This is a genomic window from Simiduia sp. 21SJ11W-1 (genome assembly GCF_024138675.1).
Classification (GTDB): domain Bacteria; phylum Pseudomonadota; class Gammaproteobacteria; order Pseudomonadales; family Cellvibrionaceae; genus Simiduia.
The window spans coordinates 3,272,501-3,330,171 of sequence record NZ_CP090959.1; the positions used below are offsets into that span (position 1 = coordinate 3,272,501).

The 57,671-nt window shown below is 52.0% G+C and carries 53 protein-coding genes (2 of these 53 running past the window's edge); 22 read left to right on the forward strand and 31 right to left on the reverse strand.

Annotated elements, in window-relative coordinates:
• A protein-coding gene (gene pssA / locus L1F30_RS14315) for a CDP-diacylglycerol--serine O-phosphatidyltransferase (RefSeq protein WP_253357085.1) crosses the window boundary here: on the reverse strand, positions 1-434 show its start. The gene continues 460 nt to the left of window position 1, outside the view; only the first 434 of its 894 coding nucleotides appear in the window; the start codon lies at positions 432-434; its stop codon lies off the left edge, out of view.
• A gap of 49 nt (positions 435-483) precedes the next feature.
• Positions 484-2,115, reverse strand: a complete 1,632-nt coding sequence (locus L1F30_RS14320) for an NAD+ synthase (RefSeq protein WP_253357087.1) — start codon at positions 2,113-2,115, stop codon at positions 484-486.
• A 111-nt stretch (positions 2,116-2,226) separates the two neighbouring features.
• On the opposite strand from L1F30_RS14320, the gene L1F30_RS14325 reads away from it, so the two are divergent.
• From L1F30_RS14325 to L1F30_RS14335, 3 genes are all read left to right on the forward strand, one after another.
• A complete protein-coding gene (locus L1F30_RS14325) occupies positions 2,227-3,870 on the forward strand; it encodes a PAS domain-containing sensor histidine kinase (protein WP_253357096.1) in 1,644 nt (547 codons plus the stop codon).
• Entirely contained in the window at positions 3,870-5,210 is a 1,341-nt protein-coding gene (locus L1F30_RS14330) for a sigma-54 dependent transcriptional regulator (RefSeq protein ID WP_253357098.1), read from the forward strand. The genes L1F30_RS14325 and L1F30_RS14330 overlap by 1 nt, the downstream gene beginning before the upstream one ends.
• 99 nt (positions 5,211-5,309) lie before the next feature.
• Positions 5,310-5,864: a GspH/FimT family protein gene (locus L1F30_RS14335; RefSeq protein ID WP_253357100.1), complete on the forward strand. Its 555-nt coding sequence runs from the start codon at positions 5,310-5,312 to the stop codon at positions 5,862-5,864.
• A 12-nt stretch (positions 5,865-5,876) separates the two neighbouring features.
• Here the strand turns inward: L1F30_RS14335 and L1F30_RS14340 are convergent, their stop codons facing one another.
• The 16 genes from L1F30_RS14340 to L1F30_RS14420 form a co-directional block, all read right to left on the reverse strand.
• Entirely contained in the window at positions 5,877-6,377 is a 501-nt protein-coding gene (locus L1F30_RS14340) for a type IV pilin protein (protein WP_305879911.1), read from the reverse strand.
• Positions 6,370-9,684, reverse strand: a complete 3,315-nt coding sequence (locus L1F30_RS14350) for a pilus assembly protein (protein WP_253357118.1) — start codon at positions 9,682-9,684, stop codon at positions 6,370-6,372. The genes L1F30_RS14340 and L1F30_RS14350 overlap by 8 nt, the downstream gene beginning before the upstream one ends.
• A gap of 23 nt (positions 9,685-9,707) precedes the next feature.
• Complete coding sequence (locus tag L1F30_RS14355) at positions 9,708-10,247, reverse strand: PilX N-terminal domain-containing pilus assembly protein (RefSeq protein WP_253357120.1); 540 nt, start codon at positions 10,245-10,247, stop codon at positions 9,708-9,710.
• Entirely contained in the window at positions 10,247-11,284 is a 1,038-nt protein-coding gene (locus L1F30_RS14360) for a PilW family protein (RefSeq protein ID WP_253357122.1), read from the reverse strand. Before L1F30_RS14360 ends, L1F30_RS14355 begins: the two co-directional genes overlap by 1 nt.
• An 11-nt stretch (positions 11,285-11,295) precedes the next feature.
• Positions 11,296-11,760 (reverse strand): type IV pilus modification protein PilV, encoded by a 465-nt coding sequence (pilV, locus tag L1F30_RS14365; protein WP_253357124.1) that lies wholly within the window; start codon positions 11,758-11,760, stop codon positions 11,296-11,298.
• A gap of 10 nt (positions 11,761-11,770) precedes the next feature.
• Positions 11,771-12,244, reverse strand: coding sequence for a GspH/FimT family pseudopilin (locus L1F30_RS14370; RefSeq protein WP_253357126.1), 474 nt, complete (start codon positions 12,242-12,244; stop codon positions 11,771-11,773).
• 166 nt (positions 12,245-12,410) lie between these two features.
• Positions 12,411-13,355, reverse strand: a complete 945-nt coding sequence (ispH, locus tag L1F30_RS14375) for a 4-hydroxy-3-methylbut-2-enyl diphosphate reductase (RefSeq protein WP_253357128.1) — start codon at positions 13,353-13,355, stop codon at positions 12,411-12,413.
• Positions 13,355-13,804, reverse strand: coding sequence for a peptidylprolyl isomerase (locus L1F30_RS14380; RefSeq protein ID WP_253357130.1), 450 nt, complete (start codon positions 13,802-13,804; stop codon positions 13,355-13,357). Before L1F30_RS14380 ends, ispH begins: the two co-directional genes overlap by 1 nt.
• Positions 13,801-14,325 carry a signal peptidase II gene (gene lspA, locus L1F30_RS14385; RefSeq protein ID WP_253357132.1) on the reverse strand — a complete coding sequence of 175 codons (525 nt, stop codon included), beginning with the start codon at positions 14,323-14,325 and terminating at the stop codon, positions 13,801-13,803. The genes L1F30_RS14380 and lspA overlap by 4 nt, the downstream gene beginning before the upstream one ends.
• Positions 14,318-17,122, reverse strand: coding sequence for an isoleucine--tRNA ligase (gene ileS, locus L1F30_RS14390; protein WP_253357134.1), 2,805 nt, complete (start codon positions 17,120-17,122; stop codon positions 14,318-14,320). Before ileS ends, lspA begins: the two co-directional genes overlap by 8 nt.
• A 22-nt stretch (positions 17,123-17,144) precedes the next feature.
• A complete protein-coding gene (gene ribF, locus L1F30_RS14395; protein WP_253357136.1) occupies positions 17,145-18,095 on the reverse strand; it encodes a bifunctional riboflavin kinase/FAD synthetase in 951 nt (316 codons plus the stop codon).
• Between the two features lie 82 nt (positions 18,096-18,177).
• Positions 18,178-18,804 carry an FKBP-type peptidyl-prolyl cis-trans isomerase gene (locus L1F30_RS14400; RefSeq protein WP_253357138.1) on the reverse strand — a complete coding sequence of 209 codons (627 nt, stop codon included), beginning with the start codon at positions 18,802-18,804 and terminating at the stop codon, positions 18,178-18,180.
• Positions 18,805-18,895: 91 nt separating this feature from the next.
• Positions 18,896-19,210: a DUF3301 domain-containing protein gene (locus tag L1F30_RS14405; protein ID WP_253357140.1), complete on the reverse strand. Its 315-nt coding sequence runs from the start codon at positions 19,208-19,210 to the stop codon at positions 18,896-18,898.
• Positions 19,203-19,505, reverse strand: coding sequence for a DUF3144 domain-containing protein (locus L1F30_RS14410; protein ID WP_253357142.1), 303 nt, complete (start codon positions 19,503-19,505; stop codon positions 19,203-19,205). Before L1F30_RS14410 ends, L1F30_RS14405 begins: the two co-directional genes overlap by 8 nt.
• 10 nt (positions 19,506-19,515) lie before the next feature.
• Complete coding sequence (murJ, locus tag L1F30_RS14415; protein ID WP_253361843.1) at positions 19,516-21,027, reverse strand: murein biosynthesis integral membrane protein MurJ; 1,512 nt, start codon at positions 21,025-21,027, stop codon at positions 19,516-19,518.
• Between the two features lie 170 nt (positions 21,028-21,197).
• A complete protein-coding gene (locus L1F30_RS14420) occupies positions 21,198-22,427 on the reverse strand; it encodes an HD-GYP domain-containing protein (protein WP_253357144.1) in 1,230 nt (409 codons plus the stop codon).
• Positions 22,428-22,576: 149 nt separating this feature from the next.
• On the opposite strand from L1F30_RS14420, the gene rpsT reads away from it, so the two are divergent.
• Entirely contained in the window at positions 22,577-22,843 is a 267-nt protein-coding gene (gene rpsT, locus L1F30_RS14425; protein WP_253357146.1) for a 30S ribosomal protein S20, read from the forward strand.
• 95 nt (positions 22,844-22,938) lie between these two features.
• On the opposite strand, the gene proB is transcribed toward rpsT, so the two are convergent.
• From proB to rplU, 4 genes are all read right to left on the reverse strand, one after another.
• The gene (gene proB / locus L1F30_RS14430) at positions 22,939-24,102 is read right to left on the reverse strand and encodes a glutamate 5-kinase (RefSeq protein ID WP_253357148.1); all 1,164 of its coding nucleotides are present in this window, start codon (positions 24,100-24,102) and stop codon (positions 22,939-22,941) included.
• Positions 24,103-24,137: 35 nt separating this feature from the next.
• The gene (gene cgtA, locus L1F30_RS14435; RefSeq protein WP_253357155.1) at positions 24,138-25,349 is read right to left on the reverse strand and encodes an Obg family GTPase CgtA; all 1,212 of its coding nucleotides are present in this window, start codon (positions 25,347-25,349) and stop codon (positions 24,138-24,140) included.
• A gap of 140 nt (positions 25,350-25,489) precedes the next feature.
• Positions 25,490-25,750 carry a 50S ribosomal protein L27 gene (gene rpmA / locus L1F30_RS14440; RefSeq protein ID WP_253357157.1) on the reverse strand — a complete coding sequence of 87 codons (261 nt, stop codon included), beginning with the start codon at positions 25,748-25,750 and terminating at the stop codon, positions 25,490-25,492.
• A 17-nt stretch (positions 25,751-25,767) separates the two neighbouring features.
• The gene (rplU, locus tag L1F30_RS14445) at positions 25,768-26,079 is read right to left on the reverse strand and encodes a 50S ribosomal protein L21 (protein WP_253357159.1); all 312 of its coding nucleotides are present in this window, start codon (positions 26,077-26,079) and stop codon (positions 25,768-25,770) included.
• A 218-nt stretch (positions 26,080-26,297) separates the two neighbouring features.
• Between rplU and L1F30_RS14450 the strand changes: the two genes are divergently transcribed.
• The 3 genes from L1F30_RS14450 (at position 26,298) to fabB (ending at position 29,282) form a co-directional block, all read left to right on the forward strand.
• Positions 26,298-27,260 (forward strand): polyprenyl synthetase family protein, encoded by a 963-nt coding sequence (locus L1F30_RS14450; protein WP_253361845.1) that lies wholly within the window; start codon positions 26,298-26,300, stop codon positions 27,258-27,260.
• A 174-nt stretch (positions 27,261-27,434) separates the two neighbouring features.
• Positions 27,435-27,959: a 3-hydroxyacyl-[acyl-carrier-protein] dehydratase FabA gene (fabA, locus tag L1F30_RS14455; protein WP_253357161.1), complete on the forward strand. Its 525-nt coding sequence runs from the start codon at positions 27,435-27,437 to the stop codon at positions 27,957-27,959.
• A 111-nt stretch (positions 27,960-28,070) separates the two neighbouring features.
• A complete protein-coding gene (fabB, locus tag L1F30_RS14460) occupies positions 28,071-29,282 on the forward strand; it encodes a beta-ketoacyl-ACP synthase I (RefSeq protein ID WP_253357163.1) in 1,212 nt (403 codons plus the stop codon).
• 79 nt (positions 29,283-29,361) lie between these two features.
• Here the strand turns inward: fabB and L1F30_RS14465 are convergent, their stop codons facing one another.
• A complete protein-coding gene (locus L1F30_RS14465) occupies positions 29,362-30,234 on the reverse strand; it encodes a sugar nucleotide-binding protein (protein WP_253357165.1) in 873 nt (290 codons plus the stop codon).
• A 249-nt stretch (positions 30,235-30,483) separates the two neighbouring features.
• Here L1F30_RS14465 and prsK point away from each other — a divergent pair, with 249 nt between their 5' ends.
• The 15 genes from prsK to L1F30_RS14540 all read left to right on the forward strand — a co-directional run bounded on the left by prsK (position 30,484) and on the right by L1F30_RS14540 (position 47,631).
• Positions 30,484-32,568 (forward strand): XrtA/PEP-CTERM system histidine kinase PrsK, encoded by a 2,085-nt coding sequence (gene prsK, locus L1F30_RS14470; RefSeq protein WP_253357167.1) that lies wholly within the window; start codon positions 30,484-30,486, stop codon positions 32,566-32,568.
• Positions 32,565-33,929 (forward strand): PEP-CTERM-box response regulator transcription factor, encoded by a 1,365-nt coding sequence (gene prsR / locus L1F30_RS14475; protein ID WP_253357169.1) that lies wholly within the window; start codon positions 32,565-32,567, stop codon positions 33,927-33,929. The genes prsK and prsR overlap by 4 nt, the downstream gene beginning before the upstream one ends.
• A 122-nt stretch (positions 33,930-34,051) precedes the next feature.
• Positions 34,052-34,480, forward strand: coding sequence for a hypothetical protein (locus L1F30_RS14480; RefSeq protein WP_253357171.1), 429 nt, complete (start codon positions 34,052-34,054; stop codon positions 34,478-34,480).
• 181 nt (positions 34,481-34,661) lie between these two features.
• Positions 34,662-35,288, forward strand: coding sequence for a hypothetical protein (locus L1F30_RS14485; RefSeq protein WP_253357173.1), 627 nt, complete (start codon positions 34,662-34,664; stop codon positions 35,286-35,288).
• A 182-nt stretch (positions 35,289-35,470) separates the two neighbouring features.
• Entirely contained in the window at positions 35,471-36,214 is a 744-nt protein-coding gene (locus L1F30_RS14490; protein ID WP_253357181.1) for a PEP-CTERM sorting domain-containing protein, read from the forward strand.
• Between the two features lie 232 nt (positions 36,215-36,446).
• Positions 36,447-37,841 (forward strand): exosortase, encoded by a 1,395-nt coding sequence (gene xrt, locus L1F30_RS14495; protein ID WP_253357189.1) that lies wholly within the window; start codon positions 36,447-36,449, stop codon positions 37,839-37,841.
• The gene (locus L1F30_RS14500) at positions 37,832-38,971 is read left to right on the forward strand and encodes a glycosyltransferase family 2 protein (RefSeq protein ID WP_253357191.1); all 1,140 of its coding nucleotides are present in this window, start codon (positions 37,832-37,834) and stop codon (positions 38,969-38,971) included. Before xrt ends, L1F30_RS14500 begins: the two co-directional genes overlap by 10 nt.
• Positions 38,972-38,977: 6 nt before the next feature.
• Positions 38,978-40,114: a glycosyltransferase gene (locus L1F30_RS14505; RefSeq protein WP_253357193.1), complete on the forward strand. Its 1,137-nt coding sequence runs from the start codon at positions 38,978-38,980 to the stop codon at positions 40,112-40,114.
• A complete protein-coding gene (locus L1F30_RS14510; protein ID WP_253357195.1) occupies positions 40,108-41,451 on the forward strand; it encodes a phenylacetate--CoA ligase family protein in 1,344 nt (447 codons plus the stop codon). The genes L1F30_RS14505 and L1F30_RS14510 overlap by 7 nt, the downstream gene beginning before the upstream one ends.
• Positions 41,439-42,335, forward strand: coding sequence for a glycosyltransferase family 2 protein (locus tag L1F30_RS14515; protein ID WP_253357197.1), 897 nt, complete (start codon positions 41,439-41,441; stop codon positions 42,333-42,335). Before L1F30_RS14510 ends, L1F30_RS14515 begins: the two co-directional genes overlap by 13 nt.
• Positions 42,335-43,321, forward strand: coding sequence for a polysaccharide deacetylase family protein (locus L1F30_RS14520; protein ID WP_253357199.1), 987 nt, complete (start codon positions 42,335-42,337; stop codon positions 43,319-43,321). The genes L1F30_RS14515 and L1F30_RS14520 overlap by 1 nt, the downstream gene beginning before the upstream one ends.
• A complete protein-coding gene (locus L1F30_RS14525; protein ID WP_253357201.1) occupies positions 43,318-44,400 on the forward strand; it encodes a glycosyltransferase in 1,083 nt (360 codons plus the stop codon). The genes L1F30_RS14520 and L1F30_RS14525 overlap by 4 nt, the downstream gene beginning before the upstream one ends.
• Positions 44,397-45,338 (forward strand): ATP-grasp fold amidoligase family protein, encoded by a 942-nt coding sequence (locus L1F30_RS14530; RefSeq protein ID WP_253357203.1) that lies wholly within the window; start codon positions 44,397-44,399, stop codon positions 45,336-45,338. Before L1F30_RS14525 ends, L1F30_RS14530 begins: the two co-directional genes overlap by 4 nt.
• On the forward strand, positions 45,335-46,507 hold the full coding sequence (locus L1F30_RS14535; protein ID WP_253357205.1) for a glycosyltransferase family 4 protein: 1,173 nt from the start codon (positions 45,335-45,337) through the stop codon (positions 46,505-46,507). Before L1F30_RS14530 ends, L1F30_RS14535 begins: the two co-directional genes overlap by 4 nt.
• Before the next feature lie 125 nt (positions 46,508-46,632).
• Positions 46,633-47,631 (forward strand): DUF1080 domain-containing protein, encoded by a 999-nt coding sequence (locus tag L1F30_RS14540; RefSeq protein ID WP_253357207.1) that lies wholly within the window; start codon positions 46,633-46,635, stop codon positions 47,629-47,631.
• Here L1F30_RS14540 and L1F30_RS14545 read toward each other — a convergent pair.
• The 8 genes in view from L1F30_RS14545 to L1F30_RS14580 are tightly spaced (at most 21 nt apart) and all read right to left on the reverse strand, a layout consistent with a single transcriptional unit that may run on beyond the window.
• Positions 47,619-48,872: an O-antigen ligase gene (locus L1F30_RS14545; protein ID WP_253357209.1), complete on the reverse strand. Its 1,254-nt coding sequence runs from the start codon at positions 48,870-48,872 to the stop codon at positions 47,619-47,621. The two genes, L1F30_RS14540 and L1F30_RS14545, sit on opposite strands and share 13 nt — an antisense overlap.
• Before the next feature lie 12 nt (positions 48,873-48,884).
• Positions 48,885-49,610 (reverse strand): aspartyl/asparaginyl beta-hydroxylase domain-containing protein, encoded by a 726-nt coding sequence (locus L1F30_RS14550; RefSeq protein WP_253357218.1) that lies wholly within the window; start codon positions 49,608-49,610, stop codon positions 48,885-48,887.
• A 1-nt stretch (position 49,611) separates the two neighbouring features.
• On the reverse strand, positions 49,612-50,577 hold the full coding sequence (locus L1F30_RS14555) for a glycosyltransferase (protein WP_253357220.1): 966 nt from the start codon (positions 50,575-50,577) through the stop codon (positions 49,612-49,614).
• The gene (locus L1F30_RS14560) at positions 50,570-52,099 is read right to left on the reverse strand and encodes an oligosaccharide flippase family protein (RefSeq protein ID WP_253357222.1); all 1,530 of its coding nucleotides are present in this window, start codon (positions 52,097-52,099) and stop codon (positions 50,570-50,572) included. Before L1F30_RS14560 ends, L1F30_RS14555 begins: the two co-directional genes overlap by 8 nt.
• Positions 52,100-52,111: 12 nt before the next feature.
• The gene (locus L1F30_RS14565) at positions 52,112-53,161 is read right to left on the reverse strand and encodes a GNAT family N-acetyltransferase (RefSeq protein ID WP_253357224.1); all 1,050 of its coding nucleotides are present in this window, start codon (positions 53,159-53,161) and stop codon (positions 52,112-52,114) included.
• A gap of 10 nt (positions 53,162-53,171) precedes the next feature.
• A complete protein-coding gene (locus L1F30_RS14570) occupies positions 53,172-55,814 on the reverse strand; it encodes a tetratricopeptide repeat protein (RefSeq protein WP_253357226.1) in 2,643 nt (880 codons plus the stop codon).
• 21 nt (positions 55,815-55,835) lie between these two features.
• Positions 55,836-57,131 (reverse strand): hypothetical protein, encoded by a 1,296-nt coding sequence (locus L1F30_RS14575; RefSeq protein ID WP_253357228.1) that lies wholly within the window; start codon positions 57,129-57,131, stop codon positions 55,836-55,838.
• A 17-nt stretch (positions 57,132-57,148) separates the two neighbouring features.
• Positions 57,149-57,671: the 3' portion of a hypothetical protein gene (locus L1F30_RS14580; RefSeq protein WP_253357230.1), read on the reverse strand. It continues 737 nt past the right edge of the window; 523 of the gene's 1,260 nt are visible here — the last part of the coding sequence; its start codon lies beyond the right edge, outside the window; its stop codon occupies positions 57,149-57,151.

The window sequence follows — 57,671 nt, forward strand, 5'->3', positions numbered from 1 at the left end:
TGCAGCGCCCAACTGAACATCACCAACGCAGGCGCTACGCCAAACGACACCATGTCAGACAAACTGTCGTACTGTTCGCCAAAGGCACTGCTGGTATTGGTTAACCGCGCAATACGGCCATCAAGGCCGTCGAGCAACATGGCAACAAAAATGGCAATGGCAGCGGCTTCAAAATTTTGGTTCATCCCTGCAATAACGGCGTAAAAGCCCGAAAACAATGCGCCAGTTGTGAATAAATTAGGCAGCAAGTAAATGCCCTTGTGGCGCACTTTTTTACCGTCCTCTTCCACTACCTCAACGTGCTCATCTACAAGCGCGGTGGCAAGGGGTTCATCTACCTCTGAAGATCGGGCGGCGTGAGTCGCAGCGTCGGCCTTGTTTGCTTCAAGGTCGGATGCTTGCTGCTCTGCATCTGAGGGGTGTTTATCTGTCATAGTTCAATCCAAAAATTGGTGGCTGGCGTGAGTCTATCACTTGGCAAGCTTAGTCGCCTATGCGCCAGCCATTGGTGATCGGGTAGCGGCGGTCGCGGCCGAATCCGCGGCGGGTCAACCTGGGGCCGATCGGAGCCTGACGCCGCTTATACTCATTTAAATCCACAAGGCGAAGCACCTGGCGAACCTGCTCGGCATCAAAACCGGCGGCAATAATTTGCTCGGCGCTCTGATCTTGTTCTACATAGCGCTCCAAAATGGCATCGAGCACGTGATACGGAGGAAGGCTGTCTTCATCTTTCTGGTCTGGGCGCAACTCCGCTGATGGCGGCCGCTCTATCACACTGACCGGAATTACCTCCGAGATAGTGTTGCGATATTTGGCCAGCTCAAATACCAATGTTTTTGGCACATCTTTCAGTACGTCGAATCCGCCGGCCATGTCTCCGTAGAGCGTTGAATAGCCTACCGCCAGCTCGCTCTTGTTGCCGGTTGTGAGTACCAACACGCCCTTCTTGTTTGACAGCGCCATCAACAATACGCCCCGGCACCGCGCCTGCAAGTTCTCTTCTGTGGTGTCTGGGTTCAGCCCCTGAAACTCAGGGGCAAGGCCGGCCATAAAGGCGTCATAAATGGGCTCTATGCCTATCGCCCGATAACCAACACCCATGCGCTTTGCCTGATCTGCAGCGTCAGTTTGGCTAAGCGCTGAGGTATAAGTGAAGGGCATCATGACGGCATCTACCCGCTCAGGGCCAAGGGCATCCGCGGCGATGGCAAGGGTCAGGGCTGAATCAATACCACCAGATAAGCCCAGCACCACGCCTTTAAAGCGGTTTTTGTTCACGTAATCACGCACGCCCAAAACCAGCGCCTGATAAACACTGGCCAAACTCGGCAGGTCTTCGGCAATCTGGCCCGCCTCGAATCGCGGCTGCCCCTCAACATGCAACTTAGCGCTATAGATGCCTGCCTCGAAGGCAGGTGCCTGCATCGCCAGGCTGCCGTCTGCGTTAACCACCATGGAGTGACCGTCAAACACCAGCTCATCTTGCCCGCCCACCTGGTTCACGTACACCAGCGGCATACCACCCTGCTGCACCCGCTCCGCCAGCAGCTGACGCCGCTCCTGGGTTTTACCCCGGTGGTAAGGCGAGGCGTTGATATTCAGCATCAGCTGGGCACCGGCCGCACGGGCTTGCGCCATGGGCTCCGGCTGCCAAATATCTTCGCACACGGTAAGGGCGGCTTTTATGCCGGCAATTTCAACGATACACGCCTGATTCCCCGGCAAAAAGTAGCGTTTTTCGTCGAACACCTGATAATTGGGCAAGCATTGCTTGGCATACTCTGCCACCAGCCGGCCCTGATGAATAAAGCCCGCCATATTAAATACGCGCCCGGCCACCACTTTCGGGTAACCCACTAGGATGGCAGCCGAAAAGCCCGCGCCACAAAGGGCTTGAAGGGCGCGGTCTATACGCCACTCAAGGCTCGGACGCAGCAAAAGGTCTTCTGGCGGATAGCCTGTGAGCACGAGCTCCGGAAACACCACCAAATCTGCATGCTGACTTTGCTCAGCCTGCCGGGTGGTTTCGATTACCAGCGCAGTATTGCCGTCGATATCACCCACCATGGGGTTTATCTGCGCCAGAGCCAGATTAATAGAAGTCTTCTGCATAGCCTGTCACCAAAAAATGGGGGCGCTATTGTCTGCGAAACCCACCCTGAAAGCAAAATACCTCAGCCTGCGCGACTGCGATATAGTAAGCCCAACTGACACGAGGGCTTTATGGCAGCACCCACACACAAACCCCACATCTCGACGGCACCGGCTAAATCTGCGCAGGAAGAAATTCTGGGCCAAGAAAGCACCTTGTCGCTACTGCGTGTCTACAGCTACTACCGTGCACTTTTGGGCAGCCTTTTACTGTTTATCTTTCACGGTGGTTTAACCCCAAATCTGGTTGGCAACAACGCGCCAGAGCTATTTTCTTACACCTGTATTGTGTATACAGCGATAAGCGTCTGGACACTTCTGGCCCTTTGGCGCAAAGATTTCAAACCTTCGCAAAAGCAATTACTCGCACAGCTATGCATTGATGTTGTTGCAATTACCTTATTGGTTTATAGCAGCGGCAGTAACACCTCGGGGCTGGGCTATCTGCTCATCATCACCGTGGCCTACAGCGGTATTTTCCTGAATCAACAACTCTCGCTCTTGCTGGCCTCTTTTGCGAGCTTGACCGCCATTGGTTCAGGGGTGCTGGATGCCATGCGCCCGAAGGGGGGAGACAGCAGCCTGTTCTCGGCAGGTGCTTTGGGCGTGCTGCTATTTATTACCGCATTGCTGTTTCGCTACATCACCCGCCGCCTGCAAACAAGCCAGGCAGAAGCGCGCTCGCAAGCAGCCTTCGCACAGCACCTGCAGTCGCTGGCGCAACAGGTTGTAGAACGCATGAATACGGGCATTATCGCCGTAAATAAAGACCGCCATTTACTGCTTGTAAACAATGCAGCCTACCGGCTGCTGAGCCGGCCGGCCAATCAACCCTTAGCCTCACTCCCCCACGACATAGACGCCATGCTGGATCGCTGGGAAAGCGAAGGCGCGCACCGCCAACAGATCTATAAACCCGAGGGCTCAAGTAAAGAAATTCGCGTAAGTTTTGCCGCACTTAATATCGATCAGCAAAGCGATACGTTAATTTTTCTGGAGGATAACCGGCAGCTTATCCAACAAGCACAGCAGTTGAAACTTGCTTCACTGGGGCGATTGACAGCGAGTATTGCCCACGAAGTACGCAACCCGCTTGGGGCCATTAGCCATGCAGGTCAATTACTGGCAGAGGCGCCGAACCTTGAAGCTGAAGACAAAAAGCTTACCGCCATTATCGCGCGGCACTCAGAGCGCGTGAACAATATTATTGAAAACGTACTGCAGCTTTCCCGCCGCCAACAGGTTCAAGCACAAACTTTTGATATTACACAATGGGTAAACACCTTCGTTGAAGAGCTAAAAAACGGCCCCCACAATGAGGCGAAAATCACACTTGTACACACACAGACACCACTCCTGGGCACAATGGATACCTCGCAACTGCACCAAGTAATGACGAATATTTGCGACAATGGCCTGCGCTACAGCCAACAGCAGACGGGCATCGCACAAATTACACTGGCAACCGGCACCGATGAACGATTCGGGCTGCCCTACATAGACATCATTGACGAAGGCCCAGGTGTGAGCACAGAGCAGTCTGCCCAACTTTTTGAGCCGTTCAATACAGACAGCCCCAAAGGTACAGGGCTTGGGCTCTACCTCTCTAAAGAACTTTGCGATGCCAATGAAGCCAGCCTAGAATACAGGCCCACTGCCGAGGGCAAAAGCTGCTTTCGCATCTGCCTTACACACGAACAACGGGTACTCAACTAATGGGCGGCCATGCACTCATCGTCGATGACGAACCCGATATTTTAGAGCTGTTAAATATCACCCTCGCACGCATGGGCGTGCAATGCGATACCGCCGAAACGGTGGCACACGCACGCACTCTGATTGAGAGCGAAAAGCGCTACGATATCTGCCTGACCGATATGCGCCTGCCAGACGGCAATGGCATTGAACTGGTGAAACTTATTCAAGCCCAGTGCCCGGATACCCCCGTGGCCATGATTACGGCACACGGCAATATTGATACTGCCATTGAATCCATGAAAGCCGGCGCTTTCGACTTTTTATCCAAACCCATCGACATTGAACGGCTACGCACGCTGGTGGCAACCGCCATAAAAGTAACCACTGCAGAAGCGGTGCCCGACAACGCACTGCTGGTGGGAAATACTGCAGCAATGCAGCAACTGAAAGAGAAAATATTCAAATTATCGCGCAGCCAGGCGCCGGTGCTGATCACCGGGGAGTCCGGCTCTGGCAAGGAGCTGATAGCCCGCTCAATCCACTTGCAAGGCCCGCGTAGCGACTCACCCTTCGTTGCGGTGAACTGCGGCGCCATTCCGCGAGAATTGATGGAAAGCGAGTTTTTTGGCCATAAAAAAGGCAGCTTCACGGGTGCAGCCACCGATAAATCCGGCTTATTTCAGGCCGCCGAAAACGGCACCCTATTTCTCGATGAAGTGGCAGACCTGCCCATGGACATGCAAGTAAAACTGCTGCGTGCCATTCAGGAGAAAGCTGTACGCCCCATTGGCGGCCAGCAAGAGCTGCCTACCAACGTGCGCATTCTTAGCGCCACCCATAAAGATCTGCGCGAAGAAATCAAGCGCGGCAATTTCCGCCAGGATTTGTACTACCGCATTAACGTTATTGAACTGACTGCACCCGCGCTGCGCGACAGGCAGCAAGACATCCCCGTGCTCACCCACGCCATTCTTGCAAACCTGGCCAATGAATATGGCACGCCACCGGCGCAACTGGCACCCTCTGCTTTAAAGGCACTGCATGATTACAGCTTTCCTGGCAACGTGCGAGAGCTTGAGAATATTTTAGAGCGGGCTTACACCCTGTGCGACAGCAATACCATTCAAGCATCAGACTTGCAGCTTCAACAGGCATCAACTGCAGCCAGCACGCCCAAACCCGGCCGTCACGAAGCGCTGCACGGCCAGCCGCTCGATGAACACCTGGAAGAAATTGAAAAAGATCTTATTGTTAATGCACTGGATGAAACCAAGTGGAACCGCACCGAGGCCGCCAAGCGCTTAGGCATAAGTTTTAGATCCCTTCGCTACCGGCTAAAAAAGCTGGGCCTTGAGTAGTACTTAGGAAGGCTTTTTTTGGTAATTTTTGCGAGGTGCTTCCGCAAAATTACTCGCTGCTCTAAACTTTAGTAGACAATTCACTGCCAAGGAATGGCTATGACACGCGCTCACGGATTGACGCTGCTCAACCTATTGATCAGCCTTGCAATCATTTCAATTTTATCTTTTGTGGTGATTCCAGGTTTCGCCCAGATACTCGCCAACAACCAAGCCACCCTCACCATTAACACCGCCATCAACGCGATCCGCTTTGCCCGCGCGCAGGCAATACTGCACGGCCAGCATGTCACCCTGTGCCCCTATAGCTACAACGTAAGTTGCGGCAACGATTGGGCCGCGGGTTTCACCGCCTTTCAGGATTTCAACAAAAACGGCAAGCTCGACGGTGATGAAGAGGTATTAAGAGTGATTGAACTGTACGCGGCAGGCACTGTGAAATGGTCGTCTTTCGGCGCTTCCAGCTACTTGATGTTTACACCGCTTGGTTTCACCAAAAGCCAAAATGGCACGTTTATCTATTGCCCCAAGAACAAAGACGCCACCCTTGCCAAGGTGCTGATTATTAATCGCCAAGGGCGCGTTAGGCAGGGGCAAGATACCAATAACAACAACATCCCGGAACGCAGCAGCGGCCAGGATGTTGTTTGTTAGCCCGAAAAGGGGTTAGCTGCAGGCGTCTTTCCAGCACCACTCAGTAGCCTCTACCTCATTGGGCGAGGCACCCAGGCCTGAGGCCAAGCCATTGGCCGTGTTATTGCGATCCCAGCCCTTACGGCCTGTTGAGGTAAGCACCAACACGCCATTACCGGCTTGCGCACCTACGGGCTCTGCTACCACTGTATAGGCGGAACCCGACGCTGCGTGGATTTTCAAATTGTAATAAGTGGCTGAGCCATCAATGGGCGCCTTGGTAGAAAATATTGCCGGCGCCCCCGTATCGGCTGCACCCGCTGCGGCCTTTGCATAGGAGCCTGTTGATGTGTAGTGGCGCTCCATCGCCTGCGCCAAGCCTTGCAAGGCCGCTTGCGCATCCGCCCGGCGCGATTTCGCAATACTGTTTTGGTAGGAGGGAATAGCGATGGCCGCAAGAATTGCCACAATCGCCACTACTACCATTATTTCAATAAGCGTAAATCCGCGCATTGCTGCGTTTCTATTAATCACGATAAACCTCTTCCCATGATAAACGGCCCTCTTTATCACCAGAGCCAACATTTACTTTACGGCTTTTAATGGTGCCATCGCTGCCGGGGGTAAACTGCACATCACCCAAAATACCACTCTGGGCTGGCAGGCCATTTAAAAACTCACTGCCCACGTAGTTCAGGTCGCCACTGTCAATGGAACCGTCGTTGTTCGCATCAAAAATGGCCTCTGTTGGCGCGAGCCCCGTATCAAACTGCAAAGACGACAACCAACCACTACCGCCTGACTTACAGGGGGTATCATCCGGAATAACCGTATTGAAGAACAAGACTTTACGGCGCAAGAGTGAATCTGAGATCACTCGCTCACCTTCGGCCGTTCCAGTGTCAGTAGAGGCTGCGCGATGCAACAGATCAATGTACCAGCCGTAGTCAGAACTCCAGTCTATAGCGTCCCCTGTAACCTTGCGCACGCGGGTGCCGTCTGGGTTGGTTTCTGTTACAAAGCGGCGCTCTTTTAAGTTTGCACGCAAGCGCCCGCCCGTGCCTTTATCCCAAACGGCATAGTAAGACATGGTATCGCTGTTGGATGGGTCACTCGACTCCAAAAATTTACCTGTACCAAACATCACCATGACGTTGGGCTCATTATTTTTGGTGGCAACTTTAGGGTTGATGGCGGCAATAGGTGCGGAGGTAATGGGCTGAGCCTTGCCGCTACTGTCTTTAGCCGTCATCAATGGGCTGCTGCCATGGGCCAAACCCCAATTACCGGTGTTGTTATCCGTTAAATCGAAGGCCCACACATTGCCCCGCAAATCGCCGACATACACGCGATCGGCAACACTATCGCCATCCAGGTCAACCACACGGGGGGTAGACAAGCCGTTTGGCGTAGTTGTATCACCCACACCGGTAGACAACTCTATGTAGTCACCGGAATCCCAAGTGCCATCCGTGCCTTGTTCGATAAAAACAATAAACAGCTTGGCCTTGCCGTCGCCCTTATTGTTGTAGCCATTACCAAAGATTGCCGCCCACTTACCGGAATTACTGCCATCTTTTAGCATCGCAATGGTTGGCTTGCTAAAGGTATAACCAAGGTCTGCGTCTACCGTTTCATCAAACTCCCACAGGGCAATGCTACCTGCTTTATTGGTAAGGTCATTAAAATCAGATGGGTTAGTGACATCCAGTGCAAATAACCCACGGCCGCCTGCGCGCAAGCCACCGATCAATATGGTGCGCCATTCATTATTGATAAACACATCTGACACAGTTGGCGTAAGGTCAACGAAAAACTTATGCCCATAGGATTGGCTTGCCAATTGGCGCAGGCCAACATCACCTGCAGAGCTATCGAATACTTGCGAGGGAATGTAGGCAAAAACCTCCTCACCGCCCCCGGTCACCGCGGCATTCACACCGTGCAGCATGCCATCGTTAGCACCAAAATATAAAACTGGTGCACGGTCCTTTTGGGCAGTTTTGTACTCACTGTAGGGTTTGTCAGATGCACCAAAGAGCTCAGCATTACTGCCGGTTTGGTAGTCTGGCCAATAGAGCTCGGGCTTGCCTACATATACTGGCGTAGAGTTCACAATATCGCCAAGCTTGCTATCACGCTCGCGAAATTGCGTAGACAAGCTGCCTTCCAGTGATCTGTCTCCGCGCAAATAGTTGAGCATGGCCTGGCCCAATACATCGTTGCGCACCGGGGCTGCTGTTGGCAGGCCGGTATAGCCTAGGTCGTTCTTCTGCTCTTCTGTTAAATTGGCCCACTCAAAGGGCACGCCATCTGAGGCGAAGGTCATGATGTTGCGCGCGGATGCACTTTGGCCGTCCATACGATCACCAGCCTCCCATGCCGGCGTAGTAGCAATGCCTCCAGTTACAGTCAGCTCTCTCGCCTCAAGTTGGCCACTCCATTTTTTGGTGTCAAACTTGGCTTGATATACAGCACTATCCTGGTTCAGCTGGCTGGAGTTAAACGCCACGGAAGCCACGGAACCGTTGCTTGCAATTACATCGGCGGCAATCCGTTTAAATACCGTGGTCAGCTCGGCAGAATCCTGTGCCAAAAAGAAGCCGGGTTTTTGCACCACACCGTTGGCATCGATTGTGCCCGCACCTTTATCACCTGCGTCTTTCAGTACCGGAATATCCAGGCCAAAACCTACCGTATAGGTTTTTATATTGTTTAGGTTTTCAGCGGCATCTTTACCATAAAGGCTTGGGCGCCAATCCAGCTCACGCAAGGCAATAGCCACATCATCCAAGTCACCCGGGTCGAGTGATTGCGCATTAGTTGTAGCTTCAACGCCATCTTCCCACAGGTTCAACGGGCCAGAGTAGCCGTTATCGCCGGTGGGCTCACCGTCTGTCATAGCAACAATAATGTTCGACTGGCAAGAGTACTGCATTACCGTACTCGTAGGTTTGGTAACACCGCTTGCGTAATTTGGTTCTAGGTTTAACAGCTCTTTGGCATTTTTACCCGAGGCAACATGGGTATTGGTATAGGTGAGTGCCGTAGTGTTATCTGAGGCGCCCTCAATAAAATAGCGCCCCACTGAGGCAAGCGCACTGTTCAAGGGCGTGCCGCCACTGGCTGGTAAATTTTTAATTTTATTTAACAGGTTGGTACGATTAGTTGCGGTGTCAATGTCGCTAAGGCCGGACTCAATGCGCGCCTTACCACTATTGAACCAGGAAATACCCATGTGCACACCTTTCAACCCGGTAATGCCGTTGGTGCCCACCATGTCGGTTAAGGCATCGATGGTTACCTCGTTACGGGTTTTTGAGCCGGGGCGATACTTATGCTCTGCTGTGCTTTCGTAACGGCCTGTTCGAGTATCGTTGGAGAAGTACCAGTTCAGGAAGTTGCCCGAGTAATTCGCTCCGGTACCAAACCCCCAGGTATCTTGATGCAACCGCACGTTAGTGTAGGTTTTGGCAGAGTCAAAGCAGCGCGTACCTGTGCCCCCCGTGAGAGACCAAGAAAAATTCCCTTCCCCATTTTCTATTTGGTTAAACCACACACCTTTAACGCTATCCCAAACGAAATCGGCCTCAAGCTCACCATTATTATTCAATGCCTGCCCAGGCGGGCATGTACCGTAGGAAACATTTTTATCGTAGGGCGCGGCCTCAACTATGTGCAACATAGAACCGGAGCTGTCTGCCAATATCATAATATTGGGCTTGGCCACGCCGGTAACCACCAAGGGTTTCTCTGCCAAGGTTAACTCGGCGGCCGATGCACTGGTACACCATGCAAACGTGAATGCGGCAAAATTTAATAGATACTTTTTCTGTAACATGTTTATACCTCTGCACGAATGCATTACAAACGCTTACCGTAATAAGCCACCACCAGCCGCTCAGCAGAGCCGCTCATGCCAAGGGCTCGGGCCACCACTTTAAATGCAGTTACATCGCCGCCACCAGTGGTTTGGCCATAGCCTGTTATGTTGATGCTACTTAGCTCATCATCCGCCACAGGGATAATTCCAAGCTCTTCTATGTAATAGCTGTAATTCACAGTCTGGCCGCTTACCGTCATGGAGCCGGTAAAAATCTTGCCCGCAGCCCAGTTAGAGCCGTTAAACAAATCCACCGGGCCATTATCTTTACTGTATAGCCCACCGGCACCGTCATCTTTGAACCCACTGGTGTTGGTGAAGGCATCAATTTTGGCTTCTGCATCAAGTAAGGCATATTCAGCTGCTTCTCGCGATAAGTGGCTGTCGCGTACAGAGGCCGTCATACGCTCTTGCAATACCACCTGCTGATTGTTCGAGAGCACCAAAATAGTGAGCACCAGCAACACCACCAGGCTGATTGCCAGTACAGCGCCCCGCTGATTATTTATGCTGTGTTTCATTACAAAGTCCTGTTACGGATATTGACTGTTAAGGTATAGGTGCGATTTAGCGGGCTGTTTGTACCTGCAGCAGCATCTGCCACATTGGCCTCGCTGTGTGTGGTAACGGAAACTTTCACCGCCAATACGTTGTCCATATCGGCCACTGCGCTTGCATCGCGGTATACATCTACTGCACCGTCATTGTTGGTGTCTTCACCGTAAACGAATTGCAGGTCTTCTACGTTGCGAACAATCTCGCTTGCCACACCTTGGTCTAGGCGGTAGAGCGACCAACCCGCCGAGGCGTTTTGGCCTACGAAATATTGCCGATCAAATGGGCGATTGATTTGCGCACCGGCAGTGTAGGTGTGCGACATTTTCTTGATGGCGTTATCTACCATGCCGCTGCCCAATGAGCCTGTGTTGTGGCCCAGATTGGCTTTCGCGGTAGTGGTGGACGTAGATGCATTGGTCGCATTATTTGCAGAGTTACTGAAGCGATCTGCCCCGGTGCAGTCGGAAATCAACAAAATTTCACCATTAGGAATGGTGACGCCCGGCGCGATGCTCAGGTGAATAGTTGCAGACACTTCCACCATATACGGGTCGATAACTTTCACACCCGAGAGTGGCAGTGAGCCTCGCATACGAATGGTGTCGGTTCCGGGCTTTACAGTAACTGTGTTGATCTGTTTTACCGGTGCGGTGGGAATATCGTTTTCCCCTGAAAGCCCATTTTCGCCCACCAAATCACCTGCTTTGGTGGCGTAATCCGGGTCTGTGGCATCTAAGTGATCGAAGATTGAGTCGCTATCGGGTGCACAGCCCCAGTAATCTGCCATGCGTAAATCGCGGGCAATAAATTCGGTGGCAATACGCCCGCTTTCCTGCACCTCTGCATAGGCTTGCTGCAGGCTGCCTGAACGCTTGTTGGCATCGAATATTTGCAGCACACCAAACAGCAACACAGCACTTAAGCCCAGTGCGATCAGTATTTCAACCAGCGAGAAACCCAGTTGCGATTTAGGGTGCGAATGCCGCACTGCTTCACTCATATTCCGCTCCATTACAAACGCACACTCATGGTCATCTCAAGCTTTTTAACTACGCCACCGGTGTTGTCGCGCGTTTGCTCATCCCAGCTCACGGTGACATCCCACTGGTTGCCGTTTTTCGTTACTGTGCCGGCGGCGGTATCGGGCAAGCCGCCTTTTTTAATGTCTTCCGTAATGAGCGCGTTCCACTCGAAGGCATCAAGTTGCGCCATTTGTTCGGTGCTACACACTGTGCAGGTAGGCTTAGTGGCAGCATTGGTTACGGCATCGTAGTGGCCATCGCGCACACCTGCGGGGTTTGAGCGCATGCGCTCTGCCATGTCGTAGGCCAGCAGGCTTGCCTGGGTGCGGTATTGGGAATTGTTAATATTTTTCAGGCCAAGGAGTTGCATCGCACCCAACCCCAAGAGGCCAACTGCCATGATCGCTACAGTGACCAAAATTTCAATGAGCGTCACACCACGCTGTTTATGCATCATCTACGCCTCAACTACAGGTTTTCTTGGATATTGAGAAGGTGCCTGAAATCAACAGGCTGAGTTCGCGCCCGGTTTCACCGGTGCGGCTATCACAAATAGTGGCCGTAGTGGCGGTATTTACGGTGCCGTTGGCCTTGAAGGTGAGTGAGCTCTGCGCGATGGTAACGGTGCCGCCACCCGCCAGGGGCTCCCACAAACGCAGCTCTTCGCCAACATCGTAATCGCCGTCGCCATTGGTATCTTGATAAACCACCATGCCACCGGCCCAATCGGCGCCATTGCGCTGGCCAAACACCACCTCGTTACCCCGGCGCACAGCCTCCATACGGGCAAAAGACAAGGCGCCTGCCAGCTCATTGGCCACCACCGTCAATCGGTTGTTTTGCAGCATGGTTTGAAAGCTGGGCACGCCTATGCCCAACAGCACACTGGCAATAAACAAGACGATAAGCAGTTCGATCAGGGTAAAACCGCGCGACATACTGTTCTCTATTAAGTTAAACATTGGGATAGTGTCCAACTTAATAGGTATGGCGCGGGGAGTCACCCCGGGAGGGATAAGCGGCTATTTCACCTGGCTCAATTGCGGGAAGTAGCCGTAAAAGCCGGAGCTTTTGTGAACCGGTTCACAAGGCAGGCAAGGGCTGCTAGCGAAGCTCTTTTGGCAGGGTGAAGTTGATGGTTTCTACCGCACCGCTCATTTCACGCGGGCGCTGGGCACCCAGGCGCTCTAGGTGGGCGATAACCGATTGCACCAATACCTCTGGCGCCGAGGCACCGGCCGTGACACCAATGGCATTAGCGCCACTGAGCCAGGTGGCGTCTATGTCCGCCTCAGAATCAATAAGGTAGGCCCGCGCCCCGCATCGCTCGGCAAGTTCACGCAAGCGGTTGGAATTTGAGCTGTTAACGGAGCCTACCACCAACACCAGATCACATTCCAAGGCCAGCTGTTTTACGGCGTCTTGGCGGTTGGTAGTGGCGTAGCAAATATCGTCTTTGCGCGGCCCCTCTATCTTTGGAAAACGTGTACGCAGGGCATCAATCACCCGTGCGGTATCATCCATAGAGAGGGTGGTTTGGGTAACGTAGGCCAGGTTCTCCGGGTTTTGTACCACAAGGCTTGCGACATCCTGCTCATCTTCCACCAGGTAGATCCGGCCACCATTGCGGCTGTCGTACTGCCCCATGGTGCCTTCTACTTCCGGGTGCCCCTGATGGCCAATCAGAATGCATTCTTTACCCGCACGGGAATAGCGCATCACTTCCACATGCACCTTGGTAACCAAGGGGCAGGTGGCATCAAAGACTTTGAGCTCGCGGCCATCGGCGGCTTTGCGCACCGCTTGCGACACACCGTGGGCGCTAAAGATGACAATGGTATCGTCTGGCACTTCGTCGAGCTCATCAACGAAAACGGCACCGCGCGAGCGCAAATCATCTACCACATATTTGTTGTGTACCACTTCATGGCGCACATAGATGGGCGCGCCGTATACCTCAAGGGCACGGTTTACGATATCAATCGCACGATCAACACCTGCACAAAAACCGCGCGGGTTGGCCAGATGAATAGTTGGCGCCTGAGCCATTAAGCGGCCTCCACACTGACAATATGCACATCAAACACCACTTCTTTACCTGCCAGCGGGTGATTGAAATCAACAGTGACTTCACGCTCATCAAAGGCGGCAATCACGCCGGGTAATTCGGCCTTTTGCGCATCGGCAAATGAAACCACCAAACCCTCGGCCAACTCCATATCGGCGGCGAAAGTAGTGCGCGGGAATACTTGCACGTTGTTCGGATTCGCTTGCCCGAAACCGCGCTCGGGTGGCACCACAAAGGTTTCACGCTGGCCTGCGGTCATCCCCAGCAGGCACTGCTCAAAGCCCGGCAACAGGTTACCATCGCCCACGGTTAATGCGGCGGGGCTGCGCTCGAAGTTGGAATCAATCACGCTGCCATCACGCAGCTTTACGGCAAAATGCAGCGTGAGCCTTGAACCCTCTTTAACGATTGGGAACGCAGCCTTAGTCATACCGAACCTTCTTGCGTTTTGCTGGAGCCTGAACGAAACATATCAATAATCAACATCGCCACACCGGCACAAATGGCGCTATCGGCAATGTTGAACGCCGGCCAGAAATGCTGCTGGTAATGCATTGAGATAAAATCTACCACATAGCCAAGCAGCACCCGGTCTATCAGGTTGCCCACAGCGCCGCCTAACACCAATGCAAGAGCGCTGAGTTCCCACAATTTATTGTGCGGCAAGCGCGCAATCCAAACCGCCAGCACCACGCTCACAACAGCGGCCACCACGGTAAAAAACCAACGCTGCCAGCCACCCTGATCACTCAAAAAGCTGAATGCAGCGCCCGGGTTGTGCAGTAGCGTCCAATTCAAAAACGACGTCACATACACAGGCTCGCCATAGGTCAGCGTACTGCTGGCCAGGGTTTTAGTGTACTGGTCCAGCACGATGGTCACTAACACCAGCGCAAGCCCCAGCCAATGGCCTTTGTGAAGTGTTACGGCGCCAAGCATTGTTTTACGCATAGTGACGCACCTCCCCTGCCCCGCTCACATTTTCCACACAGCGGCCACAAAGCTCCGAGTGCTCAGCGTGAGCGCCTACATCGGCGCGGAAATGCCAGCAACGGCCACATTTAGCATGCGCCGATTTAACCGCCATAACCTTCAAACCGGCCACTTCTGTGGTATCTACTTCGGCGCCCGTCTCAGCCAGGGGCATTAACATTGCCTTTGAGGTAATCAACACAAAGCGCAACTCATCTTGCAGCTTGGCCAGTATGCGCTCAAGCTCAGTATCCACAAACAATGTCACTTCGGCAGATAAAGAGGCACCCAATTCACCGGCGGCGCGGCGCGCCTCCAGCACTTTGTTCACGGCAGTTTTCACTTCGGCAATGCGCACCCATTCCTGCGTGCTGATGGCGTTTTCGACTGCAGGCTCTGGGAATTTATACCACTCGGCAACAAATACAGGCTGGCTGTGATCGCCGGGAATAAACTCCCACATTTCATCGGCGGTAAAACTCAAGATTGGCGCTACCCAGCGTGCAAACGCCTCTACTATGTGATGCAGCGCGGTTTGCGCCGAGCGGCGCGCCAAACTGTTGGCCTGCGTGGTGTACTGCCGATCTTTAATAATATCCAGATAAAAGCCGCCCATATCCACCACACAAAAGTTGTGTAGCTTTTGATAAATCTGGTGGAACTGGTAGTTGTCGTAGGCTTTCAGAATTTCTTTTTGCAACTGGCTTGCACGCTCTACCGCCCAGCGATCGAGTGCTAATAATTCATCCACGGGCACCTGGTGCTCGGCAGGCTCAAAACCTGAAAGGTTTGAGAGCATAAAGCGGGCGGTATTGCGAATGCGACGGTAGGAATCTGCAGTGCGCTTTAAGATTTCATCACTCACGCTCATCTCGGCACTGAAATCAGTGGCCGCCACCCACAGGCGCAATACATCGGCGCCTAAATCGTTCATCACTTTCTGAGGCGGAATCACATTGCCGATAGACTTAGACATCTTGCGGCCATTTTCATCCACGGTGAAGCCGTGGGTTAACACCGCTTTATAAGGTGCCGCATTATTGATGGCCATGGCCGTTTTTAATGACGACTGAAACCAACCGCGGTGCTGGTCTGAACCTTCCAGGTAGAGATCTGCCGGGTATTGCAGCTCTTCACGGCGATTCAGCACGGCAAAATGTGTTACACCTGAGTCAAACCACACATCCAGGGTGTCTACCACCTTGGTGTAATCGCGAGCCTCGGCGCCCAAAAGCTCGGTGGCATCCAAATCAAACCAGGCATCCATACCGGCTTTTTCAACGCGCTCGGCAACCTGCTCCACCAGTGCAACAGTATTGGGGTGCAGCTCTTGCGTATCTTTGTGAACAAACAGCGCAATGGGCACGCCCCAGGTGCGCTGGCGTGAAATACACCAATCGGGCGAAGAATCGAGCATGCCATCGATGCGCGCACGCCCCCAATCGGGAATCCACTTCACTTTTTCAACGGCGCCACGCACGCTATCGAGCAAGCCGTTTTGTTGCATGCTCACAAACCATTGTGGCGTCGCACGGAAGATCAACGGTGTTTTTGTGCGCCAGCAATGGGGGTAAGAGTGGGTAATTTTACTGTGCGACCAAAGCGCGCCGCGCTCGGTGAGCAGCGCAATCACTTTGTCATCCACCTTGTACACGTGATCACCGGCAAAGTGCTCCACCTGCGGCCGGTAATTGCCGTTATCGTCAATATAATTGAGCGTGCCAATGCCATTGGCCTGGCCTACCACGAAATCTTCCATACCGTGATCAGGCGCTGTGTGCACACAACCGGTACCGGCATCGGTGGTTACGTGGTCACCCAAAATAACGGGCAGGGTTTTGCTGTAAAAGGGGTGTGCCAACTGCAGCCCTTCGAGCACGCGGCCCGCCACGCGCGCGAGCACCTTACCCTCTTCAAGTTCAACCTGCTTCAGAACAGATTCATACAGGGCTTCGGCCACCAGAATGCGCTCGCCACCTGCTTGTACCAACACGTAATCAAGCTCGGCGTTTACGCTTACCGCCTGGCTTGCAGGCAGCGTCCAGGGCGTGGTTGTCCAGATAACTACCGAGACATTGCCAGCGCCTTCCAGGCCACCCAAGCGCTTGGCGAAATCCTCTTGATCGGCCACGGGGTAGCGAACATAAATGGAGTTTGAAGTTTTATCCTGGTACTCCACCTCGGCCTCAGCCAAGGCAGAACCGCCCACCACACTCCAGTACACGGGCTTGAAGCCGCGCACCAAATGGCCGTTTTCAGCAATGCGCCCCAGCGCGCGAATGATGTCGGCCTCAAATTTGAAATCCATGGTGAGGTAGGGGTTATCCCAATCACCCAGCACGCCCAAGCGAATGAAGTCGCGCTTTTGGCCTTCCACCTGTTTGGCGGCGTATTCGCGGCACTTTTTGCGGAAGGTTTTTACATCTACCTTGGCGCCCGCCTTGCCTACCTTCTTTTCCACATTGTGTTCAATGGGCAGGCCGTGGCAATCCCAACCGGGCACATAGGGGGCATCGTAGCCACTCAAGGTTTTGGCTTTGATGATGATGTCTTTCAAAATTTTATTGACCGAGTGGCCGATATGAATATCGCCATTGGCGTAGGGTGGGCCATCGTGCAGAATAAACTTTTCTGCGCCCGCCCGTGCCTTGCGAATGGTTTCGTAGAGCTTGCCATCTGTCCACTTTTGTAACGTTTGCGGTTCGCGGTTGGCCAGGTTGGCCTTCATCGCAAAGGGCGTGGCGGGCAAATTCAAAGTCGGCTTGTAATCGGTCATGTCTTGGCCAATAAATTAAAGATCAATGTGAATGAGTTAATTCGTTAAAAAAGCTTTTACCTGCGGCAATATCGGCGTGAATTTGCGCCTGCAACTGGGCGAGCGATTCAAACTTTTGCTCGTCGCGCAATTTTTTACAAAAGCTTACGCACAGGTTTTTACCGTAAATATCGCGTTTGAAATCAAACAGGTGCACTTCCAATATGGGTTTGGCACCCTCTTCTACCGTTGGCCGCACACCCACATTGGCAACGCCTATGTAGCTGCTGCCATCCACTTCACAGCGCACGGCAAATACGCCCGCAAGCGGCGAGCGGTAACGGTGCAAGTGCACGTTGGCGGTGGGCACCCCAATGGTGCGGCCTAGCTGTTTGCCTTGCACCACACGCCCGGTCATTTGATAGGGTCGGCCCAATAATTGCGCGGCCATTTGCAAATCACCTTGCTCCAGCACTTCGCGAATGCGGGTGCTACTCACGCGCTCACCACCCTCGCTGAATGTGGGCGTGTTGCGCACGCTAAAGCCTGCCTCGGCACCGGCGGCCTGCAAAAATGCAAAATCGCCCAAGCGATCACACCCGAAGCGGAAATCATCGCCAATTACCAGGGCGCTGATAGCCAGGCCATCCACCAGCACCTGCTGCACAAACTGGTGGGCGGTGAGGTGTTGTAACTTGGCGTTAAAGGGCAGGCAGACTACAACATCTATACCCACCTCATACAATGCCAGCACCTTATCGCGCAGGCGCATTAATCGGGCAGGCGCTCGCTCACCGGAAAAATACTCGTGCGGCTGCGGCTCAAAGGTCATGGCCACAGCTGGCACGCCACGGGCACGGGCTGCTTCGATCACCGATGCCAGCATGGCCTGATGGCCACGGTGCACACCGTCAAACGAACCGATCGTCAACACGCCACCACGGTGCACTGCACGCACATTGTGGAGCCCATGAACAAAGGAAGGTTGCCGCACGTTAGTTATCCGGATATTTCAAGGCGGCAGTATACCGCAGGGCCCAGGCTTGGGCACCTGCCGGCCACCGCCGCCGGGCCACTTAGCTTACGATGTCGAGCAGTTCAACATCGAACACCAGCGCCGAGAAAGGTGCAATGGCACCACCGGCACCGCGCTCGCCGTAGGCCAGCTGATGCGGCACGTACAAACGCCACTTGGAACCCACAGGCATCATTTGCAGCGCCTCGGTCCAGCCGGCAATCACACCGCTAACGGGGAATTCCGCTGGCTGGCCACGGTCGTATGAGCTGTCGAATACATCGCCATTGATCAAGGTGCCGTGGTAGTGGGTGCGCACGGTGGAATCGGCGGTGGGCTTGCTGCCGGCGCCTTCGTTAATCACTTCGTACTGCAGGCCTGAGGCCAGGGTAACCACGCCGTCGCGTTTGGCGTTCTCAGCCAGGAATGCCTCGCCTTCACCGGCGGCGGCCTTGGCTTGGGCCTCTTGCTGGGCACGCATGCGCTCGCTGATTTCCTTGAAGGCTTTGTGCAGGTCTTCCTCGGGCACCTGGGAGGGGCGCCCTGCCATCACATCGGCCAAGCCCGCCACTACAGCGTCTGCAGATAAGCCATCGAAGGGGTTAGACATCAGCTGATCGCCCATCTGGCGGCCAATTCCGTAGCTCACCTGCTTTTCTACGCTGTTAAACTTCTCTGAATCAGACATTACACACTCGCTTGTCAAAAGGTCGGCAGTGTAACAGAGCGCGGCCGCCCTGTGGACGGACCCGGGAGTTCTAGCCAGCAAAGGCTGGCCGCTAGATGCGGTGGGGCGAGAGCTCAATGGCCTCCAGGCGATTGCCCAGCACACTCACCAGGCCCGAATTGCGGTCTTCACCGGTGGCGGTAAATTCAAAACCGTAGATACGGCGCACGCGCACCCAACCACTGCGGTCACGCCCCAGCGAGAGCTTATACAAGGCGATGGTGCCATCGAGCAGCTGCAGGCCGTCAGCCTCGCACCGCCTGCGCACGGCATTTACCGTAATTTCTTTGATACGGGCCACGCGCAAGGTGTACCAGCCAAACCAGCACACCACAAACAGTAATATCAGGTCTGTCAGCTCAAGCATCGGCGTCTGGGTCCGTATTGCCAATCAGCACCTTGTAGTGCTCGCCGTAATCGGCCAGGTCTTCAGCCAAGAGCCGCTTAAACTGGGCCGCGTAATCGTGAAGTGATTGCTCACTGTCTTCTTTAAACGATGCCCTATCCAGCGAACTTGCCGCCAGCGCATAGGCATTAAAGCGGCTGGCAGCGCACATTAGCGCCCCGCCCACTTGCGTTAACGGCATTGCATCAGAGGCTTGATTGGCCTGCTCGATAAAAGATTCCACCAACGCCCAAAACGCTTCTTCTGTATCTGCCATGTTTATTTCCTCAACGAGTTTTCAAGTGCCGCATGCGCATACCGGCCAACACCAGGCCCAGCGCGTATACGCCAAAACCCACACCACAAATTAATGCCAGCCAACCGGCGCGCTGCCACCAGCTAACAAGCGCCCACTGGGGCGCCCACTGCAATATCACAAGCAGCCACGCAAGCAAGGCCGCATTCGCCACCAAGGCCTGCACCGCGAAAGATCGCCAACCGCCGTCTGGCCATATGACCTTGCGGCTGGCCAACCCCCAGTAAAGCAGGCCCGCATTCAACAGAGAAGATACCGCCGTGGCGAGCGCCAGGCCCACATGCCCCAGCTGAAAATAACTGTGCAGCGGCAACACAAAGGCCAGGTTCAACACCATATTGGCCACCATGGCCACCACCCCAATACGCACCGGGGTTTTCATATCCTGGCGGGCATAAAAGCCCGGCGCCAACACCTTAATCAACATAAACGCCGTAAGCCCCAGCGCATAGGCCTGCAAACTCAAGCCCGACATGGCGATGTCGCCCACGCTGGTTTTACCGTATAAAAACAAGGTGCTGAGAATGGGCACGGCCAGCAATAGCAGTGCAAGCGTAGACGGCAACGCCACCAGCAACACCATGCGCAAAGACCAGTTCAGGGTTTTGTTGAAGGTTTCGGCATCGGCACTGGCGTGCTGGCGCGAAAGGCTTGGCAAGATCACCGTGGCAATTGCCACCCCGAACACCCCCAGCGGCAGTTCGGCCAAGCGGTCTGAATAGTACAACCAAGACACAGAGCCCGTCGGTAAAAAAGAAGCCAGCACCGTATCCAGCAGCAGGTTAATTTGCGATACCGACACCCCAAATAGCGCAGGTACCATCAGCACCATTACGCGCTTTACGCCTGGGTGTGCAAAATCCGCCGAAGGTACCGGCAGCAGGTGAATGCGCGCTAAAAACGGCAATTGGAACAGCAGCTGGATACAACCGGCGGCAAATACGCCCCAGGCCAGAGCCAGCACCGGCACCTCAAACCAGCCAGAGGCCACAACGGCCGCAAAAATAAGGGAAATATTCAACAGCACCGGCGTCACCGCGGGCACGGCAAAGCGGTCGTAACTATTGAGAATGGCGCCTGCCAGCCCCGTGAGAGAAATCAGCAGCAAATAGGGAAAGGTGATGCGAATCATCTCGCTCACCAGCGCAAATTTGGCCGGGTCTGCACTAAAGCCCGGCGCAAACAGCCAGGCCACCCAAGGCGCGCCCAAGCAGGCCAACAGCGTAATCACTACCAGCGCCGAACCCAGGCAGCCGGCTACGGCATTCACCAAGGCCTGTACGGCTGCATGGCTGCCCTGGCTGCGGTATTCAGACAACACCGGCACAAACGCCTGGGCGAAGGCACCCTCGGCAAACAGTCGGCGCAGGAAATTTGGAATTTTAAAGGCAACGAAGAAGGCATCTGCCCCGGCTTCCGCGCCAATGAAACGGGCGAACACCATGTCGCGCACAAGCCCCAGTATGCGCGAAAGAAAGGTCATCACAGACACCACACCACTGGAGCGCAGCAGGCCGGGAGGCGGCTTGACGGGGGAGGAAGCGGGGGCTGGCTGGCTCACAAAAACCTGACCTGAAAGTAAAGACCGGCAGTGTACCCATTTCCTTGGCGCCACAAAAGCCGCGAGCAGAGCGGGCACTCGGCAATACTGCGCTAGCTTGCCTGCCAGAGTTCATCCAGATCTTTGAACTGCCACTGCTCCGGCGGCTCGCGCCCGTCTATGACTTCGGTGCAACCGGGGTCGGCCAAATCCACCACCAATGGCGGTATACGCGCTTTGTTAGCCACGCTGTAAAACACCTTTACCCGGGGCTTCAGGAGCGACTGCTGGCCTTGCTCAAGCACCACAGCCAGGCGCTTGGAGCGCAGCCGCACCAGTGAGCCCGTGGGGTAAATACCAATACTTTTTACGAAAGCCTGAAACACCTGCTGATCAAAATGCCCCTCGCTCCACTCCGCCATTTTGCGCAGCGATTCCGCTGGGTCCCAGCCGCGCTTGTAGGGCCTGTTGGAGGTAATGGCGTCATACACATCGCACACGGCCGTCATTTTACTGAGCAGGGTTATATCATCATTGGCCAGGCCGTGAGGGTAACCGCTGCCGTCCACTTTTTCGTGGTGGTGCAGGCAGGCGTCCATCACCGCAGCGCTTGCCGTGCCCGCCTCTTGCAGCAGCGCATGGCCCTTTTCAGGGTGCGCCTTCACAATCACGAACTCTTCATCGGTGAGCCTGCCGGGCTTGTTGAGCACCTCCATGGGGATCAACGCCTTGCCCATGTCGTGCAGCAGGCCTGCAAGCCCTGCCTGCTGTACTTGCGCGTCATCAAGCCCCAATTCACGGGCCAGCGCGATCATCAGCGCGCACACCGCCACCGAGTGCATGTAGGTGTATTCATCGGCATTTTTCAGCCGCGCAAGGCTAATCAGTGCACCTGGGTTGCGGCTTACCGAGGAGGAAATTTCCTCCACCATGGCCTGGCAATCTTCGGCGCTCACCGCTTTGCCCATGCGCGCCTCGGCGAACATCTGGGTCACCGCCTCTTTGGCACGGCCACATATTTTCTGCGCGCGCGCCAGTTCCTGCGCCATGGAGGCCTTAATTTGCGCCTTGTTAATAGGCGCCTGGGCGATGGCCTCTACATCCGGCGCCGCCGCCTGGGGGCGCTCCTTTTCCTGGGCTTCAGTAATGTCTTTGCCCTGCTGGGTATCAATCCAGAGCTCGGTAATGCTGCTGGCGAGCACGCGCTGACGATCCGCCTCGGAATCCAGCAGAAACTTACTGCGCCAGAAAGGGTGCTCCATCCACGAGCCGCAAAACTCCTCTATGAACATGCCCACTTCCAGCATGTGTTTGGGGATCTTCTTGAGGTGCTTAGCCGCCATAGTGCCGTGGGCTCCAACTGTGAACTGCCCCAGTAAGACTAGCCGCCCGCCGGCGGAATGCCAAAACCCGATAGGTGTTGACATCATCTTGTAAATACGCATAATGTCGCGTCCTTGATTTGTACCAAGTTATTCACAGGAGCAACACGGTGGCTAATTCACCCCAAGCTAAAAAACGTGCTCGTCAGAACGAGAAGGCTCGTAAGCACAACGCCAGCCTGCGCTCCATGACGCGCACATATTTGAAAAAAGTGGTTTCAGCAATCAAAGCTGGCGACCAAGAAGCAGCTAAAGCAGCCTTTGCTGCCGCTGTACCCGTCCTCGATCGCATCGCGGATAAGGGCATCATCCACAAGAACAAGGCCGCTCGCCACAAGAGCCGCCTGAATGCGCAAATTAAAGCCCTGGCTGCTTAATTTGCCCTCGTGGTGATGTAAAAAAACCGGCGCAAGCCGGTTTTTTTATGCCTGAACAACGGATCAGGGCACCCGAAGGCGCCCCGCCCCCAGCCCTACAGCTCCATTTCCACCACAGTGGTGGGCATCAGGCTCAGCACCAGGTTATCGCGGTGAATCAGCTCCACCTCATCCATATAACCCAGTATTTCCTCAATGCTCTCGCTGGACTGGCCGGCAATGCGGCGGGCATCCAGCGCGCAGTAGTTTGCCAAGCCACGGGCCACTTCATTGCCCTCGCGATCCAGGCACAGCACCATGTCGCCACGGTTGAAGCTGCCAAACACGTCGGTGACCCCAACAGACAACAGGCTGCTACCATGCTCGCGCAGGCTTTCCACTGCACCGTCATCAAGGATCAACTCGCCACAGGTTTGCAGGTGGCCGGCTAACCAGTTCTTACGCGCCGTTTGCGGCTCTTCATCAGAGAGCAGCAAGGTACCCAGCGCCTCGCCCTGGGAAAGCCTGTCTATCACATCGGGAATGCGCCCCCCCACAATCACCGTGTGCGTGCCCGAAAGCGCCGCCAGGCGTGCTGCCCGCACCTTGGTGACCATGCCACCCCGGCCCAGGGCACCGCCATCGCCCGCCATTTCATCCAGGCGCTCGTCGCTGGCCGGCACGCGGTCTAGCAACTTGGCATCCGGGTTGCTGCGCGGATCATCGGTATACATGCCGTCTTGGTCGGTCAGCAGAATCAGCACATCGGCCTCCACAATGTTGGCCACCAACGCACCCAGGGTGTCGTTATCGCCAAAGCGGATTTCATCTGTGACTACGGTATCGTTTTCATTCACGATGGGCACAACGCCCAATTCAATGAGCGTTTTGATGGTTGAGCGCGCATTCAGGTAGCGCTCACGCGAGGCGAGATCGTCATGCACCAGCAAAATTTGCGCTGTTTGCAGATCGTACTTCAGAAATTCTTTTTCGTAGTTGTGCACCAGCGCCATCTGGCCCACGGCGGCGGCTGCCTGCAGCTCGTGCATCGCGTGCGGGCGGGTGGCCCACCCCAGGCGCCGCATACCGGCAGCCACAGCACCGGAAGACACCAGCACTAATTCAATGCCCTGCTGCCGCAGGCGCGCCATCTGCTCCACCCATCCGGCTATGGCGGGCTTATCCAGCCCCCGGCCATTGTTGGTGAGTAGCGAGCTGCCAATCTTAACAACCCAACGCTGTTTATTAAGTAACTCGGTCCGTTTACCACTTGTCTCCATAGTTGACCCGCTCCCCGTTCAGGTCGGTCTCTTCTCTAAGGTTCATAAACGAATTCAACATCATAGTCGTCTTCGTTCCAGTCATCGTCATCGTCGTCATGGCCGGCAGCTTTACGCTCGGCCTTGCGTGCGCGATAACGCTCGCGCAGCTCGGTAATGCGCTCGCGCGCCTCCTGCTGCATTTGCGCCTGAGCCAGCTGCTCAGCCTCGGCCAATTCGGGATCTTCCGACTCAGCCTCCCAGACGCCTTCAAGGTGATCCATCAACTGGCCGGCCAGTGCATCGGTGCCCTGCTGATTTATGCCGGCAATCTTGAACACCCGGCCCTCCCAGGCCATGGCATCCACCAGCGCCTGGCAGCGGGCATCAAACTCCTCCGCCGGCAGCAGGTCGGCCTTGTTCAAAACCAGCCAGCGCTCGCGCCCCGCCAAGGTAGGGCTGAAAGATGCCAGCTCGCGCTCAATGGCCAGTGCATTTTGAATGGGATCACTCTCATCGAATGGGGCCATATCCACCAAATGCAAGAGCACTCGGCAGCGGGTGAGGTGCTTCAAGAAGCGGATACCCAGCCCCGCACCCTCAGAGGCACCCTCAATCAGCCCCGGTAAATCGGCCACCACAAAACTGCGGTGCGCCTGCACCTTTACCACACCAAGGTTTGGCACCAGGGTGGTAAAAGGGTAGTTGGCCACTTTCGGTTTGGCCGAGCTCACCGCGCGGATAAACGTCGATTTACCCGCGTTGGGCAAGCCCAGCAAGCCCACATCGGCCAACACTTTTAATTCAAGCTTCAGATTGCGCTTCTGGCCTTCGCTGCCATGGGTGGTTTTGCGCGGCGCGCGGTTGGTTGAGCTCTTGAACCGGGTGTTACCCAGCCCGTGCCAACCACCTTTGGCCACCAGCAATTGCTCGCCGTGCGCACGCAGATCACCCAGCACCTCATCGGTATCCACATCAATCACGGTGGTACCCACAGGCACCTTCAGCACCACATCGGCACCCTTGGCACCGGTACACTGGCTTGAGCCGCCTTTTTGGCCGTTTTCTGCGCGATATTTAGGCTGGTAGCGGTAGTCAATCAGGGTGTTGAGGCTTTCATCACCCTCGAGGTACACGCTGCCGCCATCGCCACCGTCACCCCCATCGGGGCCACCCTTGGCAATGAATTTTTCGCGGCGAAAGCTCATGAGGCCATTTCCACCATCACCGGCAGCCACAAATATGGGCGCCTCATCTACAAACTTCACGCGTTGCTCCTGCCCCTGGGGGCCTAAATATCCGCGGCTACTATTTTAGCCAACTTTGGGTACATCAAACCAATCGATCAAAACGCAAAAAGCCCCATCGCGGACGACAGGGCTTTCCGAATACCAGGCAAAGGCCGAAATTAAGCAGCAGGAATGATGCTTACAAATTTACGGCTCTTGTCGCCTTTTACTTCAAACTTCACTTCACCGGTTGCCTTGGCAAACAGGGTGTGATCTTTACCAACACCTACGTTCTCACCGGCGTGGAAGCGAGTGCCACGCTGACGAACCAGGATGTTGCCTGCCAGCACTTGCTGACCGCCAAAGCGCTTAACACCAAGGCGTTTACTTTCGGAATCGCGACCGTTGCGCGTACTACCGCCAGCTTTCTTGTGAGCCATGAGTCAATACTCCTCTATTAAGCTTTGATGCCAGTGATTTTAACTTCAGTAAACCACTGACGATGACCTTGACGCTTCATCGAGTGCTTACGACGACGGAATTTAACAATTGTTACCTTGTCACCGCGACCGTGGCTTACGACTTCAGCTGTAACCTTGGCACCGTTCACCAAAGGCTCGCCCAGAGAAACCTTGTCGCCATCGGCGATCAGCATAACCTTGTCAAACTCAATGGTTTCACCGGTTGCTACTTCGATTTTCTCGAGCTTGAGGGTTTCACCCTCGACTACGCGATGCTGCTTGCCACCGCTTTCAAATACTGCGTACATTTACCGCTCCAATTGACAAAATTGGACGACACGAAGTAGCTCACCCACCAAGGCTTGCGTTTTATTAACTTGCGTCGTATGCAATTTCAGGGTGCGCGATTCTACTGGATGCCCAAAGCCCGCGCAAGCTGCTTTTTTGATCAGGCGCCCAAGCCTTGACACCCCAACGCCCCCTGCCTAGCATGGCCGCGCCCTATCCCATAAGCGAAAAGAACCAGATGCTGCCATTCCATCAAGCCGTTGCCACCGATTTCGAGCAGGTCAATCAGCTGATTATCGACAAGCTCCACTCCAACGTAGGCCTGGTGGAAAACATTGGCCACTACCTGGTGGAAGCCGGCGGCAAGCGCCTGCGCCCGCTGCTGGTGCTGCTGTGCGCCAATGCGCTGGGCTATAAGAAGGAAGCAAGACTGGAGCTTGCCGCCATTATCGAATTCATCCACACCGCCACCTTACTGCACGACGACGTGGTAGACGTCTCGGCATTGCGCCGTGGGCGCCCCACCGCCAACGCCCAATGGGGCAACGCGCCCTCGGTACTGGTGGGCGATTTCCTTTACTCACGGGCCTTTCAGATGATGGTGCGCATCGGCAACATGGATGTCATGGGCATTCTGGCCGACACCACCAACACCATATCCGAAGGTGAAGTACAGCAACTCGTAAACGCCAAGAACCCGGCAATCACCGAGGCCGACTACTACACCGTTATCCACAAAAAAACCGCCGCCCTGTTTGAAGCCGCCTGCGAAACCGCCGCCGTGCTTGCCGGCGCCGAGCCCGCGCTGCGCCAGGCCCTGCGCACCTACGGCTACCACCTGGGGCTGGCCTTTCAGCTGGTGGATGACGCGCTCGACTACCAGGGCGACGCCGAATCACTGGGTAAAAACGTGGGCGACGATTTAGCCGAAGGCAAACCCACACTGCCACTGCTCAGGGCCATGCAACAGGGCACCGAGGCGCAGGCTGCACTGGTTGCCAAGGCGCTGCGCGAGGGTGATGCCAGCCAGCTAGATGCCGTAGTGACGGTGGTTGAAGCCACAGGCGGCGCCACCTACACCCTGGATGCCGCGCGCGCCCAAGCCCAAAAAGCCATTGCACAACTGGCCGAACTGCCCGATTCCGACTATAAAAAGGCCTTGATCAGCTTGGCCAATTTCAGTGTAGATCGCGACCATTAAGCCCCGCTGCCAGCCAATAGGCAGGCTAGACAAGCCCCGCTCAGCCGGTAGAATGGCGGGCTTTGCAGATTGGGAATGAATGCAGCGCTTGGCCCTGCTCATTCCACCGGCCTTGCTTGCCGAGGCAACAACTACCCAGGCTCGACACAGGCCCCCAACCTAAATAGGCGACATATGATCCCTGAAGACAGAAAGAACGCCTACGCGCGCGAAGATCTCCTAGAGTGCGGCCACGGCCGTATGTTTGGCCCAGGCAACGCACAACTGCCGGTACCCAACATGCTGATGCTTGATCGCATCACCCACATTTCCGCGCAGGGCGGCGAATTCGGTAAGGGCGAAATCATTGCCGAACTGGATATCACCCCAGACCTGTGGTTCTTCGACTGCCACTTCCCCGGCGACCCGGTAATGCCCGGCTGCCTGGGCCTGGATGCCATGTGGCAGCTGGTGGGCTTCTTCCTGGCCTGGAAAGGCAACAAGGGCCGCGGTCGTGCACTGGGTTCAGGCGAGGTGAAATTCACCGGCCAAATCCTGCCAACCGCCAAGAAAGTCACCTACCATATCAATCTGAAGCGCGTCATTGAGCGCAAACTCGTTATGGGTATTGCCGATGGCCGCGTCTCTGTAGATGGCAAAGACATCTACTTTGCCAAAGATTTGCGTGTTGGCCTGTTCACCAACACCGACTCTTTCTAACTTAACCGAACACCCGCAGCCGGGCCGGCTTGCCGGCCCCAAAGCAATAACACAGGCTGCAACCGGCACCGCGCACCACCGGCGGGCCGCGACGATAATCAGAGGTCATATATGAAACGCGTTGTAGTTACCGGCTTAGGCATCACTTCCTGTCTGGGAACTGACAAAGCTTCGGTTACCGAAGCCCTGCGCGAGGGCCGCTCAGGCATTCGCTTTAAACAAGAATACGCCGACATGGGCTTTCGCAGCCACGTTGCAGGCGTAGTGGATATTGACCTTAAAGAACACATCGATCGCAAAACCCTGCGCTTTATGGGCGATGCGGCGGGCTACTCCTACGTTGCCATGAAGTCTGCCATTGAAGATGCGGGCTTAAGCGAAGAGCTGGTATCGAACGAGCGCACAGGCCTGATTATGGGCTCTGGCGGCGCCTCTTCTGCCAACCTGGTGGAATCTGCCGATATCGTGCGTGAAAAAGGCATCAAGCGTGTAGGCCCTTACCGCGTTACCCAAACCATGGGCTCTACTGTGTCTGCCTGTTTGGCCACGCCGTTTAAAATCAAGGGCTACAACTACTCCATAAGCTCCGCCTGCGCCACCAGTGCCCACTGCATTGGCAACGCCATGGAGCTGATTCAAATGGGCAAGCAAGACATCGTCTTCGCCGGCGGCGGCGAAGAAGAACACTGGACACTCACCGCCCTGTTCGACGCCATGGGTGCACTCTCTACCAAGTACAACGACACCCCGGAAAAAGCCTCGCGCGCCTACGACGCAGACCGCGACGGCTTTGTGATTGCCGGCGGCGGTGGCTGCCTGGTGCTGGAAGAGTATGAACACGCCAAAGCGCGCGGTGCGAAAATCTACGCAGAACTGGTAGGTTACGGCGCCACCTCAGACGGCTACGACATGGTAGCGCCCTCTGGCGAAGGTGCCGAGCGCTGCATGAAAATGGCCATGTCTACCGTTAAGGGCGACATCGACTACATCAACTCACACGGCACCTCTACCCCCGTGGGTGATGTGGCAGAGCTGGGCGCCATTACCCGCGTGTTTGGCGATAAATCGCCCGCCATCAGCTCCACCAAATCCCTAACCGGCCACTCGCTGGGTGCCACCGGCGTGCAGGAAGCCATTTACTGCCTGCTGATGATGGAAAACGAATTTCTGTGCGCCAGCGCCAACGTTGAAAACCTTGACGATGCCGCCAGCACACTGAACATTCTCACCGAGCGCAAAGAAGTCGGCATCAAGCGCGCCATGTCTAACAGCTTCGGCTTTGGCGGCACCAATGCCTGCCTGGTGTTTGAAAAGCTCGATTAACAAGCGTTAGTGAATTAAAAAAGGCGCCCATCCGGCGCCTTTTTTATGGGTTTACACAAAGCAAACGCCCCTGTGCAATTCACACACTTTGGGCATCGGCAACGAGATTGTGAAGCTTAAGCCAACGATTCACCACAGGCTTCAACCCCTGGCGCCAAGAGCGCGGCTGAATGCCGAAGTTTTCCCGCAGGCGGCGCATCTCCAGCACAGCGCTGTTGTCGGTGGGGGTTTCAAGCTCTTCAAGTTGCAGCTCACGGCCGGTTTCTGCCAGCACCATGTCGCGCACCTTATTGGCGAACACCAACTCAGAGCAGACATCGCTGCTGCCAAAATGCATCACGCCCCAGTTTTCGGCGCCGTAAATAATTTGCTGGGTCATGGCGTACACGGCGCGCACCACATCGGCAACCAGCACCGGCGTGCCGCGCCACTGATCGCTCACCACCGTGGCCCGCCCGGCCTGAAAATCTGCCAGCAAGCGCGCCAGCAAACTGCCACCTTCCGTTGAGAGCACCCAGCTTGAGCGCAACACAATCGAATGCGGCACAGAGTGCAACAACGCCTGCTCGGCGCGGTGGAACACCCGCGACAAATCGGTTTCCGCGCGCGCCTCATCTTGCTCGCCATGGCTTACCCGGCCCTCGCCGTGAAACACCCGGTAGCTCGACAAATGCACCACCGGCACCTTGCTGCCCGCCAGGCAGCTGGCCAGGCACTCTGCGCCACTTGCCAGCAACTCGGGCTTTACTGCAGCGCCTTCCCCCCAGCCGGTGGTGTTTAACACCAGCTGCGGCTTCACCTCGGCCAAATACGCCGACACCTGATGGCGGTCGGCCCAGTTAAGAGCTTCAGGGTGATCAGATACAAATCGAAAGGTTGTAGATTCGAATTTTTGTCGAAGGCCCGTGCCCAAGGGTGAGCCGGTATCGGTGAGCAAAATGGTAATGGCCATAAATTCAAATAACGTCAGAACGTGGTTGCAACAATCGCAAAACTCCAAGGCCCTACTCTACAAGGCCCGCCGGGATAAAACGAGCCGAATTTAGCCACATAAGGCTGCGCAAAGTGCCGCCCTTGTCACAGCATAGCCCATTGCGCTTAATACCTTTGCATTAAACTCAGCGCCCACACGCTTGCGCCGTTTGTACTGCCTGCAGGAATAGGTACACTAGCCCTCCTGCAACACGGATGATTGCGCCCAATGGAATTTTCTCAGGTCTCGCTTACCGCATTTATCAGCGCCGCCATTCTGGCGTGGGTGTTGGCTGCCGTACTGATGACACTGCGCGCAAAAAACAACCTGCTCGTGGGCTTTGCCATTGCCGCGGCCATGCACGGCCTCAACATGGCGGCCATCGCCCTCACCTTCAGCCGGTTCAACTTATCGTCGCACTATGTGTTGGTGATGGAGTGCCTGCACTTTGCCTTTTGGAGCCTGGCGCTGCGCTCGCTGCTCATTGGCACCACCCGCCATAAACTCCCCCCCAGCCTCACGCTGCTATTTGGCGTGTGCTGGCCGGTAACCGCGTTGGTGCTATTGGCGGCACTGCTGGGTTTTGATGCCATTCACCAGATTTCCACCTGGCTTGTATTGTTACTCTCGGTGGCGTGCCTGGTGGGCGTTGAACAGGTGTACCGCTACGCCACACAAAATAATCGCCCCAACAAACTTATTTGCATTTGCCTGGGCGCATTATTTTTGTACGACGTTTACCTCTACAGCCACGCCATTATTTTTCAGGAGTTCGACCCGCTGTTGTGGCAATCGCGGGCTGCGGTATCCATTGGCGTCACCCTGTTTCTAAGCCTGGGCATGCAGCTGCTTGCCCAGCAAGGGCCACTGCCTGCCAGTATCGCCCTGTCGCGCCCCATGGCCTTTTACACCACATCCTTACTGGCGGTGGGCTCACTGTTTATGGTGCTCGCACTCGGCGGCTACTATGTGCGCATATACAGCGGCAACTGGGGCTCGGTGGTTTACAGCATTGTGCTGATGGGCGCCACGCTGCTGATTCTCACACTGCTGGTTTCTTCACGGTTGCGCGCCCGGGTGGCGGTGCAACTGAATAAACACCTGTTTCGCCACAAATACGATTACCGCTCGGAATGGTTGCGCCTGATCAACTTTTTAGCCATGCCCACCGAAGACGCCAACGAGGCCAACCAGCGCGCGTTTTTGGCCGCAGCCTCCATTACCAAAGCGCCCGGTGGCGCCCTGTGGGTGCGCCGCTCAGATCAGTTTGTGCCGGTTTTTCAGTTGTCTATAAACAGCCAGCTGCACCTTGCCAACGAGCCCGCAAACAGCCCCTTTTGCACAACCTTGTTAAAATCCGAGTGGGTGTTTTTCCCCGCCGCCAAAGATAATCAAACCCTCAGCCAACACAACGAACAACTGCCCTTGTGGGCGGAAAACATTGAGGGCCTGTGGCTGATCTTCCCGCTCATTGCCGGCACAGAACTGATTGGCTTTATGGCGCTGAGCGAGCCACAAACGGGCTCTCCGCTCACCTGGGAGGATTTAGACCTTCTGAAAACCACCGGCCGCCAACTCGCCAGCTACCTGAAACTGCACCAGCAATCCGAAGAGCTGGTAGAAAATCGGCAGTTCGACACCTACAACAAACTGGTGGCATTCATTATTCACGATCTCAACAACCTGATTGCCCAGCAGGCGCTGGTGGTGAAAAATGCAGAGAAGCACAAAAGCAATCCGGCCTTCATAGACGACGCCATTGTAACCATCAGCAATTCCGTTGAGCGCATGCGCAACCTGCTGAAAAAACTTAAACGCAACAGCAATGAACTGGTGCAGGAAGTGCGCATATTCGATGCGGTGAAGCAGGCCATTGCCGAGTGCAACGGTAGCCGACAAATTCTCACCAGCGATTTGGCCCGTGGCGATCACTGCCTGCGCGCCGACATGATGCGCCTGGTAATGACCATCAGCCACTTTATTAAAAACGCCCAAGACGCCACGCCCGACGACGGCAGCGTACATGTTACACTGGAACTCTCCGACACCAGTGCCACAATTATCATCAGCGATACCGGCTGTGGCATGGATTGGGATTTCGTGCACAATCGCCTGTTCAAACCCTTCGACACCACCAAGTCGGGCAAGGGCATGGGTATAGGCGCCTATCTATCGCGCGAATACATCAAGGAATTGAACGGCAGCCTAGAGGTATACAGCCAGCTGAAGCAGGGGACAAAAGTCACCTTTAGCATTCCGGTGCACCTGCCTCAAGACACCGGCGCCCCGGCAAGGAAACCAGCAACACTATGAACACATCCACAGATCGCCCCACACTGTTAATTGTTGAAGATGATCGCGGGCTGCAAAGCCAACTGCGCTGGCATTTCGAGCAGTACGAAACCGTGTTTGCAGAAAACCGCAACGATGCCTGCGCCGCAGTGCGCAAGCATGAGGCAGCCGTCATCATTCAAGACCTTGGCCTACCGCCCGATGAAGATGGCACCGAAGAGGGCTTTAAGTGTGTTGAAGACATACTGCGCATTTCACCGCACACAAAAATCATTGTAATGACCGGCAAAACCGGCCACGAACACGCGGTAACCGCCATTGGCATGGGCGCTTACGACTACTACCAAAAACCGGTAGACCCCAATGCACTCGATTTAATCGTGCAGCGCGCCTTTCACATTCACCATCTGGAGGCCGAAAATCGCAGGCTGCAGGAAGTTCAGCAGCAGCCGCTGAACGGCCTGATCACCAACGACACCTCCATGCTGAAAATTTGCCGCACGCTGGAAAAAATTGCCCCCACCAACGTAACCTGCTGCATTCTGGGTGAAAGCGGCACCGGCAAAGAAGTTATGGCGCGCGCCATTCACCAGTTATCGCCCCGCGCCGAGCAACGCTTTGTGGCCATTAACTGCGCGGCAGTACCTGAAAATCTTATAGAGAGCGAACTGTTCGGCTATGAGAAAGGTGCCTTTACCGGGGCCGCCAAGCAAACCCTCGGCAAAATAGAAACCGCCAACGGCGGCACGCTGTTTCTTGATGAAATTGGCGATATGCCCCTAAACCTGCAAGCCAAGTTGCTGCGTTTTTTACAAGAACGCGTCATCGAGCGGCTGGGGGGCCACAAGGAAATCCCCGTGGATGTGCGCGTAGTGTGCGCCACCAACAAAGACCTGGAGGCCATGGTGGCCGAGGGCAGCTTTCGTGAAGATTTGTTTTATCGCATCAGTGAAATTACCGTGCCCATCCCGCCCCTGCGTGATCGCAACGGCGATAAAGTGCTATTAGCCCGCCATTTCAAGCGCCGGTTCGCCAAAGAGCACGACCAGGTGATTAACGATTTCACCCCAGAGGCCGTAAACGCCATTGAGGCCCACAACTGGCCCGGCAATGTGCGCGAAATGGAAAACAAAATTAAACGGGCCGTGATTATGGCCGAAAGCAAGATGATCACCTGCGACGACTTGGGGCTACGCGCAAGCGATGGCCTCAGCCTTAACTTGCGCCAAGTGCGCAGCACCGCAGAAAAGGCCGCCATTTTGCAGGCGCTCAGCATGTCAGACAACAACATATCGGGTGCAGCCAAGTTGCTGGGCATCACCCGCCCCACCTTTTACGACCTGATTAAGAAATACGAACTCAACATTACCACCCACTCTTAAACTTTTTTAGCGAAATATGAGAGGGGTGTCACAGGCGCCGGTGATGGCGCCTCCTTCCCTTGCACTCAAAACCTAATCAGACAAAAGTAGCTGCCAGATAAAAATAAGGTTTTTATTTCGGTATGCTTTCAAAATTATTTCTTACCCTAACCGCGGGGCTGCTTCTGGCTGCTTGCGGTGGTGCTGGCAACAGCAACGATACCCCAACCAGCCCAGGGCCTGCACCGGCCACCCCATCGCCTACCCCTGCGCCATCGCCTACGCCATCACCCACAACTACGCCCACAAGCGTTATACAGGGCCAAGCCGTTGCCACCTGGCAACTGCCCACCCTGCGTGAAAATGGCACACCACTGCTCACCCAAGAAATTGGCGGCTTCGAAATACGTTATCGAAAACTTGCTACACCGGATTTCACCTACCTGGTTGTAGAGGGCACCCAGCATAGCTACACATTTGACAACCTTTACGGTGAATTTGTATTCCAGATTGCCGCCTACGATAACAACGGCCTTTACAGCCAGTTTGTGCCACTGACAGTGCTGCACTAGGCGCACGCCTAACCGGTGCTGCTGGCGCTGTCAGGATTTTTTACAAAAGATGCTTTAGACGCCAAGCATCCCCACGCCAAATGATTGATTTCCCTTCACTTTACCTCCTTCGGCCTAGTTTATGCAGCGCCACCCAGCGTAAAGCATGAGCAAAAACTGCATAGCTACAGAAGGAATTACCATGAATTATTTCAGAACCTTATGGCTTTTCTGTGCAATGGCACTCACCACACAAGCAACCCATGCAAGCCTGCTGGATTTCGCCTCTGATGCGCATACCCATGAAAAGGGCCACGCCACACTCAGCTACTCGGGCGCTTGGGGCAACCTCAACATAACCGCACACGCCAACAATGACGACGATAACACCCAATTCGCGTACATGGATGCCAACTACGGCGGCCTGGGCGCCTGTAAAGATATAGACACCAACGCCCAGTGCGCGCCCGGCAACGACGACAACGTAAACACCGGCGAATGGCTCACCTTTGTTTTTGATCGCGATGTGCGCATCAGCAATTTGTGGGTGAACAACAATCACGACGGCGGCTTCGCAAGCGGCGCCAGCCTATGGGTAGGCGGCCAGCAACTTCAGGTAAAAGAATCCGGCAGCCTGTTGGGCAACTACCATGCGGCCAATAGCATTGGCAGCTTTTTGGTGGCGGCCAATACGGCTGTTACCCTTGCCTACCACAATACCCAATTTTATGTGACCGCCCTGGAAATAACCGGCCTGCCCGAAGGCGGGAGCATCGTATTACTCATTATTGGCATCATCGGGCTAGTGATTGTGCGCCACCGCACCTAGCGCGAAGGCGTTGTCGATTTATTTTACAAACACTCATTTCACAAGGCGCAAAACTTGGCGCACAACCTTGCAAATCAATAGCTTAGCACCCATGGCCCGGTTATTGCTCTTAAGGTTTGTAAGCTAGTAAAACTAGTTTATTTAACGCACCAAACATTTTGCGTCCACAGGAAGGATCAATCATGAAAGGCCTTATCAAAACCGCCCTTGCAAGCGGCGCACTCATTGCCTCTTCACTTGCTAGCGCAAGCGTTGTAGTTAACTACAACTCAAACGCAGCCGCAGGCGAAGCAGCATTTATGGCGTTCTTGGCAGGCCCAACCGTTGTTGAAGATTTTAATAGCCTGGGTACAGCACCCACCTACGGCACAACAGATCAAAACAGCTGGGAAGATCACGCGGCATCTTACTCAACCAATGTGGGTACCTTTGCGCTGATTACTGCAGGCCAGGCAGGCTCAAACTTGCACAACAATCACCTGATGATCGAAAGCTCACGCACCGGCGAATACGGCCGTGAAGCGCTGGCTTCCGATGCACAGGACCTCTGGCTAGACAGCAACGATGCGCGCCAAGTAACCTGGACATTCGACAACCCGGCCACCGCCGGCATGAATGCATTCGGTTTCTTTATGGCCGATGCCTCTGACGTAGGCGCCACGCTCACGCTCATGTTCGATGACGGCACTTACTCAGATTCCTACGTGATTTCTCCGTACCTGGCCAGCGGCAACATGGGTTACGTATCTGTTAAAAGCAGCATGAGCATCATGGGTGCCACGCTGTCGTTCAATAACAGCAATGGCAACGACGGCTGGGGCATCGACGATGTTACCGTTGGCCGCCTCCCAGAACCTGGTACTTTCTTATTACTTGGTTTGGGCTTACTTGGTTTAGGTGCTGCGCGTCGCCGCGTGAAAAACTAAACATCTTACGCAGTCTCCACAGCTGCTAAGCGCCAGCGGTTCTACCGCTGGCGCTTTTTTATTTCCAACTCGCAAGTTGCACACACGCACCAGCTACAAACGCCACCTGTTTTCAGGTAGAATTGCCTGTCAATTTAGCTTGGCTAAACACATGGAAGTTAATATAACAGCTTGCTCAGAGCCTCAAAAAAGGGCGCCGGCTGGCGTCGCACCGCTCGCGTTGCTACTGGCAATGCCTGTTTTTTTCGCGCCCACTTTTTTAAGCCTTGGCGATAAATGGAGCCAATGGACAGAAGGCCTTTCCCACGGCTACCTGCTGATTGCGATTTTCTCATACCTGTTTTACAAGGCGCTGCCGTTTAATCCGCAGGCCACTCAAGGCCAGCGCTATCTCGCCGCCTTATGCCTTGTACTTAGCGCAGGCCTTTGGGCCGTATTTGCACTGCTAGACATAAACCTGCTGGCAGAGTTTGCACTGATAGCCTGCCTTGCATTCGCCGTGGCGTTTCTTTTTGGTTTTGCCACAGCGTGGCATCAGCGGTTTTTACTGCTTATGCCCGTTTTTGCCATTACCCTTTGGGAGCATTTCAACGGCCTGCTGGTAACCCTTAGCGGCCTTGTAGTGGGTGAAATGGTGCGCCTTATTGGCATACCGGCTGTTATAGACGGCAGCAGCATTTTTATTCCCTTTGGGCACATCGTTATTGCAGATGGCTGCTCGGGCTTGCGCTACTTTATTATTGCGCTGGCCATGGGCTACTTGATCAGCTACCTCAATGGTTACAAAGAGCGCGGCTTTATTGCGATTATGGCGGTGGCAGCGCTGCTTGCACTTATCAGCAATTGGTTAAGAATTTTTATATTGATACTGGTGGGCTACTTTACAGAAATGCAAAGCTCGCTCATGCAAGAGCACGACATGTTTGGCTGGCTGTTATTTGGTGCTGTGTGCCTGCCTGCCATGTACATGGCACCGGTTGCGAAACGCCAGCCGCCCGCCAGTGCAGCGCAAGCCCCACAACCTCACTACGCGCTCTACAGCGCGGCGCTGCTGCTACTGGCTACGGGGCCGGCTATTTACTGGCTCTCACCCTCGCCCACGCACAACGCCGCACTGGAACCCGTGGTGCCGGTAAATTTTATACCTGTGGCAGACGTACCGGCGCACTTGGCACCCAGCAAAATTGCAGAGCCTGCAAGCCGGCAGTTTCTTTACCAGGCAACGCACGGGGTTTACATCAGCATCAGCACCAATCAGCGTACCGCCAAAGGCCAAAAGCTTACCCCTTACCTGGGTAGCCTGAATGACACAGAAGTCTGGGAAATTAGCGGTACTCAAGCACCAGAAGCCTTGCCAGCAGCGGGCAGCGCCTTCATTCTGCGCCAGAAAGGCGGCCAATCAAAAATTGCACAACTGCAATGGCTTCAGGTAGGCGAATTTGCTACAGCCTCGCATACCAAAGCCAAGCTACTCCAGCTACCCAGCACATTGCTGGGCCAAAATTATTTCGCCGTGATAACACTACGTATGCGCTGCTCACAAGCCAACTGCACTAACGCCCTTGGCACCCTTACTCAACATGCAAATGAATTGGCCATAACGCTCAAGGGCACACAATGGAACTGATATTCTGGGCAAGCGCTGCGCTTTTGTTTTACATCTATTTGGGCTACCCCCTGCTACTTCGCTTGCTACCCAAGGTTAAAGGCAACCAAGCGGCGCGCACGCAAAGTGAGCCGCCAAGCGTTACTGTGATTATTCCGGCCTTTAATGAGGCCGACCACATTGAAGCCACAGTATTAAACAAATTAAGCCAGGAATACCCCGCCGAGCGCCTGAAAATTATTGTGGTTTCTGACGAATCCGAAGATGGCACAGATGAAATTGTTGAGCGCCTGGCGCAAATCCACAACAATGTATCGCTTATCAGGCAATCGCCCCGGCAGGGCAAAACTGCGGGGCTGAACCTGGCCATGGCCCGGGTAGAAAGTGATTTGGTGGTATTTTCAGATGCCAACAGCCACTACGCACCAAACGCCATTGCCAAGCTGGCACAGTGTTTTGACGATGCCAGCATCGGTTACGTAACGGGCAAAATGGTATACACCAACAGCGATGGCTCGCTGGTGGGTGATGGCTGCAGCGCCTACATGAAATATGAAAACCACCTGCGCGCGCTGGAAACCCAAACCGGCTCTGTGGTGGGCGTAGACGGCGGCATAGATGCCATCCGCACACCCCTGTACCAGCCAATGAACGCAGACCAGCTACCGGATTTTGTGTTGCCGCTTAAAGTGGTTAGCCAAGGTAAACGCGTGGCCTTCTGCCCAGAAGCACTATTGAATGAAGAAGCACTGAACAGTGCCGATTCCGAATTCAGAATGCGGGTGCGGGTTTCACTGCGGGCCTACTGGGCCCTCTGGGATATGCGCCACCTGTTCAACCCCGCGCGGTTTGGCATATTCAGCCTACAGCTTACCTCTCACAAGCTGCTGCGCTACCTGGCCTTTATGCCGCTGGCTTTAGCGTTTTTAACCAGCGCACTGTTAAGCGGCCAAAGCGCACTCTATGCCTTGGCCTTTTTTGCGCAACTCGCGTTTTACGGCGCAGCTATTTATGCAGGCCTTCTGGGCGCTAACAATCGCTGGCTTGGCCTTGCACACTACTTCTGCCTGATTAACCTAGCCGCCCTGCTGGCGTTCATTAATTTCCTGAAGGGCGAGAAAATCGTCATTTGGAAACCAAGGGTAGGATAAGCCGCCATGAATATTGTGATCATGGTCGATGCCCTGCACAGCATTGCCGCCGGTAGCGAAAGGCAAATTTACAAGCTCGCAAGCGGGCTGGTTGAACGCGGCCATGCGGTAAAATTGGTGCTGCTACGCCATACTGCATTTACTGAATCATTAACGGATTTCCCCTGCACCATTACATCATTAGGCATTCCAAAGCTTGCGCGCTGGCAAACCGTTAGCAAAATGATCCACTTGCGGGGCCAATTAATTCGTGAAAACGTAGACGCCATTCACGCCTGGCTACCGGAGTGCTGCCTGCTGGCGCCGGCATTTTTAAAACACCCCAAACTTACCGTTATTACCTCTCGCCGTGATATGGGGTTAATTTACCAAGGCAAGCCCGCCTGGCTGTTTAAAGCCGTTCGATCCCGTACCGACGCCGTAGTTGCAAACTCGCAAGCCGTAGCCAAACACGTAACACTGCAAGAGAGGCTTCTGGGCGCACAATGCAAAGTCATATACAACGGGCTAGATACCTTTAACAGCAATGAAAACCCCGCCGAACAGGCGCCCATTTTTAACAGTGCCGATGCCATAAAACTGATTCTTGTGGCCAACGTTAAGCCGGTCAAACGCACACTCGATGCCGTAAAAGCGGTTACCCTGCTTAACAGCCAGGGCATTCTGGTGGAGCTTGCGCTCGCCGGGGAACCGCAAGATGCAAACTACGTTGCAGCCATAAAAAATCACCTTGCCGCCAATCAGGCAGAAAAGCAGGTGCACTGGCTGGGCTCTGTGCGCGAACCCAGGCGGCTTTTGCCGCAAGCAGACATAGGCCTGCTGGTGAGCGATTCCGAAGGGCTTTCGAACACCTTAATGGAGTATATGCAGGCAGGCTTGCCCGCCATCGCCACTAATGTAGGCGGCAACCCGGAACTCATTGAACATGAAGTGACGGGTTTGCTTGTTGAAAAAGGCCGGGTAGAGGCCATTGCAGACGCTATTTTACAGCTGCACCGAAGCCCTGCGCTGCGCGAAAGTTGTAAAACAAACAGCCAACAGCGCATTAACACAGAATTCTCTGTAGATAACATGATTAACCAGCACTTGGCACTTTACGGCGCATCGCATTCAGCTACTCAAGGGGTAAAGGCACCGTGTTAAACACACGCTGGATAGGCAAGGCTGCATATATCGCCTGGGATAAAAAAGAAGGCGGCACACGGCTGCGCGAATTCCGGGCATTGAACGCGCAAGACAGGCTGCCCCCAGAGCAATTGGCCGCCATACAGCAAACGCGCCTTAACGCACTTTTGCAGCACTGCTGGCACAACAGTGATTGGTACCGGCCCCTGTTACGTGAAGCAGGCTACACCCCGGAAAGCGTGTGGTCACCAGCAGACCTAACAGCCCTGCCGGTAACCACCAAGGCGGATATTCGCGACAACATAGATCAATTCATTGCAAGCAACGCCAACAAACAGCAGCTTGCACGCGCCAAAACCGGTGGCTCTACGGGTGTATCGCTAAATCTCTTTTTCGACGAGCACTGCCAGGCCATGCGCAATGCAGGGCAAATGTACGCAGACAGTATGGCTGGCTGGCATATTGGCGATCGCGTGGCCGCTGTATGGGGCAACCCACCCAAATACACCACAGCCAAGGCCAAGCTGCGGGCACAGCTGCTAGATCGCATGATCTTTCTAGACACCATGGATCTAAACAATCAATCCATGGGCGCATTTGTAGCACGCTGGCATGCCTTTAAACCCCAGGTAATTTTCGGGCATGCACACTCCATTTACATTTTCGCAAAATTTTTACTAGAGCAAGGTATTCAAACGGTGCGCCCGGTGGGTGTTGTAGCCACCTCTATGATGCTGTTAAACCATGAGCGCAAGAGCATAGAGCAGGCACTGGGCTGCAAGGTAACCAACCGCTACGGCTGCGAGGAAGTGGGGTTGATAGCCGTAGAATGTGAACAACACAACGGCATGCACCTTAATGTTCAACACCTTGTGGTTGAATCGCTCGATGCCGCAAACGCACCCGCAGCACCGGGCACTGCGGGCAAACTTGTTTTAACCGACCTCAACAACTTCGGCATGCCGCTACTGCGCTACCGGGTAGAAGACGTAGGCGCACTCTCTAACAGGCAATGTAGCTGCGGCCGTACCACACCGCTACTGGAGCGCCTTGAAGGCCGCGTGGCAGACTTCCTGAAAAAGCCAGATGGCGGCCAGGTGGCCGGGGTATCACTGGTGGAGCGCACGCTAACCAAAGTACCGGGCGTTGCCCAAATGCAACTGGTACAAGACACCTTGCATGAAATAAAAATTCACCGCGTAAAAGGGGCGGAGTTCAACGCCCAAACAGACAATGCGCTGTTACAGGAGTTCAGGCAAGTCTTCCCGGATGATGTGGCACTCACCATTAAAGACGCCGACAAAATTCCGCAAGAAGCGAGCGGCAAGTACAGGTTTTCAATATGTCGAATATAAAACAAGAGCCGCTGGTAAGCGTAGTTATCGCCACCTACAACATGGGCCAGTACCTGCCACAGGCAGTGGAATCGATTCTGTCACAAACATGGAAAAATTTGGAAATAATCGTAGTAGACGACGGCTCTGAAGATGATACCCCAAAGGTAATGAAGCAGTTTTCTGGCAACGAAAAGGTGCATTACATTGGAAATAAAAACCAAGGCCAGCCAAAAGCAAAAAACTGTGGCGTGAGGAACGCCAAGGGTGACTTCATTGCGTTCTGTGATGCAGATGATCTGTGGGAGCCCTACAAACTTGCCAAGCAAATGCCGCTGTTTAACAACCTGCGCACAGGTGTGGTTTATAGCGAAGTAAGCCACATAGATGAACACAACAGCCGCTACGAAAAGCCGCCAGCCTACGCCCGGCACCGCGGCAAAGTGACCGAGCAGTTGCTTTACAAAAATTTTGTACCGTTTGGAACGGCTGTAATTCGTAGGCAATGCGTGCTGCAGAACGGCATGTTTGATGAAGAATTCAGAATGGGCATAGACTGGGATCTATGGCTTAGATACTCACTCGACTGGGAGTTTGACTATGTACCAGACAAAACCTACGTGTACAGAGAGTGGTCTGGCCAGATGTCTACAAATTATAGAGGCCGCTATGATCATGCCTTCCGGATTCTTAAAAAATTCTCAAGCAGGCACCAAGGCCGGCTGGACAAACAGTCACTTAAGCGCGCTTGGGCCGATATGCACATCGGCAAGGGCAACATCATTGCTCGCCAAGAAGGTACGGTAAAAGAGCCTCTGGCCAGCATTCTGAAAGGCATCAGCCTATCGCCCGGGTACTGGTATGGCTGGAAATCACTCGCAAAGCTAGCCTTAAGGCGACCATAATGATTAGCAAAGATACGCTATTCAGCGCCGCAGAGGCTCTAGGCGGGTTCCGCGCCCTGCGCTACCTAACACGCAAACGCGAAAAAGTATTGATGTACCACCGGATTATTGATCACCCGCAAATTCCGGCTATTACGCCAAAGGAATTTGAGCAGCAAATACGCTACTTAAAGCGCCACTTCAACATCAAGCCAGTTGATCAATTAATTCAGGCCCGCGTACAGGGCACATCAGACGACAACGCAATAGCCATAACCTTTGACGATGGCCATGCAGACTTCTACCAAAATGCCTGGCCAATTCTGAAAAAATACCAGGTACCAGCGAGCCTCTATGTAACCACGGGATTCATAGACAACCAGTGCTGGTTATGGCCCGATCTGTTAAGACACATTCTTTGGACTACAGCAAACCCGGGCCTACTGTTTAACGGCAACCAACACCTCTCTCTGCAAAACCCGCACAGACAGAGCACTTGGAATACCATTGCCAGCCACTGCCTGAGCCTTGCCAGCGACGAGCGCATAGCGTTTATAAACAACCTTGCGCACACCTTGAACGTACCAACAGACAGCCCACCCAGCACACTTTACAAAGCAGTAACCTGGGACAACCTGCGGGAAATGCATGCGGCAGGCCTAGAAATCGGCAGCCACACTGTTAGCCATAGAATTCTAAGCACACTCAACAGCCATGAATTGACTATGGAACTGCGCGCCTCCAAGCAAAGAATTGAAGAACAGATGGAAAGCAAGATAAACGGCATTTGCTACCCCAACGGCATGAGAAAAGACATCAATCAGCAAGTCGAGCAGCAAGCAGCTTCAGAGGGATACCGGTATGGATTAGTAGCTTACCCGGCCAAAACCAACCGAAACAACCTATTCCATCAAGGCCGCTGGGCAGCACCTAAGTCATTTACGTTATTTAAGCGAATGGTGAGCGGCATTAGTCGCGACGGAAACCCGCAGGGTGAGCATGTATGAAAATCGCGCACTTCATAGACAGCGGGGGACTGTATGGCGCAGAAAAGATGCTGCTAACGCTATGCAAAGAACAAATCAAGCAGGGGCTAGATCCGTTAATTGTTAGCTGCGGTGTACCAAATGAAGGGCCTAAAGCCATTGAATTGGCATGTTATGCAGCAGGCATATCCTGCCTTGCTTGGCGCATGTCAGCAGGACTAAACATCAAAGGTTTTAAATTGCTGCTGGAAACGCTACAAGAAAAGAAAATCGATATATTTCATTCGCATGGCTATAAATTTAATATTTTATTTTGTTTTTTAGAGCTCCGCGGACTTAAGTCAAAAAAAATAACCACAATACATGGCTACATTCCTAGAAAGCCATTTACAAAAGGCTGGCTATATCAAGCGCTTGACCGAATAGCGGTTAAGACTTTTGATCACATTGTATATGTCAACGATATTGACAAAATAAAAAACTCACCGAGAAGTCGCTCAAGAAGCACCATATACAATGGCATTGAATTCAACAGTGAATCGAACACACAAAAAAAAGATATAAAATACAAAATTGCTTACTTCGGAAGGTTGTCGGAAGAAAAAGGGGCCAACCTTCTGCCTAAGGCGCTACTCATTGTAAATAAAAAAATCCAAGCCATCAGCTTGGATATTTACGGAGAAGGCCCTGATTACGAATTTATATCCAAAGAAATTAATGCGACGGGATTATCCCCACGTATAACCCTTAAAGGTTATACAAACAACGTGACAAAGGAATTTAAAAACTACGACCTGATCGTCATGCCAAGCAAAAGCGAAGGACTTCCAATGATATCATTAGAAGCCATAAACTCTAACACACCCATTATATGCACCCGCGTTGGTGGCCTACCAAATTTACTCGGGCAGGATTATCCTTATTTCATCTCACACCCTCCATCACCAGAAAACATCGCTAATTCAATTATAAATTTTTATGTTAATGGATTTGAAATATCACGCAACATTACAAAAGCCTTAAAAATTAAAGCCGCAAGAAATTATAGCAGCTCAACAATGTCCTCTGAGTACACAGCAATTTACAAAAAAATATCATGATTAAAAACATTAAGAACCTGTTGAGAAAGCACGAAGATATAGAACTAACAGCAAAGTCTATATATTTTTTCTGTCACAAAGTTATCGAGAAAGTAATACCTGACAAAACATTCCTAAGAATTCAATACCTTTTTAGGACAGGATCAAGCTTAAACCTTAAAAACCCAAGACTTTACAATGAAAAAATACAATGGTTAAAGCTAAACTACAGAAACCCATTACTAAATAAATGCGTAGACAAATGGGAGGTAAGGGAATATATAAAAAGTAAAGGCCTCGAAAACATATTAATACCCGCGCAAGGTCCTTATCACTCTATTGAAGAAATACACAAAGAGTCTCTACCTGAAAAATTCATCCTAAAACTAACTAACGGCTCAAGTTTTAACATCATCTGCCAGAATAAAGATAATTTTAGCTGGGATAAAGCCACTAGAAAATTCGACAAATGGAAAAAAATTAACTTCTTTTCTGCAAGAAGAGAGTGGGCATATAAAGATGTAGAGAACCGAATAATGATCGAAGAATTACTGGAATCTGAAACTGGCGGCCTACCATCAGACATCAGATTTTTTTGCTTTAATGGCGAGCCAGAAGTAATTGCAGTAGATCTAGATTCTGTTGAGAACGGCATCAAAACCAGCAACTACTTCAGGCATCTATATACGAAAGACTGGACTCCTATCGACGCAAGAATACAATACCCCAAAAAGCCTAATCACGAAGTGGAAAAACCAGCAAACCTTGATGAGATGCTAGAAACTGCAAGAAAATTATCTTCTGACTTTCCCGCTGTTCGAGTAGACCTATACAACACTAGGACGAGCATATTATTTGGCGAGCTTACATTTTATCACGCCTCAGGATATCAAAGAATAACTCCTGAAAAGTTCCATAAGGAATTAGGCGATAAAATCACCCTAGAGAACCTTCAATGAAAAAAATATTAACAATCTACAAAGAAGAATATCCATGGGATGTTCGCATCGAGAAACTCGCCTTACAATTTTCCAAAGAAAACGAGTCATATATATTAGCCAGAAACAATAACAACGAGCCAAGTGAAGAAAAGATCGGAAAGCTTAATGTTTTACGCATAAAGTACTTTACAACACTTCCAAAAATCATTAATAAAGTCTTGCAACTTGCCCTATGGTTTAATCCGGTATGGATATACAAAATATACTGCTCAGCCAGAGATTATAAAATCAATCTTATAGTAGTTCGTGACTTACCTTTAGCACCCGCTGCCATACTAGCGTCGAAAGCACTGCGCATTAAATGCGTACTAGACATGGCTGAATGCTACCCTCTGATGTATAAATCAATTTGCCAGGAATCAAACAATCCAACCACATGGATAATTAAAAACCCCACTATAGCCACTCTTAAAGAGCGCATTTGTCTAAAGTATCTAGATCATACTTGGACAATGATAGAAGAATCCGAATCAAGGCTCCTATCATTTGGCATACCAAAAGAAAAAGTGTCAATTGTTAGCAATACACCATCGACAACAAACCTTTTAGAAAAATCTCATAAAGGGAATGAGTTACGCATCGTCTATATGGGTTTTGTAACCAAGTTACGTGGACTAGATTTACTTATTTTCGGAATACATGAATTTATTCGACAACATGGTAAAACCTTACAGATACAGTTAGACATCATCGGTAAAGGTGAAGAGATACCGTACATACAGTCACTGATTAAAAGTCTTGATCTCGAAAAAAATATTACAGTGCATGGCTGGCTAGATCATAGTGAAGCCTCAAAGATTTTTAATAACGCTAATGTTGGTGCTCTCACTTACAGAAAATGCCCCCACTGGGATCATACGATTCCGAACAAGATATTTGATTATATGAAAGCTGGCATGCCCGTACTCTGCACCGATATTGAACCGATAATGCGCATAATTAAGGCAGAAAATTGCGGCATTCAAACAGCACTCTCGGACGAATCAATTGCCAGCGCTCTTCATACGTTATCAGACCCAGATCTAAGAAGTGCCTTCGGACGCAACGGCCAAAAAGCTGTTGCAGAACGTTATAACTGGGAGCACGAATGCCTCAAAATAGACCGAACCCTGAGGGAACTGTTATAACAGTTATAATTGACAACCAACACATTCAGTGCTTTTTATCATTAAAGGAAAAAATATTTCACAGACTTCAGTGCTAGACTTGTCTAAGATTTGAATCCATACCGACGTTATTCACGGGACAATTTATGCGAGCAAGATCACTTATCTCCGCAGCATTTTTTTTATTCCCCATGGTTGCTTACAGCCAAGCCGTTATAACTAGTGCTTCAATATCTGACAATGTGCTTACAATTGAAGGGAACGGCTTTGGCTCAGACTCGCCAATGGTCTTCTGGGATGACACTAAAAATTCATTCACGTTCACAAGCGCCAATAGCGGTGACCTTGTAGGAACAGGTGCCGATGAAAAATGGAATATTGCTGATAGTCCATGGGGTAATCCTATGGAATATGCACACAATAATTTAACAAAAGTTGGAAAAACCGATGCCTATTATAGGGGGGTCGGTAAAAAAGCAATTCTTGGTTCACCCAATATTGACGGCTCGTTAGATCAAAAAATGTATGTTTCATGGTGGTATCGCCCCAGCATGAGCCCAAGTGCAGAAGGGGGATCCAATAAGTTTATTCGCATTTGGGATAAGCCAGACGGAACCGGAACAAGAATTTCCTGGACGCAAATGCATCTAACATGCGGAGATGGTTCCGTAGTATCTTGGAAGGACTGGTCTGGGGCTCCTGGTGAATGGAACAGACATGAATTTTACGTTGACACAACAAACAACACAGTGCAAGTGTGGGTTAACGGAAAGTCACTCCACAACTTAAGTAACTGCCCAAAAATTGCTAGCGGAATTGGCCACCCTGTTTTTGTCCAGTTAATTGGATTCGACCATGGAAGCTCATCGTATGGGAGCATGGAAACTCATTTAGATGACATTTATATAGGAAATACTAAAAAACGTATCGAACTTTCAAATGAAGCTACTTGGTCATCGACGACAGTAAGCGAACCAGTACCAATTACAAGCTGGAGCGACACAGTTATCACGGCAGCTCCCTACATGACATCAAAAGTCAGGTTTTCCAAAGACTTGTACATATATATTTTCGACGATAACGGAAACGTCAATGAAAATGGCCATAAAATTAACTGCCTTTATTGTCCAAACTATGAAAGTTGATTCCTATTACCAGATGCTATTTTATATACAGCCACTGTTAATCCCGTTGCAAACCACCAATATATTTCATAAGCATCCATACCAAATGCCCCCAAGAATAATCTTGCATAGACAAACGCTATTGTAGCTTTTGCGATTGCTTTAATTAATTCATCGTCACTCTCACTTATTACTTTTCTATTTAAACTAACTATGCGAAGCAACCAGAAACCAAAAGCTAGCGCTCCAAAAATTGAAGTGTTCGTCAGAATTTCAAGGTAAAGATTATGGGTATCTTGAAATCGTCCAAACATTTCCATCCGTACAGTCGGAAAAGCAGATACACCAACACCCATTGGGTTTTCAAGAAAGACAGCCCAAGCGTCCTCTAATATTTCAAGCCTAGTAGATGCTGAAGCACCTTCAGCCTCTTCCATAGTGAAAATCGAATGAAATCTTTCCTTATATTGCTCTGGCATCACGAATGGCACTGTGAGAATAACTAACGCCAAAACAAGCACTGCTTTGCCAAACGATTTTCTAATCTGATCACGCCAAAAGTATGCTGCCAGAAATACCGTCGCTACATACCCGGTTCTAGATCCTGTGAAAACAATTATTACGAGACATGAACAAAGAAGCCCCAACAGTATCAACCGTCGTATATTATTAACGACTGGAAACAAATAAAAAATAAATGGTAAGCAACCGACCGCCATTCCACTGAATGAATTTGGATGACGATACATCAGTGTAGAACCATGCAATCGCATTATTCCTTGGTTCTGCCAAACCAGTCCTCCACCCAGCCAACCAAACATACCTTCTTGTCCAAGCTTTAACATCGCCAGCAAAAAAGCAGAGAGCACTACAGTCAATCCGAACTTTGTTTTCACAAAAACTGAAATAAACAAAGCCATCATGGAGAATTTAATTACCCTATTAAAAAACACATCCCAAGATTTATTCACATCAATGGAAAACAGGGTATAAAGGCCAAGCAGGACAATCCAAGTAACTACAGGGGCACGCAAAGGCGTTGCCGCCATTCGACCTGTCATCAGCCTGAACAGCGAAACTATGGAAAGAAATAAGCCTAGTAAAAACTCGAATCTTATGGTGTCAAGAATGGATATTCGGCTGCCTAATTGCAAGTACCAAGTGAATATATACACACCCGTAAGTACCACAAAGAATCGCGACTCTTCCTCATTCCTATTAAAGCCTTGAACTTCAAGGCCTGCAATACTCCTAAGCTCCATCAAACCTCCGGATTAATGCTTAAACCTTTGCCTTAATGACTGAAGCTTTGAGCCATTGTAATAATGCCAAAAAACTATACTTGCCTTAACCTTACTATTAATCAGCTTCCATTGGACTGGCAGAAGCAATCTATCTACGGCTCTTACAATGTGATCAACGAGTCCCGGAGAAGGAAAAAAGCCTGCCAACCAATCGTTAACTTCCAGATCCATAACGATATGATACCTTGGTGAGTCGCCTTCATTTCTTACATAATGGCGCTTTGAGAAATTGACATAATAAAGTCGCCCTGGTGCCATGCGAATAATTTCATTATCGACCCAAAAATACACACCCGGATTGGTTCTGATCGGTATGTGTAAGCGAACCTTTTTAAAGGCAATATTGGCTACTTCATCGCTTATATCACGGTGCATATTAATACCGGCACCTGGGTCTAACCGGGTAATCCGAATTCTTCCATGCTGGCATTTAAAAGCATCCAGAACTGAAGTCATATACGGTAACTTTTCACAAATTGCTGTGCGCTTCATTTCACTGTAGGGGGCAACCCGCTGGGATTCAGCACCTACCATCTCACCGCCCTTAGAAACAAGGGGTATAGATTTCCACCCCCGGGAAAGCGTTGGGTCGTAATGTTCAAGCCAGGCACCTTCCTCAAGCTGCTGTAGCTCCGCCTCTAGTTTTTCCACGTCGAACTTGACTGGAAAATCATCTGTCATGTCATAGTATTTCATACTAATCTCCAATCGCTCTCTTTTCTTTTAATCCCATCATTGCCAGCAGTGCCTTTAAGCAATGAATCAACGCGGCAGTATTTGGCTGAGTGATGTAGCTCTCTAAACCGGCTTTTAAACTTTCTTTAAAATCGCCCTGTTTTCGCAATGCATATGCATAGCTTGAGTAGTCAGATGCTATTTGCCGGATAATGATGCGCCCCTGACGCTTTGATTCACACAATAACAAAGCTTTTTTTAATGCCTTAATCTTGCTTTCAGCACGCCCTAAAAATCCTTTGCCACTAATGCTACTACCTCGCTTCCGATATTGATGCAACGGTTTAGGATAAAAAACGGCTCCGTGGTGCTTTGAGAGATTGAACCACATCAACCTATCGTCTGAATTTTTTAGTTCCTCATCAAAACGAAACCCTTGATCTAGCAATTCATGTCGTATACATACACTCGAGGTTCCAATGAAATTATTTCTCACAAGACAGTCAAACAATAATGCGTCATCTATGAAAACCGGCTCATTCTTGAATTTTACTTTCTCGTGAAAATAATCAAATTCACCTTTTAGAAAGTCACTTTTAATGACACTTCCGTCCTCATCAATTTCTTGAAAATTAGAAAAAAATAACCCCGCTTTTGGATATTTCTGCAAAGCAGCCAGGGTCTTTTGTATTTTTCCCGGCAACATAATATCGTCAGAGTCAAAAATGAAAACGTACTCACCCCTTGCGGCCTCAATACCAACATTTCTAGGCCTCGCAGGGCCACCAGAATTTGGCTGCGTTAATGAAACAAATCTATCATCGCCATATTCTTTGACGAGCCTCAATGTATTATCGGTAGACCCATCGTCAACAACTATGCATTCCCAATTGGAATACTTCTGAGCAACGATTGAGTCGAGCGTTTCAACAATGTATTTTTCGGCGTTGTACGCTGGAACTATTACTGAAACCAATGGGCTATCCATTAGTAATCACCGCCTTTTTCTTACTTATCAGGAACTTGATTTCTTTAACGTCTGATTTCGACAATAAGACGCTTCCAGCTATTAAGCAGACAAACACTAAACCCAAACCTCCTATCGCGACTTCTACCAGCCCAGTAAGATAGGAAGACGATATTAAATACAACGCAGTGAAACCTGCAGCATTAAAAGCAAGAAATGCAACCAATCTAGCCATCCACCCGTAATGCATGAAGGCAAAAATTCGATTACAGTACCAAGGCAGCACCACCAACCTACCCACTAAAGTTGGCAGAGAGACCGCAACAGCTGCGCCGATCAACTCATACCGGGGAACCAGAATGGCACATAGCACTGCCACACATGATGTTTCAACCATCGAAAGCACTGCACCGAAGCGATGCTTGTTAAAGGTCATTAGCAGGCTGATTAGTGGTGATGTTATGTAAACCATTAGCCGCCCTGCGGCCAATATAATCAAACACTGCCATGCAGATCTGGCAGGGAATTCGTCACCCATCCACAGTAGAATGAAAACCTCACCCACCAGCACAAAGCCTAGAAAACAAGTTACCGCAAGAAAGGCATCCAACTTTATAAAACGTATTAGCGATTCCCTTAGCTGATCCCACTGTTGCTTTGCATAGTACTCAGTAAAAATCGGCCCGGTCATGCTGGTTGCCTGCGTTAGAAACGTAATGGCGTAATCAACCAGGCGAATAGCTACGTAATAAACCGTTAAAACTGATGCCCCCAGTAAATAGGCAATAAACCAAAGGTCCAGCTTATCCCTAAACATGGTGTTAAGATCTATCACGAAAACCCATTTACTGAATGAATAAACCCCTTTCAAGGTCTCTTTGTTTACAAGGCTTTTGCTGTATTTAAGTTGTGTAAAAAGCCTATTCACCATTACCACATAGATTGCGGTACTCAATAACCCTGTAACAAAGCCAACCAAGGCCATAGCAATAATGCCGTGCCCTTGGCTTACGAAGTAGTAAATCAAAAGCGCGTCGATTATGGTTTTTACAGTTCTAACTTTTGCGACCCAGTCAAAGCGCATATAGGCGCTAATAACACCAGGAAACGCCTTTGACGGAAACTCAATGGCCAGCTGGAGCCCGGCTATCAGCAAGACCATTTGAACCATTGATACGTGCTGCGGCTCATCCACCAGCCGTTCTGTTCCAACAAATGCAAAAACGCAAGATACAGCCAATACCAACAAGCCCAATACGGCATAAATCACTAAAGCGGTATTGATTATTTTATTAGCATCTTCATATCGCTGCTGGTGAATATATTTTGTTACAAAGCGGGTAACTGCCTGCGAAAACCCCATATCCAACAGATAATAAGTACCTACAACACTGCCAACTACCACCCACAGCCCATACACCTCTTTGCCTAACGCGCCTATTAGAAAGGGCATCATCAAAAAGCCGATTGCGATTCCAACCAGGGTCTGCAATACGCGGAACGAAGAGCCGCGCATAAACAAACTAAAGGTACTTAACTGCACTTTGTATGCTTCCTACTTTAATTCAATATCTGGCTTTATTCGTTTATAAGCCCTATATGCTGGCGCCATACGCGCAATCCAGCCTTTAAACAACCTGGCATGGGCTAATTCTGCCGATGTATTAGCGAGCGATGCCTTATAATTTGCCTCTCGCCCTTCACCCGCCAGGCAGTCGTACGCTAGAGACTTTGACAGCGCCTCTTCAATGCCCCAGCCCAAGTGAACAGACCCTAATTTAATTTGCGGGTGGAAATCTTCTTTATACCCAGATTGGATGTTGTATCTCACGCCTTTGTATTCGATATCAAACAATACAGAAACAGCACGCGCATTAACATTTAGCACGCTTAAATTCACAGCCCCACCCTCGGCAACAAACCGGTGCAGGAACTTGGTAATCATCTGTATAGACAAGCCGGAATAACAGGGCCTACCCCAACGCGCCAGATGAAAGCTATTTAATTGCGCAATAAAACTGCTTAGGTCACACAAAGGGTAAGATATAAACTCGCAATTACCGCCATCCAACAGCCGATCTCGTTTGTTGAAATAACGTACTCGCGTGCTTTTACTAAGACTTGCCTTATACTTGGCAAAGTTTGTAGCTGCTACGGCGTAGGTTTTTTCGTAGTGAATAGTTCTACTGCCTTCGCTCAACATTTCAGGCGGGTACAAGCGCACATCCAAGTCTGTTAGCTCGAGCATATTCCAAGCAATACCTGCCGTTTGCTTTAGCAGCTCTTCTGGGCCCACCACTTCATTTGCAATAATGAGTGAGTTGTATTCAGATCTTGGTGACGCAAGTGCACTTGAACCACACCCTACCAAGGCTAAGCATTGCACTGGCAATACTTTTTTTAATCGCCTTGGCGCTGTGTATACCATTTCCAGCGGGTGGCCACGGCCACCTATATCGTAGATTTTTACCCCTGGCTGCTGCCCATAGGTTTCCAGCCACGCACTAGCCCATGCCACTGTACGAAAGGGGCTCGCCCTATAATGCTCGCGCCCTTTAAATGAAGACGCGCCAGTAGCTACCGGCGCGTTGTTGTTGTTTTGCACAGCGGGCAACTTAAAGCTTTGACTTGGCTACATTCAAATGCTCTTGAATTTCTGCGTTATCCGGCGCCAGTGCAACAGCTTGTTCTAAAATGGCGTGGCCCTCTTGCACCTCGCCGCTTTCTACCAGCATCCAGGCATAGGTATCCATAATGGCGGCACTGTTAGGGGCCAACTCAAATGCCTTTCTTGCGGTGGGTAATGCGCGCTTGTCGCCGCGCTCGTGGTAGATCCATGCCAGGTTATTCAGTGCTGCAGGAATGTTAGGGGTAAGTTCCAGTGCGCGGTTGTATAGCTCTTCGGCGGAACTGATATCACCGGCAGATTGCTTTTGCATGGCGTTATAAAGCACAGGCTTACTCGACTTAGGCAAGGCTTGCTGCCATTGGGCCAAAAAGCTGGCCCCGCCGTCGCTGGATTTCACAAGCAAAGCGAACATGGCATCTGCCGTTAGGTCGTTAGGCTTAATACCCCAGGCGGTTTGGTAAGCGCCCAGCGCCTGCTGCGCGTTGCCTTTTTGTTCAAAAATTTTACCTTGCAGGTAGTGCTTGGCTACTGAGTCTTGCTCGCTGCCGCTGTACTGGTTCAGTATTTGTTGGGCTGCATCGCTGTTGCCTGCATCCAGCTCTAGCTTAATGAGGTTGGCAATGTAGGTAACGTTCTCAGGCATCCATTGTGCAGAGCGCAACAGGGCCGCTTTCGCACCTTGCACGTCGCCGGCCTGATATTTGGCAAAGGCCTGTAGCTGGCTGGCCTCTGCTGCAAGATTTTTAACTTGTTGATTTTGTGCATTCTTGGCGAGCGCCTGCTCTGCCAAAGCAAGGGCTCTGGTGTGATCGCGTTGTTCGAAGGCGAGGCGCGCCATGGCATAATCTGGCTGCCAGTATTTTTCATTGATATCCAGCTCTGCAAGACGCGCTTGCGCCAAATCAATTTGGCCCCTGCGGTGCAGGGTGATTAGCCACTGGCCGTAGGCCTTTAATACAGCCGGGTTAGATTTTATTGTGTCTTCCCAGGCTTGGGTTGCCTCTACAAGCTGGCCGCTGGCCGCATAGGCTTGCGCAAGCCCTGCATAGGAAAGCCCCAGCACTGTGGCATCACCTTTTGCAATAGCCCGCTCGAAATGTTTGCGTGCAGGGCCGAAGCGCTCTTGCCCTAAGTCAAACCAGCCCAGAAAAAAGTGGGCTTTGGCGTTATCTGGATTTTCGGCAGCGTAGCGCTCAATAACCTCTTTAAGCTCATCTTTGCGCCCGTCGGCCGCCAGCGTCCGGTAGTACACCTGTTGCACCAGAAAATCTTCGGGCGCTTCGGTGTTGGCCTTTTCAAGTTGCGCTATAGCCTGGGCTGTATTGCCTTTTTGTAGCTGAATTTTGGCAAGGGCAATGCGAAGCCTGGGCTGATCCGGGTTTAGCGCCAAGCTTCGCTCAAGTACGATCATGGCCTCGTTGGTATCTTTCTTAAGCTCGGCAAGCGCCAGCCCATAGGTTGCCAATACACCGGCATTGTTAGGCTGCTGCTCTACCGCGGCCTTTAACATCGCCATGGCTTCGTCTGAGCGCTTTGAATTCAGCTTGGCAAGTGCCGCCGCTTGAATCACTGTGGGGGTTGCTGTTTCTGTATCTACAAACTCATCAAATAATTGTGCCGCCAGCTCGTTTTCGCCCTGCTGCTGTGCAACCAACCCCAATAAGGTTGCCGAATTTTTATCTTGCGGGTATTCCTCTCGCAGTTCTTTAAGAATTGCCGAAGCAGCGTCCAGTTCACCCTGGGTATACAGCGCCAGCGCTTCTTCAAATTTTTGCTGGGCCTCGTAGCTGCCCGGGTTGGCATCTGCCAATAGCTTTTGATAGGTAAACGCTTCTGCAGACCTGCCCAGCTGGGTGAGCGTATCTATAAGGCGCCGTAAAACAAATGCTTTGTCGGCCAGCATTACATCTGTTGTGGGTAAACTTGCCATCGCCTTGGTATAGGCACGCTCTGCGTCTTCCAGCTGGTTGTAGTAGAGCGCGATATCGCCTGCAAGCGTAAGCGCATCAAAATGGGTACTGTTTGCCTCAAGTAGCGCAGAGAGGTGCGCTTGGGCTTCATCTGGCTTGTTTTCAGCAAGGGCTTCGGCGGCTGACAGGTATAACTGTACTACCTTGGCTTCAGGTGCTGCGTTGTTTTCAAGGGCCGCTTTCACAGCCGTAAAGCCAGATTGATCTTTTAAGTAGAGGTAGGCTTCACCCATCAAGCGCTGGCGCTCCAGCAGTTTTTCTGCACTGTAGTTTTCTTGCGGCTGCACCGTAAGGGCATCTATCGCTGATTTGAATTTTTTGTTGGCAAGGTAGGCAGACCCTAGCTCAATGCTCGCCTCGGCGCCCAGCGTGCCTGCGTCTTTACGGGCCTCAAGCAACTTCTGGGTAAGGCCAAAGGCGCCTATGTTGTTATATATTCTTGCCAGCACCAAGTGGCCGCGCTCTTCATCCGGGTTTAGCTGAATCACATTACGCGCTTCCAGCATGGCAGCCCGGTATTGCCCTTGTGCTTCGTATACTTGTGCAGATTTAAGGTGACGCGCTGATTTCTGTGCGTTTTCTTCTGCGTCATTACTGCAGCCAGCCAATGAGATAACCAGGGTAATTACTAACCACTTGAACTTCGCTAATGTATTCATGTGCGTGCCAATCCGTTGTGCTTATTTAAGTGTGTAGTTCATTGATACGCCAACAACATTCTCTTCATAGGTTGCATCGCCATCTACATATTGGCGCCGCTCGTATGTATAAAATGCCTTGGCATCAAGGTTCTTGGTAAAGCCATAATCAAAACTGATGCCGGCGTTATCACGGTTTAAATCGCTTTTTGATTCTGCATCAAACTGTTCTTGCCGGCGGGTGTAATTGGCCGACACACTGGCCGCCTCGGTTAGCCGGTACGCAAAGGTAAGGCCTGCCGATGGCTGCGTATTGTCTTCATCAAGGCGACGGTAGTTGTCATCGCGCACCTGCAGAAATACCTTTGCGGTACACAATGTACACAGTGCTGTTGTTTGCCAGGTTAGGCCAATCTGTTTGCGCTCTATTTGATCTACCCCAACGCCGTCTGACGGGTTACCGGGCACTGGGCTTTGATCCAGGCCCGCACCGTAGGATGAATCGGTAAACTCTTGAGATGCATTTAGGCTTAAGGTATGCAACGCCCCTTGGTAACTTATAGAGGCGCGATAGGTAGGCGATTTAATGGTGTCGCTTGAGTCTTCAAAGGTGGCCTGGTTTACCCCTGCCATTAGGCTGTAGGTGATTTGGCGCAAGGCCGCACTGTACGTAAGGTGTGCGTAGCTTTTTTCGAAATTGTTGGTTTCGCTGTTCGGGTAGGTTACATCTATTGTACCCACTGTAAGCCGCATCATGTCGGTACGGGAAAGCTGCCTGCTCCAATACACTGAGCCGCCGGCACGCTCGCTGTTACGCAGCTCGTTATAGCGGTAGCTAACGTCTTCATAGCTGCCTGCCACTGCCAGCGTATCTACCCTGGAAAGTGCCAAGCGCAATGTGGGCTCTGCACCCCAAATCTGCTTTTCATCCAGATTATCTGATATCTCCAGATCTTCCGGCGTATTGTATTGAGCTTGATTGGAATGGCGGATGGCAAGCGACAAAGGGTCATTGGCAAGCCCTAATAGCAGCTCGGCCCGGCCCTCCAATGTATTGCGATTGGTTTGTGAATCTTTTGAGTAGTTTTTATAGCCATAGCGGTATTCGCCCTCAAAGGCAGACCAGCCACCTTGCCAGCTAGCAGCAACGGCCGCATTGAAATCATCCTGGCGCTCTGTAATGCCGTTGGCTTCTTGTTTGCGGGCGTTATCTGATTGTTGGGTGCCCATGCCCACCGAGGCACTGAAAGGCGATTCTTGCGGCGCTGAATCTTGGCCAAATGCAGCCGCCACCATAAGTGGCGCTGCACCCAATATAACCGTTTGAACAATGCGCATAATCGCCCCTTAAGAATTCAGTGGTTAAACACCAGGCCTGCAAAGCGTTTGCTGCCTACGGCATCAATGCCCGAGAGCACTTCATCTTGTGTAGCACGGCCGAACGGCACCAATAGCAGCGCCATATCGCAGTGCTGCGCCAAAATGCGTGCCTCCGTTGAAGACTCTACAGATGGTGCATCCAAAATAATGAATCTATCCGGGTAGCGAGCCTTAATTTCCTGAATGAAGGTTTTCATCCGATCCGAGTTAAACAACTCGGCCGCCGACTCATTGCTGCCAGCGGTTGGGATGACTCTTACCCGCTCTACACCCGAGGGGTAGATGATCTGCTCTAGCGTGATTTCGTCATCAGTGAGGTATTGCGACAAACCAAAGTTGATTACACCGTTAACATAGCGCTCTGCGGATGAATCATAGGGGTTGCAATCTACATACAAGGCGGTTTTCTTTGGGTCTAGTGCAAATGTTGCAGCCAGATTAAATGCAAAAAAGCTACCGCCGCCGGCAGCCTTTAAAGAAGACACCAATACCACTATG

Excerpts from the sequence above, each read along its gene's own strand:
- L1F30_RS14550 (WP_253357218.1), bottom strand. The coding sequence starts at position 49,610 with ATGAAATACTATGACATGACAGATGATTTTCCAGTCAAGTTCGACGTG.
- ileS (WP_253357134.1), bottom strand. The coding sequence starts at position 17,122 with ATGACCGATTACAAGCCGACTTTGAATTTGCCCGCCACGCCCTTTGCG.
- xrt (WP_253357189.1), top strand. The coding sequence starts at position 36,447 with ATGCCTGTTTTTTTCGCGCCCACTTTTTTAAGCCTTGGCGATAAATGG.
- fabB (WP_253357163.1), top strand. The coding sequence starts at position 28,071 with ATGAAACGCGTTGTAGTTACCGGCTTAGGCATCACTTCCTGTCTGGGA.
- L1F30_RS14535 (WP_253357205.1), top strand. The coding sequence starts at position 45,335 with ATGAAAAAAATATTAACAATCTACAAAGAAGAATATCCATGGGATGTT.
- L1F30_RS14505 (WP_253357193.1), top strand. The coding sequence starts at position 38,978 with ATGAATATTGTGATCATGGTCGATGCCCTGCACAGCATTGCCGCCGGT.
- L1F30_RS14490 (WP_253357181.1), top strand. The coding sequence starts at position 35,471 with ATGAAAGGCCTTATCAAAACCGCCCTTGCAAGCGGCGCACTCATTGCC.
- L1F30_RS14525 (WP_253357201.1), top strand. The coding sequence starts at position 43,318 with ATGAAAATCGCGCACTTCATAGACAGCGGGGGACTGTATGGCGCAGAA.
- L1F30_RS14545 (WP_253357209.1), bottom strand. The coding sequence starts at position 48,872 with ATGGAGCTTAGGAGTATTGCAGGCCTTGAAGTTCAAGGCTTTAATAGG.
- lspA (WP_253357132.1), bottom strand. The coding sequence starts at position 14,325 with ATGCGTAAAACAATGCTTGGCGCCGTAACACTTCACAAAGGCCATTGG.
- L1F30_RS14485 (WP_253357173.1), top strand. The coding sequence starts at position 34,662 with ATGAATTATTTCAGAACCTTATGGCTTTTCTGTGCAATGGCACTCACC.
- L1F30_RS14410 (WP_253357142.1), bottom strand. The coding sequence starts at position 19,505 with ATGGCAGATACAGAAGAAGCGTTTTGGGCGTTGGTGGAATCTTTTATC.
- prsR (WP_253357169.1), top strand. The coding sequence starts at position 32,565 with ATGAACACATCCACAGATCGCCCCACACTGTTAATTGTTGAAGATGAT.
- L1F30_RS14320 (WP_253357087.1), bottom strand. The coding sequence starts at position 2,115 with ATGCAGAAGACTTCTATTAATCTGGCTCTGGCGCAGATAAACCCCATG.
- L1F30_RS14465 (WP_253357165.1), bottom strand. The coding sequence starts at position 30,234 with ATGGCCATTACCATTTTGCTCACCGATACCGGCTCACCCTTGGGCACG.
- L1F30_RS14480 (WP_253357171.1), top strand. The coding sequence starts at position 34,052 with ATGCTTTCAAAATTATTTCTTACCCTAACCGCGGGGCTGCTTCTGGCT.
- L1F30_RS14355 (WP_253357120.1), bottom strand. The coding sequence starts at position 10,247 with ATGAAACACAGCATAAATAATCAGCGGGGCGCTGTACTGGCAATCAGC.
- ispH (WP_253357128.1), bottom strand. The coding sequence starts at position 13,355 with ATGGCTCAGGCGCCAACTATTCATCTGGCCAACCCGCGCGGTTTTTGT.
- fabA (WP_253357161.1), top strand. The coding sequence starts at position 27,435 with ATGATCCCTGAAGACAGAAAGAACGCCTACGCGCGCGAAGATCTCCTA.
- pilV (WP_253357124.1), bottom strand. The coding sequence starts at position 11,760 with ATGCATAAACAGCGTGGTGTGACGCTCATTGAAATTTTGGTCACTGTA.
- prsK (WP_253357167.1), top strand. The coding sequence starts at position 30,484 with ATGGAATTTTCTCAGGTCTCGCTTACCGCATTTATCAGCGCCGCCATT.
- L1F30_RS14360 (WP_253357122.1), bottom strand. The coding sequence starts at position 11,284 with ATGAGTGAAGCAGTGCGGCATTCGCACCCTAAATCGCAACTGGGTTTC.
- L1F30_RS14570 (WP_253357226.1), bottom strand. The coding sequence starts at position 55,814 with ATGAATACATTAGCGAAGTTCAAGTGGTTAGTAATTACCCTGGTTATC.
- L1F30_RS14515 (WP_253357197.1), top strand. The coding sequence starts at position 41,439 with ATGTCGAATATAAAACAAGAGCCGCTGGTAAGCGTAGTTATCGCCACC.
- L1F30_RS14400 (WP_253357138.1), bottom strand. The coding sequence starts at position 18,804 with ATGTCTGATTCAGAGAAGTTTAACAGCGTAGAAAAGCAGGTGAGCTAC.
- L1F30_RS14325 (WP_253357096.1), top strand. The coding sequence starts at position 2,227 with ATGGCAGCACCCACACACAAACCCCACATCTCGACGGCACCGGCTAAA.
- rpmA (WP_253357157.1), bottom strand. The coding sequence starts at position 25,750 with ATGGCTCACAAGAAAGCTGGCGGTAGTACGCGCAACGGTCGCGATTCC.
- murJ (WP_253361843.1), bottom strand. The coding sequence starts at position 21,027 with ATGACCTTTCTTTCGCGCATACTGGGGCTTGTGCGCGACATGGTGTTC.
- L1F30_RS14420 (WP_253357144.1), bottom strand. The coding sequence starts at position 22,427 with ATGGCGGCTAAGCACCTCAAGAAGATCCCCAAACACATGCTGGAAGTG.
- L1F30_RS14575 (WP_253357228.1), bottom strand. The coding sequence starts at position 57,131 with ATGCGCATTGTTCAAACGGTTATATTGGGTGCAGCGCCACTTATGGTG.
- L1F30_RS14555 (WP_253357220.1), bottom strand. The coding sequence starts at position 50,577 with ATGGATAGCCCATTGGTTTCAGTAATAGTTCCAGCGTACAACGCCGAA.
- proB (WP_253357148.1), bottom strand. The coding sequence starts at position 24,102 with ATGGAGACAAGTGGTAAACGGACCGAGTTACTTAATAAACAGCGTTGG.
- L1F30_RS14370 (WP_253357126.1), bottom strand. The coding sequence starts at position 12,244 with ATGTCGCGCGGTTTTACCCTGATCGAACTGCTTATCGTCTTGTTTATT.
- L1F30_RS14350 (WP_253357118.1), bottom strand. The coding sequence starts at position 9,684 with ATGTTACAGAAAAAGTATCTATTAAATTTTGCCGCATTCACGTTTGCA.
- L1F30_RS14540 (WP_253357207.1), top strand. The coding sequence starts at position 46,633 with ATGCGAGCAAGATCACTTATCTCCGCAGCATTTTTTTTATTCCCCATG.
- L1F30_RS14335 (WP_253357100.1), top strand. The coding sequence starts at position 5,310 with ATGACACGCGCTCACGGATTGACGCTGCTCAACCTATTGATCAGCCTT.
- L1F30_RS14330 (WP_253357098.1), top strand. The coding sequence starts at position 3,870 with ATGGGCGGCCATGCACTCATCGTCGATGACGAACCCGATATTTTAGAG.
- L1F30_RS14405 (WP_253357140.1), bottom strand. The coding sequence starts at position 19,210 with ATGCTTGAGCTGACAGACCTGATATTACTGTTTGTGGTGTGCTGGTTT.
- L1F30_RS14520 (WP_253357199.1), top strand. The coding sequence starts at position 42,335 with ATGATTAGCAAAGATACGCTATTCAGCGCCGCAGAGGCTCTAGGCGGG.
- L1F30_RS14450 (WP_253361845.1), top strand. The coding sequence starts at position 26,298 with ATGCTGCCATTCCATCAAGCCGTTGCCACCGATTTCGAGCAGGTCAAT.
- L1F30_RS14380 (WP_253357130.1), bottom strand. The coding sequence starts at position 13,804 with ATGACTAAGGCTGCGTTCCCAATCGTTAAAGAGGGTTCAAGGCTCACG.
- rplU (WP_253357159.1), bottom strand. The coding sequence starts at position 26,079 with ATGTACGCAGTATTTGAAAGCGGTGGCAAGCAGCATCGCGTAGTCGAG.
- L1F30_RS14530 (WP_253357203.1), top strand. The coding sequence starts at position 44,397 with ATGATTAAAAACATTAAGAACCTGTTGAGAAAGCACGAAGATATAGAA.
- L1F30_RS14500 (WP_253357191.1), top strand. The coding sequence starts at position 37,832 with ATGGAACTGATATTCTGGGCAAGCGCTGCGCTTTTGTTTTACATCTAT.